Annotated in this window: 51 protein-coding genes and 1 pseudogene (1 of these 52 running past the window's edge); 30 read left to right on the top strand and 22 right to left on the bottom strand. The window is 61.1% G+C overall.

The genetic code is table 11. The features are described 5' to 3' along the window. Nucleotides 1-97 precede the first annotated feature (97 nt). A complete protein-coding gene (locus RWK44_RS03995) occupies nt 98-754 on the top strand; it encodes a GNAT family N-acetyltransferase (RefSeq protein ID WP_131665123.1) in 657 nt (218 codons plus the stop codon). Next, complete coding sequence (locus RWK44_RS04000; protein ID WP_026160055.1) at nt 751-1,338, top strand: GNAT family N-acetyltransferase; 588 nt, start codon at nt 751-753, stop codon at nt 1,336-1,338. The genes RWK44_RS03995 and RWK44_RS04000 overlap by 4 nt, the downstream gene beginning before the upstream one ends. Before the next feature lie 41 nt (nt 1,339-1,379). Here RWK44_RS04000 and RWK44_RS04005 read toward each other — a convergent pair whose 3' ends face one another. Beyond that, nucleotides 1,380-2,246, bottom strand: a complete 867-nt coding sequence (locus RWK44_RS04005) for an endonuclease/exonuclease/phosphatase family protein (protein WP_131665122.1) — start codon at nt 2,244-2,246, stop codon at nt 1,380-1,382. 84 nt (nt 2,247-2,330) lie between these two features. On the opposite strand from RWK44_RS04005, the gene obgE reads away from it, so the two are divergent. From obgE to modC, 7 genes are all read left to right on the top strand, one after another. Further along, the gene (gene obgE / locus RWK44_RS04010; protein ID WP_222061746.1) at nt 2,331-3,419 is read left to right on the top strand and encodes a GTPase ObgE; all 1,089 of its coding nucleotides are present in this window, start codon (nt 2,331-2,333) and stop codon (nt 3,417-3,419) included. Next, complete coding sequence (gene proB / locus RWK44_RS04015) at nt 3,406-4,575, top strand: glutamate 5-kinase (RefSeq protein ID WP_222061747.1); 1,170 nt, start codon at nt 3,406-3,408, stop codon at nt 4,573-4,575. Before obgE ends, proB begins: the two co-directional genes overlap by 14 nt. Next, nucleotides 4,568-5,851 carry a glutamate-5-semialdehyde dehydrogenase gene (locus RWK44_RS04020; RefSeq protein WP_131665119.1) on the top strand — a complete coding sequence of 428 codons (1,284 nt, stop codon included), beginning with the start codon at nt 4,568-4,570 and terminating at the stop codon, nt 5,849-5,851. Before proB ends, RWK44_RS04020 begins: the two co-directional genes overlap by 8 nt. Continuing rightward, entirely contained in the window at nt 5,826-6,488 is a 663-nt protein-coding gene (locus tag RWK44_RS04025) for a nicotinate-nucleotide adenylyltransferase (RefSeq protein WP_077977989.1), read from the top strand. The genes RWK44_RS04020 and RWK44_RS04025 overlap by 26 nt, the downstream gene beginning before the upstream one ends. Before the next feature lie 500 nt (nt 6,489-6,988). Then, nucleotides 6,989-7,780 (top strand): molybdate ABC transporter substrate-binding protein, encoded by a 792-nt coding sequence (modA, locus tag RWK44_RS04030; RefSeq protein ID WP_168321317.1) that lies wholly within the window; start codon nt 6,989-6,991, stop codon nt 7,778-7,780. Between the two features lie 366 nt (nt 7,781-8,146). Continuing rightward, nucleotides 8,147-8,848 (top strand): molybdate ABC transporter permease subunit, encoded by a 702-nt coding sequence (gene modB / locus RWK44_RS04035; protein WP_131665117.1) that lies wholly within the window; start codon nt 8,147-8,149, stop codon nt 8,846-8,848. Next, nucleotides 8,845-9,912 (top strand): molybdenum ABC transporter ATP-binding protein, encoded by a 1,068-nt coding sequence (modC, locus tag RWK44_RS04040; protein ID WP_131665116.1) that lies wholly within the window; start codon nt 8,845-8,847, stop codon nt 9,910-9,912. The genes modB and modC overlap by 4 nt, the downstream gene beginning before the upstream one ends. On the opposite strand, the gene RWK44_RS04045 is transcribed toward modC, so the two are convergent. Then, nucleotides 9,913-10,290, bottom strand: a complete 378-nt coding sequence (locus tag RWK44_RS04045) for a winged helix-turn-helix domain-containing protein (protein WP_131665115.1) — start codon at nt 10,288-10,290, stop codon at nt 9,913-9,915. A gap of 210 nt (nt 10,291-10,500) precedes the next feature. Between RWK44_RS04045 and rsfS the strand changes: the two genes are divergently transcribed. From rsfS to RWK44_RS04075, 6 genes are all read left to right on the top strand, one after another. After that, entirely contained in the window at nt 10,501-10,944 is a 444-nt protein-coding gene (rsfS, locus tag RWK44_RS04050) for a ribosome silencing factor (RefSeq protein WP_032999558.1), read from the top strand. A 118-nt stretch (nt 10,945-11,062) separates the two neighbouring features. Then, nucleotides 11,063-11,545: a 23S rRNA (pseudouridine(1915)-N(3))-methyltransferase RlmH gene (gene rlmH / locus RWK44_RS04055; protein WP_168284507.1), complete on the top strand. Its 483-nt coding sequence runs from the start codon at nt 11,063-11,065 to the stop codon at nt 11,543-11,545. Between the two features lie 173 nt (nt 11,546-11,718). After that, on the top strand, nt 11,719-13,122 hold the full coding sequence (locus RWK44_RS04060; RefSeq protein ID WP_316028390.1) for a murein hydrolase activator EnvC family protein: 1,404 nt from the start codon (nt 11,719-11,721) through the stop codon (nt 13,120-13,122). Beyond that, a complete protein-coding gene (locus RWK44_RS04065; protein WP_020052177.1) occupies nt 13,112-14,434 on the top strand; it encodes a S41 family peptidase in 1,323 nt (440 codons plus the stop codon). Before RWK44_RS04060 ends, RWK44_RS04065 begins: the two co-directional genes overlap by 11 nt. Nucleotides 14,435-14,510: 76 nt before the next feature. Next, the gene (locus tag RWK44_RS04070) at nt 14,511-15,707 is read left to right on the top strand and encodes a divergent polysaccharide deacetylase family protein (protein WP_316028391.1); all 1,197 of its coding nucleotides are present in this window, start codon (nt 14,511-14,513) and stop codon (nt 15,705-15,707) included. 50 nt (nt 15,708-15,757) lie between these two features. Then, nucleotides 15,758-16,291: an RNA pyrophosphohydrolase gene (locus tag RWK44_RS04075; RefSeq protein ID WP_131665111.1), complete on the top strand. Its 534-nt coding sequence runs from the start codon at nt 15,758-15,760 to the stop codon at nt 16,289-16,291. A 134-nt stretch (nt 16,292-16,425) separates the two neighbouring features. Here the strand turns inward: RWK44_RS04075 and bfr are convergent, their stop codons facing one another. The 5 genes from bfr to RWK44_RS04100 form a co-directional block, all read right to left on the bottom strand. Beyond that, on the bottom strand, nt 16,426-16,911 hold the full coding sequence (bfr, locus tag RWK44_RS04080) for a bacterioferritin (RefSeq protein WP_003543950.1): 486 nt from the start codon (nt 16,909-16,911) through the stop codon (nt 16,426-16,428). Beyond that, nucleotides 16,877-17,275: a (2Fe-2S)-binding protein gene (locus RWK44_RS04085; protein ID WP_131665110.1), complete on the bottom strand. Its 399-nt coding sequence runs from the start codon at nt 17,273-17,275 to the stop codon at nt 16,877-16,879. Before RWK44_RS04085 ends, bfr begins: the two co-directional genes overlap by 35 nt. Before the next feature lie 123 nt (nt 17,276-17,398). Continuing rightward, complete coding sequence (locus tag RWK44_RS04090) at nt 17,399-20,863, bottom strand: error-prone DNA polymerase (RefSeq protein WP_168284505.1); 3,465 nt, start codon at nt 20,861-20,863, stop codon at nt 17,399-17,401. After that, complete coding sequence (locus RWK44_RS04095; RefSeq protein WP_312887259.1) at nt 20,860-22,404, bottom strand: Y-family DNA polymerase; 1,545 nt, start codon at nt 22,402-22,404, stop codon at nt 20,860-20,862. Before RWK44_RS04095 ends, RWK44_RS04090 begins: the two co-directional genes overlap by 4 nt. Beyond that, a complete protein-coding gene (locus tag RWK44_RS04100) occupies nt 22,316-23,260 on the bottom strand; it encodes an ImuA family protein (RefSeq protein ID WP_231284990.1) in 945 nt (314 codons plus the stop codon). Before RWK44_RS04100 ends, RWK44_RS04095 begins: the two co-directional genes overlap by 89 nt. 161 nt (nt 23,261-23,421) lie before the next feature. On the opposite strand from RWK44_RS04100, the gene RWK44_RS04105 reads away from it, so the two are divergent. Next, a complete protein-coding gene (locus RWK44_RS04105; protein ID WP_003543974.1) occupies nt 23,422-23,859 on the top strand; it encodes a metallopeptidase family protein in 438 nt (145 codons plus the stop codon). A gap of 104 nt (nt 23,860-23,963) precedes the next feature. On the opposite strand, the gene RWK44_RS04110 is transcribed toward RWK44_RS04105, so the two are convergent. After that, nucleotides 23,964-24,170 (bottom strand): DUF1737 domain-containing protein, encoded by a 207-nt coding sequence (locus tag RWK44_RS04110; protein WP_017962591.1) that lies wholly within the window; start codon nt 24,168-24,170, stop codon nt 23,964-23,966. After that, entirely contained in the window at nt 24,170-25,090 is a 921-nt protein-coding gene (locus RWK44_RS04115) for an HpcH/HpaI aldolase/citrate lyase family protein (RefSeq protein WP_168284503.1), read from the bottom strand. The genes RWK44_RS04110 and RWK44_RS04115 overlap by 1 nt, the downstream gene beginning before the upstream one ends. A 137-nt stretch (nt 25,091-25,227) precedes the next feature. Between RWK44_RS04115 and RWK44_RS04120 the strand changes: the two genes are divergently transcribed. From RWK44_RS04120 to leuD, 3 genes are all read left to right on the top strand, one after another. Further along, complete coding sequence (locus tag RWK44_RS04120) at nt 25,228-25,461, top strand: hypothetical protein (RefSeq protein ID WP_077977998.1); 234 nt, start codon at nt 25,228-25,230, stop codon at nt 25,459-25,461. A gap of 127 nt (nt 25,462-25,588) precedes the next feature. Then, nucleotides 25,589-26,011, top strand: coding sequence for a VOC family protein (locus tag RWK44_RS04125; RefSeq protein WP_316028392.1), 423 nt, complete (start codon nt 25,589-25,591; stop codon nt 26,009-26,011). Between the two features lie 132 nt (nt 26,012-26,143). Next, entirely contained in the window at nt 26,144-26,752 is a 609-nt protein-coding gene (gene leuD / locus RWK44_RS04130; RefSeq protein ID WP_003543984.1) for a 3-isopropylmalate dehydratase small subunit, read from the top strand. A gap of 61 nt (nt 26,753-26,813) precedes the next feature. Here leuD and RWK44_RS04135 read toward each other — a convergent pair whose 3' ends face one another. Then, nucleotides 26,814-27,746: a pyridoxal-phosphate dependent enzyme gene (locus RWK44_RS04135; RefSeq protein WP_168284501.1), complete on the bottom strand. Its 933-nt coding sequence runs from the start codon at nt 27,744-27,746 to the stop codon at nt 26,814-26,816. A 166-nt stretch (nt 27,747-27,912) separates the two neighbouring features. Here RWK44_RS04135 and leuB point away from each other — a divergent pair, with 166 nt between their 5' ends. Together leuB and lpxE are read left to right on the top strand one after the other, a co-directional pair. Further along, a complete protein-coding gene (gene leuB, locus RWK44_RS04140) occupies nt 27,913-29,025 on the top strand; it encodes a 3-isopropylmalate dehydrogenase (protein WP_003543987.1) in 1,113 nt (370 codons plus the stop codon). Between the two features lie 275 nt (nt 29,026-29,300). Further along, nucleotides 29,301-30,035, top strand: coding sequence for a lipid A 1-phosphatase LpxE (lpxE, locus tag RWK44_RS04145; RefSeq protein ID WP_316028393.1), 735 nt, complete (start codon nt 29,301-29,303; stop codon nt 30,033-30,035). A 164-nt stretch (nt 30,036-30,199) separates the two neighbouring features. Here lpxE and RWK44_RS04150 read toward each other — a convergent pair whose 3' ends face one another. After that, nucleotides 30,200-32,086, bottom strand: a complete 1,887-nt coding sequence (locus tag RWK44_RS04150) for an MFS transporter (protein ID WP_316028394.1) — start codon at nt 32,084-32,086, stop codon at nt 30,200-30,202. 272 nt (nt 32,087-32,358) lie between these two features. Between RWK44_RS04150 and RWK44_RS04155 the strand changes: the two genes are divergently transcribed. From RWK44_RS04155 to RWK44_RS04165, 3 genes are all read left to right on the top strand, one after another. Next, nucleotides 32,359-32,568, top strand: coding sequence for a hypothetical protein (locus RWK44_RS04155; protein WP_168284498.1), 210 nt, complete (start codon nt 32,359-32,361; stop codon nt 32,566-32,568). Between the two features lie 111 nt (nt 32,569-32,679). Then, nucleotides 32,680-33,714: an aspartate-semialdehyde dehydrogenase gene (locus RWK44_RS04160; protein WP_012759513.1), complete on the top strand. Its 1,035-nt coding sequence runs from the start codon at nt 32,680-32,682 to the stop codon at nt 33,712-33,714. Between the two features lie 277 nt (nt 33,715-33,991). Next, entirely contained in the window at nt 33,992-34,813 is an 822-nt protein-coding gene (locus tag RWK44_RS04165) for a lytic murein transglycosylase (protein WP_168273023.1), read from the top strand. Nucleotides 34,814-34,867: 54 nt separating this feature from the next. Here RWK44_RS04165 and RWK44_RS04170 read toward each other — a convergent pair. The 3 genes and pseudogenes from RWK44_RS04170 to pdxY all read right to left on the bottom strand — a co-directional run. Continuing rightward, nucleotides 34,868-35,029 (bottom strand): annotated as a pseudogene (locus tag RWK44_RS04170) (GGDEF domain-containing protein); the annotation flags it as partial. A gap of 16 nt (nt 35,030-35,045) precedes the next feature. Beyond that, nucleotides 35,046-35,687: a carbonic anhydrase gene (locus RWK44_RS04175; RefSeq protein WP_020052196.1), complete on the bottom strand. Its 642-nt coding sequence runs from the start codon at nt 35,685-35,687 to the stop codon at nt 35,046-35,048. Nucleotides 35,688-35,758: 71 nt separating this feature from the next. Beyond that, nucleotides 35,759-36,634 carry a pyridoxal kinase PdxY gene (gene pdxY, locus RWK44_RS04180; protein ID WP_062940004.1) on the bottom strand — a complete coding sequence of 292 codons (876 nt, stop codon included), beginning with the start codon at nt 36,632-36,634 and terminating at the stop codon, nt 35,759-35,761. Between pdxY and RWK44_RS04185 the strand changes: the two genes are divergently transcribed. The 3 genes from RWK44_RS04185 to RWK44_RS04195 all read left to right on the top strand — a co-directional run bounded on the left by RWK44_RS04185 (nt 36,606) and on the right by RWK44_RS04195 (nt 43,100). Further along, a complete protein-coding gene (locus tag RWK44_RS04185) occupies nt 36,606-36,848 on the top strand; it encodes a hypothetical protein (protein WP_246621891.1) in 243 nt (80 codons plus the stop codon). The genes pdxY and RWK44_RS04185 overlap by 29 nt on opposite strands. A gap of 61 nt (nt 36,849-36,909) precedes the next feature. Continuing rightward, nucleotides 36,910-41,685 carry an NAD-glutamate dehydrogenase gene (locus tag RWK44_RS04190; RefSeq protein WP_316028395.1) on the top strand — a complete coding sequence of 1,592 codons (4,776 nt, stop codon included), beginning with the start codon at nt 36,910-36,912 and terminating at the stop codon, nt 41,683-41,685. A 26-nt stretch (nt 41,686-41,711) separates the two neighbouring features. Further along, nucleotides 41,712-43,100 (top strand): MFS transporter, encoded by a 1,389-nt coding sequence (locus tag RWK44_RS04195; protein ID WP_131640891.1) that lies wholly within the window; start codon nt 41,712-41,714, stop codon nt 43,098-43,100. 46 nt (nt 43,101-43,146) lie between these two features. Here the strand turns inward: RWK44_RS04195 and purH are convergent, their stop codons facing one another. From purH to htpX, 4 genes are all read right to left on the bottom strand, one after another. Beyond that, entirely contained in the window at nt 43,147-44,763 is a 1,617-nt protein-coding gene (purH, locus tag RWK44_RS04200; RefSeq protein ID WP_221946150.1) for a bifunctional phosphoribosylaminoimidazolecarboxamide formyltransferase/IMP cyclohydrolase, read from the bottom strand. 206 nt (nt 44,764-44,969) lie between these two features. Beyond that, nucleotides 44,970-46,643, bottom strand: a complete 1,674-nt coding sequence (locus tag RWK44_RS04205; RefSeq protein WP_316028396.1) for a heparinase II/III family protein — start codon at nt 46,641-46,643, stop codon at nt 44,970-44,972. Between the two features lie 216 nt (nt 46,644-46,859). Further along, complete coding sequence (locus RWK44_RS04210; RefSeq protein ID WP_316028397.1) at nt 46,860-48,248, bottom strand: RsmB/NOP family class I SAM-dependent RNA methyltransferase; 1,389 nt, start codon at nt 48,246-48,248, stop codon at nt 46,860-46,862. Further along, nucleotides 48,239-49,201 (bottom strand): zinc metalloprotease HtpX, encoded by a 963-nt coding sequence (gene htpX / locus RWK44_RS04215; RefSeq protein ID WP_168345461.1) that lies wholly within the window; start codon nt 49,199-49,201, stop codon nt 48,239-48,241. Before htpX ends, RWK44_RS04210 begins: the two co-directional genes overlap by 10 nt. Before the next feature lie 110 nt (nt 49,202-49,311). On the opposite strand from htpX, the gene RWK44_RS04220 reads away from it, so the two are divergent. Continuing rightward, nucleotides 49,312-49,536 (top strand): DUF1674 domain-containing protein, encoded by a 225-nt coding sequence (locus tag RWK44_RS04220; protein ID WP_026265519.1) that lies wholly within the window; start codon nt 49,312-49,314, stop codon nt 49,534-49,536. 230 nt (nt 49,537-49,766) lie between these two features. Here the strand turns inward: RWK44_RS04220 and acs are convergent, their stop codons facing one another. Next, nucleotides 49,767-51,722, bottom strand: coding sequence for an acetate--CoA ligase (acs, locus tag RWK44_RS04225; protein WP_316028398.1), 1,956 nt, complete (start codon nt 51,720-51,722; stop codon nt 49,767-49,769). 228 nt (nt 51,723-51,950) lie between these two features. Here acs and RWK44_RS04230 point away from each other — a divergent pair, with 228 nt between their 5' ends. After that, nucleotides 51,951-52,655, top strand: a complete 705-nt coding sequence (locus RWK44_RS04230) for a DUF1013 domain-containing protein (protein WP_316028399.1) — start codon at nt 51,951-51,953, stop codon at nt 52,653-52,655. Nucleotides 52,656-52,734: 79 nt separating this feature from the next. Here RWK44_RS04230 and RWK44_RS04235 read toward each other — a convergent pair whose 3' ends face one another. From RWK44_RS04235 to RWK44_RS04245, 3 genes are all read right to left on the bottom strand, one after another. Further along, the gene (locus tag RWK44_RS04235) at nt 52,735-53,670 is read right to left on the bottom strand and encodes a flagellin N-terminal helical domain-containing protein (protein WP_020052207.1); all 936 of its coding nucleotides are present in this window, start codon (nt 53,668-53,670) and stop codon (nt 52,735-52,737) included. 256 nt (nt 53,671-53,926) lie between these two features. Beyond that, on the bottom strand, nt 53,927-55,837 hold the full coding sequence (locus tag RWK44_RS04240; RefSeq protein ID WP_316028400.1) for a propionyl-CoA synthetase: 1,911 nt from the start codon (nt 55,835-55,837) through the stop codon (nt 53,927-53,929). A 75-nt stretch (nt 55,838-55,912) separates the two neighbouring features. Then, the gene (locus tag RWK44_RS04245) at nt 55,913-56,572 is read right to left on the bottom strand and encodes a YggS family pyridoxal phosphate-dependent enzyme (protein ID WP_316028426.1); all 660 of its coding nucleotides are present in this window, start codon (nt 56,570-56,572) and stop codon (nt 55,913-55,915) included. Nucleotides 56,573-56,772: 200 nt separating this feature from the next. On the opposite strand from RWK44_RS04245, the gene leuS reads away from it, so the two are divergent. Further along, nucleotides 56,773-57,512, top strand: partial view of a leucine--tRNA ligase gene (leuS, locus tag RWK44_RS04250; protein WP_316028401.1) — the 5' end (the start) only. 1,891 nt of this gene lie beyond the right edge of the window; the window shows 740 of its 2,631 coding nt (coding positions 1-740); its start codon is at nt 56,773-56,775; its stop codon lies beyond the right edge, outside the window.

Below are 57,512 nucleotides of genomic sequence, written 5' to 3' on the forward strand. Positions count from 1 at the left end.
TCATCGACCCGGCTGGCCGTATCAGGTTCAGTCTAGAAAACAGGGGAGATGGGGCGCCATCTCCCCTTTTTCTTTACCCCTCAAGGAGGACTGAACCATGCAAGGCGAATTGTTAAGGGTAGACCAATCACGGTCTCCCCGGGAAGACCAGCGGTCTTCCACCGAGCGGCTGAGGCCGGAACGGTTAAGGACCGATTGCCCTGTCTTGTTATCGGAAAGGCTCGTCATGCGCGCGCCCCACGAAGAAGACATCGACGCCCTTGCCCATCTCGCCAACAACGCCAAAGTCGCCACCATGGTATCGCGTATGCCGCACCCTTATACCGCCGATGATGCTGCCGACTTCGTGCGTCGCACGAAAAATGGCGAGATTGGCAAGTGCGTCTATGCGATCACCAAAGCCGAAAACGGCGCCTTTATCGGCTGCTGTGGTGTTGAGCCGCAGACAGACGGCAAGACCGTCGAGATCGGCTACTGGCTGGGCGAGCCCTATTGGAACAAGAGTTATGCGACCGAGGCCTGCCATGCCCTGGTCGATATGGTGTTCAGGACCCGTCAGGACGTCGATCAGATCGACGCCCGTTGCCGGGTGATGAACGTCGCCTCGCGCCGCGTCATCCAGAAGTGCGGCTTCCAGTTCCAGGGTTCGGGGCTCGCCGCATCGCTGGCGCTCGGCAGCAACGTGCCGGTCGAATGGTACAGGCTCGACCGCAAGACCTGGATGTCCCTCCGAAGCTGGGGGAACATCGCATGAGCACGACTGCGCTGCAAAGGCCAGAGGTCAAGCCGATGATGCCCGGCCCTGCGCCGGTTATCTCGACCGCCCGGCTGACGCTCCGCCCCCACAGGCTGAGCGATGCGCCTGATATCGCGGAATCGCTTTCCGATTTCGCGGTCACGCGCATGCTGTCCCGCGTACCCGCGCCGTTCGACCGGCAGGATGCTCTGGACTGGCTGATCCCGGTCACCTCGGGCACCCTGCCCGACTGGCCGCTGGCGATTACCGGCAAGGACGATGTCCATATCGGTAACGTCTCGATCGAGTTGCGCCACGGTCGCTGGCACCTCGGCTACTGGCTGAACCGCTACTACTGGCGGCGCGGCTATATGAGCGAGGCGGTGACGGCGATCATCGAGCGTTTCTCGCGCCGCATGCCGGAGACGCCTGTTCATTCCGGCGTCTTTGCCGACAACCCGGCTTCGCTGCGATTGCAGGAGAAGCTCGGATTCCGCATGACGGGTTGCGGCGAAATCTATTGTTTCGCCCGCAACACCATGGTGTCGCACATCGAGACCGTGCTGCAGCCGGGCACGCTGCAGCCGCGAAAAGTGGCCTGACTGATCAAACTCGAGACGCCGCCGCATCGGCGGCGTCTCCTTCAATCGCCGATCTCGACCCATACGGGGAAATGATCGGAACCGACGGACTGCGTATCGATCCGGGCGGATTTCAACCGGCTCTGCAGGCCGCAACTGACGAAGCAGTAATCGAGATGCATGCGTTTGCCGCGATCTTCGGGATCCATCCAGCTGTAGCTCTCCGGAGAGTAGGCCTCCAGCGCCGCAAAGGCGTCGACCGGCGTGCCGATTCTGGCGACACGGCCGTAATATCCGCCGCCAGCCCCAGCAAGCGCGCAATATTCCGGCGATTCCGGCTCCATGTTGAAATCGCCCATGATGACATAATCCTCCGGCAGCGGCGGCTCCAGCAGGTCGAATTCACCACCCCCCGTCAGCGAACCACCCTCCTGGACGAACGCATTGATATGGGCATTCAGAAATTGCAGCTGTCGGATGCGCTCGTCGGCCGAGACATGGTCGAGATGGACGGAGTAGACGCGGATCGCGCCGGCGGGTGCGTCGATCACCGCCTCGATCGCGCCGCGCTGCAGGTTGATCTTGCCGATCGTGCGGCTGCGCGGCAGAAGCAGCGTTCGGGTCGAGACGATCGGCCAGCGCGACAGCACCATGTTGCCGAACTGGAATCGTGTGCCGCGCAACGGCCGGAGCCCGTCTTCATCAGCTTCGACATGCATGTCGCAGGCTGGCCCATACACCCAGAAATAGTCGGGAAAGAGGGCTGCAATATCGGCCGCCATGTCGGCAAAACCGTTGCGGGAGAAGCCGCGGGTCACCTCCTGCAGCGCGATGACATCGGCCCCCACGAGACTCCGGGCAATGCGCGCCAGATCGTATCTGCCGTCGAGACCGAAGCCGTACTGTATGTTATAGCTCGCAAAATTCACGATAATCTTTGACCTCCGTCGGAACCGCCTATAACGAATGGGCCAAGACGGGCCGTCCAACCGCCACTGAATATTGGAAGTAAAATGAAATTTCTCGACGAAGCAAAGGTCTATATCAAGTCCGGGGACGGCGGCGGCGGCAGCGTTTCCTTCCGACGCGAGAAATTCATCGAGTTCGGCGGCCCCGATGGCGGTGACGGCGGACGCGGCGGCGACGTCTGGGTCGAGGCCGTCAACGGCCTCAACACGCTGATCGATTTTCGCTTTCAGCAGCATTTCAAGGCGACGATCGGCACCCATGGCATGGGCAGGAACCGCACCGGCGCCAACGGCAGCGACGTGACGCTAAAGGTTCCCGTGGGCACCCAGATCTTCGAGGAAGACCAGGAAACACTGATCTGCGACCTGACCGTCGAAGGCCAGCGTTACTGTCTTGCCCATGGCGGCAATGGCGGCTTCGGCAACGCCCATTTCAAAACCTCGACCAACCAGGCGCCGGATTGGGCCAATCCCGGCCTGCCCGGCGAGGAAAAGACCATCTGGCTGCGCCTGAAGCTGATCGCCGATGCCGGCCTCGTCGGCATGCCGAATGCCGGCAAGTCGACCTTCCTGGCATCAGTCACCCGTGCACGGCCGAAGATCGCCAACTATCCCTTCACCACGCTGCATCCCAACCTCGGCGTTGCCACCATCGACGAGCGCGAGTTCATCCTGGCCGACATTCCGGGCCTAATCGAAGGCGCCCATGAAGGTGTCGGCATCGGCGACCGTTTCCTCGGCCATGTCGAGCGCACCCGCGTGCTGCTCCACCTCATCTCCGCCCAGGAGGAAAAGGTCGGCAAGGCCTATAAGACGGTCAAGCACGAACTCGAAGCCTACGGAAACGAGCTGACCGACAAGGCGGAGATCGTGGCGCTGTCGCAGATCGACGTGCTCGACGATGCCGAACTGAAGAAGAAGACCAAGGAATTGGCCAAGGCCTGCGGCAAGACGCCATTCCAGATTTCGGCTGTCACCGGCAAGGGCATGACCGAGGTGCTGCGCGCGCTGCGCGACATCATCGTCGAAGCCAATACCGAGGAGAAGCCGGCCAAGATGCCGAAGCTGCGTCATCGCGACATGGTCGTCACCGATGAGGGCGAGGACAAGGGCGAGGACGATGACCAGCCGTAAGCCGCTTGGCCGCTACCGCCGCATCGTCATCAAGATCGGATCCGCGCTTCTCGTCGACCGCAAGGCCGGGCTGAAGAAATCCTGGCTCGACGCCATGTGCGCCGATATCTCGGGCCTGAAGGCCAAGGGCATCGACGTGCTCGTCGTCTCCTCGGGCGCAATCGCGCTCGGCCGCTCGGTGCTCGACCTGCCCTCAGGCGCCTTGAAGCTGGAGGAAAGCCAAGCGGCCGCCGCTGTCGGCCAGATTGCGCTGGCGCGCGCCTGGTCGGAAAGCCTGTCACGCGACGAGATTGTCGCCGGCCAGATCCTGTTGACGCTCGGCGATACCGAGGAGCGCCGCCGCTATCTCAATGCGCGCGCCACCATCAATCAGCTTTTGAAGATCGGCGCCGTGCCGATCATCAATGAAAACGACACGGTCGCCACCAGCGAGATCCGCTATGGCGACAACGACCGGCTGGCCGCCCGCGTCGCGACGATGACCGGCGCCGATCTGCTCATTCTTCTCTCCGATATCGACGGTCTCTACACCGCGCCGCCCCATCTCGATCCGAACGCAACGTTCCTCGAGACGATTGCCGAAATCACCCCCGAGATCGAGGCAATGGCCGGGGGTGCGGCCTCCGAGTTTTCGCGCGGCGGCATGCGCACCAAGATCGATGCCGGCAAGATTGCCACCGCATCAGGCTGCGCCATGATCATCGCCTCCGGCAAGACCGACAATCCTCTATCGGCAATCGAAAGCGGCGCGCGTTCCTCGTGGTTCGCGCCATCGGGCACACCCGTGACCGCCCGCAAGACCTGGATTGCCGGGCAGCTGCAGCCGGCCGGCGAACTGCATGTCGATGACGGCGCTGTCGTCGCCCTCGGGGCCGGTAAGAGCCTGCTTCCCGCTGGCGTTCGCAGCGTTTCCGGCCTCTTCAGCCGCGGCGACACGGTGGCGATCATCGGCCCGGCCGGCCGCGAGATTGCCCGCGGCCTGGTAAGCTACGATGCCGACGACGCCCGCCGGATCGCCGGCCGCAAGTCGGCGGAGATCGAGGCCATTCTCGGTTATGCCGGGCGCGCCGCCATGGTCCATCGCGACGATATGGTCATGACCGCGCAGATCGGTTCGAAATCGGAAAGGCAGAAGAAGGACGCGAGCTATGCTTGATACCGTTGCGCCGGGCCCCGACATTGACGTGCTGATGAACGACATCGGCCGCAAGGCAAAGGCTGCGGCACGACCGCTGGGCTTTGCATCCACCGAGGCGAAGAACAGCGCGTTGAACGCCATGGCCGATGCGATCCTGGCGAATAAGGCGCATATTCTTGCCGAGAACGCGAGGGATCTGAAGGACATCGAAGGCACCGAGATGCTCGCTTCCTTCGTCGACCGGCTGACGCTGAACGACAAACGCATCGCCGAAATGGCCGAGGGAATCCGCGCCATCGCCGCCCTTGCCGATCCAGTCGGCGAAGTCATCGCTGCCTGGGACCGGCCGAACGGGCTGAAAATCGAGCGCGTCCGCACGCCGCTCGGCGTCATCGGCGTGATCTTCGAAAGCCGGCCGAACGTTACGGCTGATGCCGGCGCCCTCTGCCTCAAGGCGGGCAATGCCGTCATCCTGCGTTGCGGCTCGGATTCGCGCCGTTCATCGCAGGCTATCCACGCCTGCCTGGTTGAGGGTCTGAAGGCGGCGGGACTTCCAGAGCATGCTATCCAGCTCGTGCCGGTCACCGACCGCGCCGCCGTCGGCGCCATGCTGCGCGGCTTGGACGGGGCGATCGACGTCATCGTGCCGCGCGGCGGCAAGAGCCTGGTTGCCCGCGTGCAGAGCGAGGCTCGCGTGCCGGTTTTTGCCCATCTCGAAGGCCTTTGCCACATCTATGTCGATGCCTCGGCCGATATCGAAATGGCCAAGAAGATCGTGGTCAACGCCAAGATGCGCCGCACCGGCATCTGCGGGGCGGCCGAAACCCTGCTCGTCGATGGCGCCGCGATCGGCACGCATCTGACGCCGCTGCTTGAGGTTCTGACGGAGGCCGGCTGCGAGATCCGCGCTTCGGCAACAGTGCTGAAGGTCGCACCCGGCTTGAAGCCCGCGACCGAGGAGGACTGGTCGACCGAATATCTCGACGCAATCATCTCGGTTGCCGTCGTCGACGGCATATCGGGCGCCATCGCCCATATCCAGACATATTCCTCCAACCACACCGAGGCGGTTATCGCCGAGGACCCCGCCGTCGTCGCGCGTTTCTTCACTGAAGTCGATTCGGCAATCCTGCTGCACAATGCCTCGACGCAGTTTGCCGATGGCGGCGAGTTCGGCATGGGTGCGGAAATTGGCATTGCCACCGGCAAGATGCATGCCCGCGGCCCCGTCGGCGTCGAACAGCTCACCTCCTTCAAATATCGGGTGCATGGTGCCGGACAGACGCGGCCCTGACGTGACGACCGAGAATGTGGACCGGCACTATCTCCGCATGCCGCACAGCGAGCGCGGCATGGTTGTCGGTCTGTTCGGCGGTTCGTTCAATCCGCCGCATCAGGGCCACGCGCTCGTCGCCGAAATCGCCCTCAAGCGGCTTGGCCTCGACCAGCTCTGGTGGATGGTCACCCCGGGAAATCCGCTGAAGAGCCGCAACCAGCTCGCTCCGCTTGCCGAGCGCATTGCCGAAAGCGAGCGTGTGGCCGCCGATCCACGCGTCAAGGTCACCGCCTTCGAACAGACGCTCGGCACCAGCTACACCGCCAACACGCTTGCCCGCGTCAAGGCGCGTAATCCACATGTGCATTTCATCTGGATAATGGGTGCTGACAGCCTGCAGACCTTTCACAAATGGCAGAAATGGCAGGAGATTGCCCGCACCTTTCCGATCGCGGTAATCGATCGGCCGGGCGCGACGCTGTCCTTCCTCTCCTCGAAAATGGCAAGGACATTCGATTTCGCCCGTGTCGACGAGGATGATGCCCGTGTTCTCTGGAAGAAACGTGCGCCAGCCTGGACCTTCATCCATGGACCACGCTCCGGCCTGAGTTCGACGGCAATCCGCAACGGCTCGTCGCACAGCGACGCCGAATAGCCTAATTTTCAGAAGATCCCCGAAAACGAGAAAGCCCGACGGGGGAGGAGATCCGTCGGGCTTATAAACTCGATCGACAACTGGGAGGAGGAGTGTTGTCGACCCTATCGAACGGCTATGGGAGGAGGAGAAGCCGTGTCGATGAGTGTGTTGTAGCATATTTCGCAGGAAGATGAATATCGATTGGTGCATTGCAGCAATGCATTGCGTGCAACTCTGTGCAGCCTTGTGGCTTTGGCAATGCCGTTTTTCTTGGCAGAAATCCACGGAGCATGCCCTGCCGCCGGGAAGTCGTTGCGGTTTGCCAGCCTGTCGCCTGGGTATTTCCACCCTATGGATCTCACGCTGCGGTTCGAGCCATGCACTTCAACAATGCGTCACTATTCGGTCGTTGCTGACACCGCGGTCCAATATGGTTATATTTTCCTGGATATATCCCTAGCCAAGGCGCCTCACCCGTTATATTCGTCGCAATATCTCGAACTCCGGGGAATTGAATTATGCAAAAGCGCCGCCGATGGATGAAACTGGCAACCGCCGCGATCGCAGTCCTGTGGCTTGGCGCAGCAGCGCTCCCGGCGCCTGCCGCCGCAGCCGAAAAACTTACCGTCTTTGCGGCGGCGAGCCTCAAGAATGCGCTCGACGCCGCCAATGCCGCCTGGACGAAGGAAAGCGGCAAGGAAGTCGTCGTATCCTATGCGGCGAGCGGCGCGCTGGCCAAACAGATCGAAAACGCCGCACCCACCGATATCTTCATCTCGGCCGACTTCGCATGGATGGACTACGTCGCCGACAAGAACCTCATCAAGGCTGATACGCGCTCCAATCTGCTCGGTAACAAGATCGTGCTCGTTGCCGAAAAGGCCAAGGCAAAGCCGGTCGAGATCAAGCAGGGCTTCGATCTTGCGGGGCTCCTCGGTGACGGCAAGCTTGCCATGGGTGAGCCGAAATCGGTTCCGGCCGGCAAATACGGCATGGCCGCGCTCGAAAAGCTCGGCGTCTGGAAATCAGTCGAAACCAAGATCGCCGGCGCCGAAAGCGTGCGCGCTGCCCTGGCCCTCGTTTCGCGCGGCGAAGCGCCTTATGGCATCGTCTACCAGACGGATGCGGCAGCCGATAAGGGTGTCGCCGTCGTCGGCACCTTCCCCGCCGATTCCCATCCGCCGATCATCTATCCGATCGCAATCCTCGCCGAGAGCAAGAACCCGGATGCATCCGCCTATCTCGACTTCCTGAAATCCGACAAGGCAGCCGCCTTCTTCACGGCGCAGGGTTTTACCACACTGAAATGATCGAGGGGCGAGATGATCACGGAATCGACGACCGCAGCGCTAACAAAGTCGGCCAACTACTCTTTAGTCATGCTCGGGCTTGTGTCCTAAGCATCCGCATCGATAGATATCAGACATAGGGCTAATGGGTGTCCGCTTCGTGCCGATGTTGCCCCTCACCCTAACCCTCTCCCCGTAAACGGGGCGAGGGGACTTGCCCAGCGAGACGTTAGCGAGGGACGGAGAGGTTGCGGCTATTCCCCTTCGCCCCGCGAGCGGGGGTCCGAAGGACGGGTCGAGACCAGTGGCTCGACCCCGGTTGGTGCCGGCAGGCGGATGAGGGGCAGGCATCGGGTGACACCGGATCTTCCAGGGAGACAGCTGCATTTGGATATCTTCGGCTTGAGCAATGAGGAATGGACGGCGATCCTGCTCAGCCTGCGCGTCTCGATTGTCGCCATGCTGGCGAGCCTGCCCTTCGGCATCCTCGTCGCCCTGCTGCTTGCCCGCGGCCGGTTCTGGGGCAAGTCGGTGCTGAACGGCGTCGTTCACCTGCCGCTGATCCTGCCCCCCGTCGTCACCGGCTTTCTTCTTCTCATCCTGTTCGGCCGCCGCGGTCCGATCGGCAGCCTGCTCGACCAGTATTTCGGCATTGTCTTGTCTTTCCGCTGGACGGGTGCTGCACTGGCCTGCGCCATCATGGCTTTTCCGCTGATGGTGCGCAGCATCCGCCTGTCGATCGAGGCGGTCGACCGCAAGCTGGAAGAGGCGGCCGGAACGCTCGGCGCCGGCCCTGGCTGGATTTTCATGACGATCACCCTGCCGCTGACCCTGCCCGGCATCATCGCCGGCATGATCCTCTCTTTTGCCAAGGCGATGGGCGAATTCGGCGCGACGATCACCTTTGTCTCCAACATTCCCGGCGAAACCCAGACGCTGTCGGCGGCGATCTACACCTTTACCCAGGTGCCGGGCGGCGATGCCGGCGCGCTCCGCCTGACGCTTGTCGCCGTCATCATTTCGATGGCCGCCCTGCTCGCCTCCGAATTCCTTGCCCATCTCGCTGGCCGGAGGATCGACCCGGAATGACGCTGATCGTCGAGGCAAAACAGAGGCTCGGCGCCTTTTCGCTCGATGCCGCCTTCACCTCCGACCGTGGCGTCACCGCGCTGTTCGGCCGTTCCGGCTCCGGCAAGACCTCGATGATCCGCATCATCGCCGGCCTTGCCCGCCCGGATGAAGGCCGCGTCGTCCTCGATGGCGAGCCCCTGACCGAAACCGCAACCGGTATTCTCGTCCCGAAACATCGCCGCCGCTTCGGTTATGTCTTCCAGGAGGCGCGGCTTTTCCCGCATCTCAGCGTTCGCGCCAATCTGTTCTACGGCCGATGGTTCGCGGCGAGAACGGCGCGCGGCGAGAGCTTCGACCACATCGTCGACCTGCTCGGTATCGAGACGCTGCTCGCGCGCAGCCCCGCGAAGCTGTCCGGCGGCGAGAAGCAGCGCGTCGCCATCGGCCGCGCGCTTCTCTCCTCGCCCCGCTTGCTGTTGATGGACGAGCCGCTCGCCGCCCTCGATGATGCGCGCAAAGCCGAGATTCTGCCTTATCTGGAACGATTGCGCGACGAAACCGACATACCGATCGTCTATGTCAGCCACTCGATCGCCGAGGTGGCGCGGCTGGCAAACCAGGTCGTCGTCATGCGCGACGGCAAGGTGGAAGCGACCGGCCCCGCCATCGACATATTGAGCCGCCCCTCCACCGCCTCCGACCGGCGCGAGGCCGGCGCACTGCTGGAAGGCACGGTGGAAAGCTTCGATGCGCGGCACCATCTATCGACGGTCGCGCTGAAATCCAGTCGGCTCCATATTCCGGGTGCGGCCCTTGCGCCCGGCAAATCGGTCCGCATCCGCATTCCCTCCCGCGATGTCATGCTCGCGACCGCAAGGCCCGAGGGGCTCAGCGCGCTGAATATCCTGGAAGCAAGGATAGAGGGGATGTCGTCGACCGAGGACGGAACGGTGGAAATCCGGCTCGATTGCGACGGCGATATCATTCTTTCCCGGATCACCACACTGTCCTGCGAGCGTCTGGATCTTCGACCGGGAAGGGTGGTTTTCGCCGTCATCAAGACAGTTGCCCTGGAGGCCTGATCAGTTGCGCTCGCCCTGCTGCAGGTTGCGCTTGGCCTCGAGCCAGGCGAGATCTTCGGCAAGGCTCGTGCGCATCGTCCTTTCCATCCGGCGGAAACGCCCGAGCAATTCCTCGCCGAACGGCGTCAGCGCCGCGCCGCCGCCCTTCTGCCCGCCGCGCTGCGATTCCACCACCTGTTCGTTAAACATCCGGTTCATCTCGCTGACCAGCAGCCATGCCCGCCGGTAGGACATATCCATCGCCCGCCCGGCGGCCGAGATCGATCCGGTCTGGCGGATATGCTCCAGCAGTTCCATCTTGCCATGACCGAGGCGATCCTCATCCGGGAAGCTGATTCGCAGAACGGGCACGAGTGTTTTTGCGGCTGAGTCGGTCATTGAATCTGGAGATCGTGGAATTTGCTGCACTTTACGCTGCGGCATGGAAACTGTACACCGCCCGCACGAGGCCGTCCCGAGCAGTCAAATACTTCAATTCGAACGGCAGATCGGATTTTCGGCCGTTCTGTACCTTAGCATGTCTTGAAACATTAATGGTTTGATGCCTATCTTAACCATGATCCGGTCGCGATCGGATCTGTGTTGTGCATAGTTTGTCATTCCAGGAAAGGGAAAGCACTGACAACAGTACACGCCAAGGGAAAAACGTTCGCCGTTATCCCGAAGAGTGCGGAACGTGGCGCCGATGCCGCCGCCCGTGCCCTAGAAACCGTCCTCGCCAGCCTCGAGGACTCCAAAGCTGAAGATATCGTCACCATCGACATTGCCGGAAAATCGGCGCTGGGAGACTACATGATCGTCGTCTCCGGCCGCTCGAACAGGCATGTCATGGCGATCTCGGATCACCTGCTCACCGACCTTAAGGACGACGGCCTCGGTACGGCCCGCGTCGAAGGTCAGGAAGGCGGTGATTGGGTCCTGATCGACACCGGTGACATTATCGTGCATGTGTTCCGTCCCGAAATCCGCGAGTTCTACAACATCGAAAAGATGTGGGCGGCTCCGGATATGGATGAAAAAACACGGCACTGACTGGCGAGCCGGCATTCTGTCCGGCGCCTGAGACGTGGCATTGGCTGGCCGGCAAACATCATAAGCCGGCCGGTGGCGCGGTGTGCGCCCGATGTGCCGCATGAGCGGGAGCGGATGAATGCGAATAGGTCTTTTTGCGGTGGGACGGCTGAAGTCCGGCCCGGAAAAGGATCTTGCCGCTCGTTATTTCGACCGTTTCGCCAAGGCCGGCCCTGCCGTCGGCCTCGAATTGACCCGCGTTGCCGAAGTTGCCGAAAGCCGGGCCTCCAATGCGGAGACCCGCAAGCGTGAAGAGGCGGCGATGCTTCTGAAATCGCTTGCCGATGGCAGCATCCTCATTCTTCTCGATGAACGTGGCAAGGCAATCGACAGCGAAGCCTTCGCAAACCTGCTCGGCTCCTATCGCGACCAGGGCAAACGCGAGCTGACTATCGCGATCGGCGGCGCCGATGGCCTCGATCCCTCGCTTTACGACCGTGCCGACGCCACGCTGTGCCTGGGCAAGATGACCTGGCCGCATCAGCTCGTGCGCACACTGATTGCCGAACAGCTCTATCGTGCCGTCACCATCCTGTCCGGCCATCCCTACCACCGCGTCTGATGCGTCGGCGCGACACCCCGGCAAGGCGTCGCAATATCACGCAGCCGTGTTTGCTTGGCCACCCCGTTCTCCTGCAAACCTTATGGCAAAGCGCACCAAATCAGCTTAGTCTCCGCGCGATTTGAGAAAGTGCCCCAACACGCATGACGAGAGCATCCACCAGGCGACACCGCATGATCCTGCCAGCTATCGCGGCCGGCGTCGGTGTGGCGGTGATTGTCATGTCGGCAGATCCGTTCATCGTCCGGGCGCAGGATGCCGCGCCCGAGGCGGCACAATCTGCGCCGCAGCCGGCAGCCGAGCTCGCACCGCCGCCCGATCCGGCGGCCGAACTTGCCGCCAAGCGTGATCAGACCCGTGCCGAACTCGAAACCCTGTCGAAAACGATCAGCCTCTCAACCGACAAGGTGGGCGCGCTTCAGCAAAGCATTGCCGATCTCGAAAAGAGCACGGAAAGCATCCGCCAGGCACTCATCGATTCCGCTGCCCGCCGCAAGACGCTCGAAAAGCAGATCCTCGAAAGCGAGAAGAAGCTTGCCGATCTCGGCGTCAAGGAGGATGGCATCCGCCGTTCTCTGCACGAGCGCCGCGGCCTGCTGGCCGAGGTGCTGGCAGCGCTCCAGCGCATGGGCCGCAACCCGCCGCCCGCTTTGCTCGTCACCCCCGATGACGCGCTTGGCTCCGTGCGCAGCGCCATTCTGCTCGGCGCCGTCGTGCCCGGCATCCGCAAGGAGACCGACAAGCTTGCGGCAGACCTCGCAAGCCTCGCCGCATTGCAGACCGCAAGTGCTGCCGAGAAGGCCTCGCTGACCGCGACGATGACTGATGGCATCGAGGAGGAGCGGCGCATGGACCTGCTGCTTGCCGAAAACGACAAGCTCAGCCGCAGCAACGCCGCCGAACTCGAGGCCGAACGGAAACGCTCGGAGGAACTAGCAGGCAAGGCGACGAGCCTTGAAGGCCTGGTCGCCTCGATGGAATCCGAGATCGCTTCGGTGCGGGATGCCGCCGCTGCCGCCCGTCGGGCGGAGGAGAACCGCAAGCTGCTGACGGACGAGCAGCGCGCCCAGGCCAAGGCGCTTGCCGACAGCGGCGTGCCCGATAAAAACCGCATTGCGCCCGCATATCCCTTCGGAGAATTGAAGGCGAAATTGGAGGTGCCCGTTACGGGCGATATCCTGCGCCAGTTCGGCGATGCCGACGGCACCGGGCACGAGGCCATGGGAATGACGGTCGCCACCAATCCAGAGACAGTGGTGACGGCGCCTGCGGATGGTCTGGTGGTTTTCGCCGGCGCATTCCGCAGTTACGGCCAGATGATCATCCTCGACGCGGGCGATGGATACCACCTGGTTCTCTCGGGAATGGATACGATCAACACCCGTCAGGGAAAATTCGTTTTCTCCGGTGAGCCGCTTGCCGTGATGGGCGCGAAAAGAGTGGCAAGCGCAACTGCATTGGCGCTGGAAACGAACCGGCCAACGCTTTACATTGAATTTCGAAAGGACGGTAAACCGGTCGATTCCCGGCCGTGGTGGACCGCCAAAGACACTGGAAAGGCACGCAATGATTCGTAGGGCTTCTCTTGTTCTGGTCGGCGCATTGATGGGTGCGACCGCAATGAGCGTCATTTACTCGGCGAGTGTGCCGGCAGAAGCGGCCGGATCCTCGACTTACAAGGAACTTTCGGTTTTCGGAGATGTCTTCGAGCGTGTGCGTGCGCAATATGTGACGCCGCCTGCGGAAGACAAGCTGATCGAGAACGCCATCAACGGCATGCTCTCCTCGCTCGATCCGCATTCGAGCTACATGAATTCGAAGGACGCCGAGGACATGCGCACCCAGACCAAGGGTGAGTTCGGCGGCCTCGGCATCGAAGTCACGATGGAAGACGAACTCGTCAAGGTCATTACCCCGATCGATGATACGCCCGCCGCCAAGGCCGGCGTTCTCGCCGGCGACTACATCTCCGAAATCGACGGCCAGTCCGTGCGCGGCCTGAAGCTGGAAGACGCAGTCGAGAAGATGCGCGGCGCCGTCAACACGCCGATCAAGCTGACGCTGATCCGCAAGGGTGCCGACAAGCCGATCGAGCTGACGATCGTCCGTGACGTCGTCGCCGTCCAGGCAGTCAAGTCGCGTGTCGAGGACGATGTCGGTTATCTCCGCATCATCTCCTTCACCGAGAAGACCTATCCTGACATGGAAAAGGCGATCAAGAAGATCAAAGACACCGTTCCGGCTGACAAGCTGAAGGGTTATGTTCTCGATCTGCGCCTCAATCCGGGCGGTCTGCTCGATCAGGCGATCAACGTCTCCGATGCCCTGCTGCAGCGTGGCGAAGTCGTTTCGACCCGCGGCCGCAATCCGGACGAAACCCGCCGCTTCAATGCCGGCCCGGGCGACCTGACGGATGGCAAGCCGGTGATCGTGCTGATCAACGGCGGTTCGGCTTCCGCATCGGAAATCGTCGCCGGCGCTCTTCAGGATCTGCGCCGTGCCACCGTTCTCGGCACGCGCTCCTTCGGCAAGGGCTCCGTCCAGACGATCATCCCGCTCGGTGAAAACGGCGCGCTGCGCCTGACCACGGCGCTCTACTACACGCCGTCGGGCCGCTCGATCCAGGGCACCGGCATCACCCCCGACATCAAGGTCGAGGAGCCGCTGCCGGAGGAACTGCAGGGCAAGATGGTGACTGAAGGCGAATCCAGCCTGCGCGGCCACATCAAGGGCCAGAGCGAGACGGACGAAGGTTCGGGCTCCGTTGCCTATGTTCCGCCGGACCCGAAGGACGACGTTCAGCTGAACTACGCGCTCGACCTTCTGCGTGGCAAGAAGACCGATCCGGCCTTCCCGCCGAACCCGGACAAGGCCGTCGTCGCCAAGTAATCGATCAACTCAAGGCCGGGCACTCGCCCGGCCTTGACCCTTTGTGCTGTTTCCCGGTTTTGGAGCGGGCGAAAAATTGGGAACGGACCTGCATGCGCCTTTGGGCCGCAACCGCAAAACCGGCCGCCGGCGCCCAGGCATCCTGCGCCTCGGCCGTATCGCCGCCAGTCTCTGCCTTTTTGCGATAGGCGGCTTTTCCCTCTATACGGCATTTCGCGGCGATGGGCTCGAACGCGCCAAACCGCCGGCCGCCGAAAAAGCGGCAAAACCACCTTCCAATACTCCGCAACCACCAGCGACAGCTGCCAACCAGGCAACGGATGGCATGCCCCGCGCGGACCCGCGCTCTGGTGCCAATGTCGAGCAGATGGTCACTGGTGACGGCTCGGTCGTCACCAAATACAGCCCCCGCCCGCGCGACGGCGGCGGACCGGTGCTGGTCGACGCCATGCAGATCGGCCAGGATCCGCGCATGGCGGCCCAGCCCAATGAAGCACTGCTCGAAGAGACGCCCTTTGGCAGGCTGCCGATTATCGGCCCCGATGGCCGGCGGCCGATGGATCAATATGCGCGCCCCTCGTCCGGCGCGCGTGGCGTCCGCATCGCCATCGTCGTCAGCGGCCTCGGGCTCAGCCAGACCGGAACGCAGCGCGCCATCGCGGAATTGCCGGAAGAGATCACTTTCGCTTTTGCCGCGAGCGGCAACAGCCTGCAGCGCTGGATGCAGGAAGCCCGCCGCGGCGGTCACGAGATCCTTTTGCAAGTGCCGCTCGAGCCTTTTGATTACCCGGCGAACGATCCAGGCCCCGAAACCCTGCTGACCTCGAAGCCGGCCGCCCGCAACATCGAAAACCTGCACAAGGCGATGGGCGAGATCACCAACTATACCGGCGTCATGAATTATCTCGGCGGCCGTTTTCTCTCTGATCCCACCGCCATGGAACCTGTCATGCGCGACATCGGCAAGCGCGGGCTGCTGTTTCTCGACGATGGCACATCGGCGCAGTCGAAGACGGCGGCGATCGCCAGGGGAACCGAACTGCCCTATGCCTTCGCCGACCTGCAGCTCGACGGCCAGCTCGATATCAACGCCGTTCTGAAGAAGCTCGACGAGCTCGAGCGCATCGCCCGCAAGAACGGCCAAGCGATCGGCGTCGCCTCGGCTTTCGATGAGAGCGTTGACGCCATCGCCAAGTGGAGCGAGGAGGCCGCGATGCGCGGCATCGAGATCGTCGGCGTCGCCGCCATTTCCAACGACCCCCGGAATCCTTGAAAAAATTCTTGAGATGGATCCTTGAGAAGAATCCCAGAACGGAGAAGAAGATGAACCAGAGGACCGTGAAAGCCGAGGATCTGCCCTACCGCCCCTGCGTCGGCGTGATGATCCTGAACCGCGATGGCCTCGTCTGGGCCGGAAGACGCATCTCCGACGGCAATTCCGAATATGACGGCTCGCCACAGCTCTGGCAGATGCCGCAGGGAGGCATCGACAAGGGCGAGGATCCATTGGACGCCGCCTACCGCGAGCTTTACGAGGAGACCGGCATCAAGACGGTGACCCTGCTTGCCGAAGCGAGAGACTGGATCAACTATGATCTGCCGCCGGCACTGATCGGCATCGGGCTCAGGGGGAAATTCCGCGGCCAGACGCAGCGCTGGTTCGCCTTCCGCTTCGACGGCGACGACAGCGAGATCGCCATCAATCCGCCGCCTGGCGGCCACGAGCCGGAATTTGATGCCTGGGAATGGAAGCCGATGCGGCAACTGCCGGGGCTGATCGTCCCCTTCAAGCGCGCCGTCTACGACCAGGTGGTGGCCGAGTTCCAGCACTTGGAAACACTTCAATCGGAAAACTGATCACGGCAGGATGACCGCCTCCGTTTACGCTCGGCAATGATGCCTCCGAAGAATGCCGACTGCACCGATTCGCGTTCAACAGCGTCAGATCGCAAACACCGGCCGCCATAGTCGGCCGGCATCTCGTTCGAATATTATTCGGCTTCGTTGGCGGAATCGGCGTTAAGCTGGCCGTATTTGCTCTCGCCGATTTTCTCGAGCAGGTCGATCTGCGTTTCGAGGAAGTCGATGTGACCTTCCTCGTCCGCCAGCAGCTCCTCGAAAAGTTTCATGGAAACGTAATCGCCTGCGTCATGACAGATATCGCGCGACTTTTTGTAGGCCGCGCGGGCGTCGTACTCGCCGGCAAGATCGGCTTCCAGAACTTCTTTGACGTTCTGGCCGATGCGCAGAGGTGCAAGGGTCTGCAGATTGGGATGGCCTTCGAGGAAGATGATGCGCGCAACAAGCCGGTCGGCATGGTGCATCTCTTCGATGGATTCGGCGCGCTCCTTCTTGGCGAGCTTGGTATAGCCCCAGTCTTCAAGAAGACGATAATGAACCCAGTATTGGTTGACCGCACCGAGTTCGAGGAACAACGCCTCGTTAAGCCGCTCGATGACCTTTTTGTCGCCTTTCAATGTCCGCTCTCCTGTTTTCCTCATGGAATTGTTTCAAGCGGGACATGAAATCAAATATTTCGGTCTCCGTCGAGTGGCGACGGGCGTGATATTCCTCGGTTGTCTGGATAATCAGGTCGACCACGTTGGGGAAACAGCCGCAGCAGCGGCCGCGTTTTTCCATGGCGTGGTAGACCTTCGCAGGCACGATAAGCTGCCAACAGTCTTCATCGAGAAGGTTGGTGATAACCTCCCGGATTTCTTTATCGGTTATATAATTGCAGCTGCAGACAAGCACGTCTTCATTCCAAACATGACACTGACTATCGTGTTTTTTGCTAAAGAAGATGGTGGCTGTCAAGAAAAAATTCGAGTCCCGCAGCATCAAACAGCGGTGTGCGGATAAGGCCCCATGCATATCGTCCGGGATTATGCAGCGGTTTCAGGATGATGACGCCATAAGGCAAATGAAGGCGCGCCGCATGCTCTTGATCGGTGCAATGCATTTTTAATGAAAGTTGCGTCCGCGCGGCATCACCTCAGCGGTTTCCGCCGCACCCGCATGGCGGCCTGTGGCAATCATCCGCTTTTCCAACTCCGCCCTCTCCTGCGCATTCGCAAGCTTTTTCTGCCGCTGATCGGCACCCGGCCTCAGCACCTCGTCTGCCCGCTCACAGACGCCGAAACGCCGGGCCTCGCGTTGCAGGATACCGAGCGCCGGCGTCATGTCCTCGATATGCTCGACGACGGTATGGATCACCCCGCTCTGGCTTTGCAGCCTGCCGCGGATTTTCACCAGCCGGGCGCCCATCACGACCGAGCGGTATTTGTCGAACATTTTCGACCAGACGATCGCATTGGCCACGCCGGTCTCATCTTCCAGCGTCATGAAGATCACACCTTTGGCCGAACCCGGCCGCTGGCGCACCAGCACGAGGCCCGCGATCGTCACCCTTTTTCCGTTCGCGACCTTCAACAGATCGACATTGCGTGTCACACCGGCCTTGTACAATTCCTCACGCAGGAAGGAGACGGGGTGCGCCTTCAGCGACAGTGAGAGATAACGATAGTCCTCGATGACCTGCTCTCCCGGCAGCATTTCCGGCAGCTTCGCTACAGGCTCGGCCTGGAGGTCGACATGACGGACCTGCTCGAAAAGCGGCAGCTCCTCAGTAGCACTCCTCACATCCAGCGCCCGCACCGCCCAGAGCGCGTCGCGTCGTGACAGTTTGAGGGATTGGAACGCATCGGCATCCGCCAGTCGCTCGATGACCGATTTCTGCAGACCGGACCGCAGCCAGAGATCGCGCACCGAGCTGTAGCCTTCGCCTCGATGGCTGACGAGCCGTTCCATATCGTCTGTCGAAAGACCCTTGATCTGCCGGAAACCCAGCCGCACCGCATGCCGGGCCTTGATGATCTCACGCATCTTGTCGTGCCGGAAATCGACGGCATTCCGATCGAAAGCGGCCTCTTCCAGACCGCAATCCCAGTCCGATTCATTGATATCGACCGGCAGGATCTTTACCCCGTGCTCGCGTGCATCCCGCACCAGCTGCGCCGGCGCATAAAACCCCATCGGCTGGGAGTTCAGCATCGCCGCGCAGAAGACGTCGGGATAATAGGCCTTGAGCCATGAGGAGGCATAGACGAGCAGCGCGAAGGAGGCGGCATGGCTTTCCGGAAAACCATATTCGCCGAAGCCTTTGATCTGGTTGAAACACTGCTGCGCGAATTCCTGGGCATAACCTTTTGAGACCATTCCTTCGATGAACCGCTTTTCGAAATTACCGATCGTACCCGTTCTCTTGAATGTCGCCATCGCTCTGCGAAGCTTATCGGCTTCCGCCGGCCTGAACCCTGCTGCGGTAATGGCGATTTGCATGGCCTGTTCCTGGAACAAGGGCACGCCGAGGGTTCTTTCCAGAACAGTTTCCAGCTCCTTGCTCGGATATTCGATCGGAATGTTCTTGGCCCGCTGCTCCCGTCGCTTCAGGTAGGGATGCACCATGTCGCCCTGGATCGGACCTGGCCGAACGATCGCCACCTCGATGACGAGATCGTAGAACACCTTCGGCTTCAGACGCGGCAGCATGCTCATCTGCGCCCGGCTTTCGATCTGGAAGACCCCAAGCGTATCGGCCCGGCCCATCATCTCGTAAACCGGCTTGCCCTCATCCCCATGCTCCTTGTTGCCGAGGTCTGCGAGCGTCTTCTTCACGTCGTAATGCAGCTCAAGCAGCGAAAAGGCCTTCCGCAGGCAGGTCAGCATGCCGAGCGCCAGCACATCCACCTTGAGGATCTTGACGTTGTCGAGGTCGTCCTTGTCCCATTCGATCATGTAGCGATCCGGCATCGCCGTCTTCATGATCGGCACCACCTCGTCGAGCCGGTCCCGCGTGATGACGAAGCCGCCGACATGCTGGGTGAGGTGGCGCGGGAAGCCGAGAAGCTCGGAGGCATATTTCAGCACGTTCCGCGTCACCGGATCCTTGACGTCGAGACCGGCCGCCTTGGCATCACGTTCGGAAAGATTGTCCTCCGACCAGCCCCAGACGAGGCTGCTGATCGCCGACTGGACATCCTCCGAAAGCCCGAAGGCCTTGGCGACCTCGCGGCCGGCCGAACGGGTGCGGTAGGTGGTCACCCCCGCCGTCAGTCCCGCATGTTCTCTTTTGTAGTTTTTGTAAATAAACTGGATGACCTCTTCACGTCGGTCATGCTCGAAATCGACATCGATATCCGGCGGTTCGTCGCGATCCATCGAAATGAAGCGGTCGAAGAGCAGTGTGCTCTTTTCGGGATCGACTTCCGTTATTTCGAGACAATAGCAGATGACCGAATTTGCCGCCGATCCGCGCCCCTGGCACAAGACCTTGAGTTCATAGCGGGCATGCTGGATGATCCTATGCACCGTCAGGAAATAGGAGGCATATTTCTTATCCCCAATGAGTTTCAGTTCATAATCGATCTGTTGCGCCACCTTGGGCGGAATACCCTCGGGATAGCGTCTTACCGCTCCCGCTCTCGTCAGCCTTTCGAGAGTCTCCTGCGGCGTTTCGCCGGGATCGTTTTCTGGCGGATAATTGTGCTCCAATTCCTTCAGCGAAAAGGTTAGTTTGCCGAAGAAGCCTTGCGTATTTTCGACCGCATCAGGATAGTCCCGGAATATCCGGACCATTTCACGTGAATCCTTGAGGTAACGCTCGGCATTCGGCGCCAACAGGAATCCGGCTTGCGCTATCTGCACGTGCTCTCGGATCGCGATCACGACATCCGAAAGCGGCCGGCGCTCGGGGTGGTGATAAAGTGGTTGATTGGTCGCAATCAGCGGCACGCGGTTTCGAGCAGCAAGCATGGCAAGCACCGCAAAGACCTGCCTGTCGCGACCGTCATAGGCTGGCGCCAGCGCCATAAAAAAAGCCTTGCGGAAGCGTCTGCGAAACCGTTCCAGATAATCTTCCAGCGACGACTGACCCGTCTGATGATCGACAAGGGTGCGATCGGGAACGAAGGCAAGCATCATCTCGTCTCCCCATTCCATGAGTTCCGCTTCCGTCAGAATACAGCTTCCCTTGACCGCTTCCTCCTTCAGATTGCCGGCGCTGAGAAGGCGGCAGAGGTTTGCCCAGCCTCGCCGGTTTTGCGGATAGGCAAGGATATCAGGGGTTCCGTCGGAAAAGACGAGACGGGCGCCCGGTTGAACCCGGATAGGATCGAGGATGACCTCCATTTTTCCTTCCTTCTTCGCTTGGGCCAGAATCTCATCCCTGTTCTTGTATCTCTCCTCAAGTTGCTCCGCCTGCGCATGCGCCCGCACCACGCCGGCAACCGAATTCCGGTCCGCTATGCCGAGGCCGCCGAGCTTCAGATAAGCGGCCTGTACGACCATCTCTTCCGGGCCAGAGGCGCCTTCAAGAAACGAGAAATTCGTCCTTGTGCCGATCTCGAAGAATGCGCGCGTGGTTGTCATGCGAACACGCCATGCATGAACCAGCGAGGATCAAGCTCCTGACCATAAAAGCCCCGCCGATAAATCCAGAAGCGATGTCCGGTCTCATCTTCGATGCGGAAATAGTCACGTGCCTCGGCGTCATCCCCATCGATCCACCACTCCATGGCAATCCGTTCCGGCCCTTCGCTTCTCGCCACCTGATGCTGCATGCGCCGCCAGCGGAAGATCTGCGGCGGACCATCGGGCACTTCGGCAAGTATGGTCTCGACGGGCTCCGGCGTTGCAAAGAGCCGCAGCGGGCGCTCTTCGCGGAAAGGAAGCTGGATGTCCTGCGCTGCCTTCCGCCTGGGAAGGCTGTCCATCACAGGAACCGTGATGACGGCGCGTTCCGGCACATGGCTCTCGCGGAGCTGAAAGCTTTGCAGGCAATCCGCACCCAGTCGGGCCGAGACCCGGTCGACGAAAGCCGAAAGCGAGATCTCTCCCTGACGGTCGCCCTCGAAATCACCCTGCGCCTCGTTGAAGGGATCGTGCCGCAACACATTCAACCGCAGGATCTCGAAACCATAGCCGGCATCGAGATCGTCATAGACCGCCTGCAATCGTTCGGAAAAAAGCCCGGCGATGAACTTTGGTTCGCGAAGCGGCTGCGAAGCGCCGACGGAGATACGAAAAACCCTGCCGTCGACGCGGAACAGGACCAGTTCGAACACCCGCCCGCCAGCCCCCCGCGCCTCCAGCGACGGCTGCAGCGATAAGGCGACCTGCCTGGTGACGGCAAGAATCTGCTCTTCCGTCCCGATGGGCTCGATCAGCCGGCTTTCGGCCGAGAGGCTGGCAACAGGACGCCGGGGCGAGACCGGCTCCTCTTCACGTCCCAGCGCCTGGTCGAGACGCAGAAGCAGCTCCGGGCCGAACCGGCGGGTCAGCGGCGCCCGCGGTGCATCGATGACGTCACCGACATATTTCAGACCGAGTTTCTTCAGGGCATCGACGGTTTGTCCTTCCAGTCGCAAGGCTGCAACCGGCAAGGACATCAGCACATGTTCCGTCTCTTCGTCCTCGATCACGCCGCCTTGCCCGAAGCGGGACGCGGCCCAGGAAAGGCCGGGTGACGATGAGATCGCGCCGCGGGCATCGAACCCCATATGAAAAAGCCGCGACAGCACATCCCTAAGAAGCGCCTTTTCACCGCCGAAAAGATGGGCGCAGCCGCTAATATCGAGAAACAGGCCATCCTTGCCGTCGAACGCCACCAGCGGCGTATAACGGTCGCACCAGTCGGCAATTGCCTCCAGCAACCGGCGGTCGGCTGCCGGATCCTCTTCCGCGACCTCGAGCAGCGGGTGCATGGCGCGCGCTTCGGCAACGCCCAGCTCCTTCCTCAGCCCCAGCCTTTCGGCCAACTCGTCCAGTGCCGTCAGCCGCATGGCATTGTTGAGCTTGCCGGAACAGACGATAGGCGGCCCTTCAGGACGCCCTTTCGAACGCCAGGAGAGCCCCCATCGCCTGCGGGCGATGCGGTCCGTTGGCAGATGCGGGAAGCTGAGCGCCAGAATGCGCTGACTGTTCGCCTGGAGGACGAACGAGGTTTGGTTCGGCAACAGGGAAAAATTCGCGTTCATGGGGATTCCACTCCAGAAGAAAGGAGAGCGGGGCCGGATTGCGGCTCTTCTCCAGCGTCAGACGGAAAATTGGATTGCCGATGCTGCCGGAAAGTTTCGATCCATCCGGCAACGGCCGCAGAGCGGATGGGGCCGGTTCGACATGCAGACGGAAGGCCGCACTGCTTGCCTCCTCCGCCCCGGCCTGACGGACAAGAAAGAGCGGACGGCGGGCAGCATGCGCCCTGAGACTAAGCCTGCGGCTTTCGGTCAGGCCGAAATGGGCAGGATTGCCCCGTACTTCGAAGATGACGGCCGAGAAGGCAGCGCTTTCCACCGCGGCCTCCGCCAGCCAGAGCGCCTCGTCCAGCTTGCGCGGCGCGGCATGGAGAAACCGCTCCGGGCTCAGCCCGAAATCCCGAAGCCCGGGAGCATAGGGACGGCCTGCCTCCAGCGTGCCGACGGCATCGCCGATCCAGAGCAACGGCAGAAGGCGGCCGGCATCCGCTTCCTGTTTTTGCAGCCGCGCGGCAACAGCCATCGCCAGCCCGCTTGCAGCGCCGGCATCGCGAGACAGAGCGGAACGGAATTCGGTGATCGCATCGAGCGGCAGGCCGCCTTCCAGCGCCCCGTCAAGAAACTCCACCCCAAACGACAGGGGCGGCAGCGTGCGCTCCTGGTGGGTCTTACGTCCTTCCGCCAGGGCTTCCCGTTCCGCTGCGGCAAGCGCCGGCGCGGGCCGTCCCTCCAGTCTGGCGATGGTTTCGCGGAGCGCAAAAAGCCGCTCGCGCGCCAGGGCGTGCTGCGCCATGGCGTTCTCCGATCCGTCTTGTTCCTGTTATGTTCTTATAGATTCCAGAGAGCTAATGAAGAGTCAACGGCCATTTTCTATGAAAATATTCCTGCCTTTGATTCCGCACTCGAAAATCGGCGATAAAGGTTCTATATGGGCCCGCAAAGGAAGGAATGTTCATGGCCCGCATAGACCAGAGCGATGATTGGCGGGATCGCCATGCGCCGACGATCAGCGCCTTCGAGTCGCTGGCGATGGAGGCCTATAGCCATCTCCCGGATGAATTCCGCCAGCTGACGACCAACCTCACGATCGAGATCGAGGATTTCCCCGATGACGACGTTTTCGAGGACATGGCGCTGGAAACCCCTTTCGATCTGCTCGGCCTTTTCGAGGGCAGGGGCATTTCCGAACGTTTCACGGTGGAAACCGGCGAGATGCCGAACCGCATCCGCCTCTACCGCCGTCCCATTCTCGACTACTGGGCTGAGAACGACGAGACGCTCGGCGATATCATCACCCACGTCCTGATCCACGAGATCGGCCACCATTTCGGGCTGAGCGACGATGACATGGAGCGGATCGAGGCAAGCGCCGAGGAAGCCGCCGAGCGATAGAGCGCCGCGCGTCCAAGGACGCGCTAAGGACGCTCTATCACTTTCAATCACGCATAATCCTTTCCGAAAATCGGTTACGATTTTCGGGGTTATGCGCTAAAACCTCACTGCTCGGAGAGCTTCATCTCGGGATCGTAGTCCTTGCCTTCGACATGCTTGACGACGGCCTGGCCGCACTGCATCGCACCGGTTGCGGCATTGAAGGCATAGGTCGGCGAGCCCTCCAGCGACCAGCCCTTGTTGAGGGCGGCGGTGACCTTATGGCAGAAGGAAGCATCGTCGGGACCGGTCAGAAAGCGGTAGAGTTTCATCACATCGTCTTTCGTGCTGCAGCCTGGCGGGCTGCTATCAGGCGCGCTTTATGGACCAGACTTTCCGCCTGGACAAGATGCAGCCGCTCGACCATCCGCCCGCCTGCATTGATGACGTTCAGCCCATCGGAGGCGGGGTCGGCAAAGGCTGATATGATCGCCTCCGCTTCCGCAATCGCTGCCGGATCCGGGCTGAAATGCCGGTTGGCGGGCTCGATCTGCGCCGGATGGATCAGCATCTTGCCGGCAAAGCCCATGGCCCGGCCCTGCAGACATTCGGCATCGAAACCCTGTTCGTCCCTGAAATCGTTGAAGACGCTGTCGATCGCATCGAGTCCGTAGGCACTGACCGCAAGGACGACCTGCATCAGCCACGGCACGAGATAGCTTCGCCCCGGCTGCGGCAGCACGCCGGTTTCCTTGCGCAGGTCGTTCAGCCCGACGACGAGACAATCGAGCCGTGAGCCCGGCATGCGCCCGGCTGCGGCGATAACAGCCGCATTCAGGATGCCGCGCGGTGTCTCGATCATCGCCCAGATGCGCAGATCTTCCGGTGCATCGGCCTCGGAGAGAAGGTCACTGAGCGCCATGATATCCTGCGGTTCGTCGACCTTCGGCAGCAGCACGGCATCGGGACCAAGCGCCATCACCAGCTCCATGTCCGCCAGGCCGAAATCGGTGGACAGACTGTTGATGCGGATGATCCGCTCCTTGCCTTGAAGCAGCCGAGCCGAAAAGAAATTCCTTAGATTTTCCCGCGCTTCCGCCTTCTTTTCCGGCGCCACGGAATCCTCGAGATCGAAGATCACCGCATCGCAATCGACCGCATGGGTTTTTTCAAGGGCGCGGGGATTGATGGCAGGCACGCTCAGCACCGAACGGCGCAGGCGGATGGAGCGGGTCGTAGGGTTTCGGCTCATGGCGAATTAGTGCCAAGCTTTGAAAGCCGAAGCAAGCAGCCCACCCCAGACATCTAGCAGAACAACAAAAAGCCATGCTTGCCTTGCAGAGAGGAAGGAGAAGGACCACATTCCTTTCCGAAGAAAGGTCTCTAACCATGCAGAACATTCGCTCCATCTTCCTCATGCTTGCCGGCGCCACCGTTTTCGTGGCCATGCTGCTTTTCACCTTTTCGGTGACGCTCGCCGTTGGCGGCATCCTGACCGTGCTCATGGTCGGACGCGCGCTTTCGATGAAGATGAAGCCTGCTCCGGTCCGCGCCAAGGCAAACAATGGTAAGCGCGAGATGCGCGTGTGGAACGACGGCCGCGGCACGATCATCGATCTCTGATCACCTTTTCGCTGAAAATTTGGTTCGCTGAAAAAATTCGGCCGACCCTGTCGGATCACGCTTCCATGCTGCGTCCTTGAAGCAGCCAGGCATTCAGCCGGCGCTCAAAAACGAATGGAGGACAAGCATGGATGCGACGACAGAGAGCAACCCGACCAAGATGCCACCGGTCAAGAACGGCCTGCTGCCCTATCTGACGGTCAACGGCGCGGTGAAAGCTGCGGAATTCTACAAGAAGGCTTTCGGCGCCGAAGAGGCCTATCTCGTGCCGGTCGACGAGAGCGGCAGAACGATGCATGTGCATCTCTACATCAACGGCAGCTCCCTCATGCTGTCGGATGCCTATCCTGACTACGGCCATCCCTTCAAAGGCCATGAAGGCTTCGCCATTCAGCTGATCATCGACGATATCGATTTCTGGTGGGATCGCGCGGTTGCTGCCGGCGCCGAAGTCGTCATGCCGGTCGAACTGATGTTCTGGGGCGACCGCTATGGCCAGCTTCGTGATCCGTTCGGCGTCCTCTGGGGGTTGAACGCACCATCCAAATAGGGACAGCCGCAATCGGCGGACCGCGCGAAACGTCGCGTGGCCGCCATCTGTGAAAGATTCTCCTTCATTTCGGCGAAAAACTGGACTAGATGCAAATTCAGGAAGTAGATTTGCTGAAATGGAGCATGGGTCATGGATAAATTCGTGAAGCTCACGGGCGTTGCAGCGCCTCTGCCGGTCGTCAACGTCGACACCGACATGATCATTCCGAAGGATTATCTGAAGACGATCAAGCGCACCGGCCTCGGCACCGGCCTCTTCGCGGAGGCTCGTTATAACGAAGACGGCTCAGAAAACCCGGATTTCGTGCTGAACAAGCCGGCCTATCGCGATGCCAAGATCCTGGTTGCCGGCGACAATTTCGGTTGCGGCTCCTCGCGCGAGCACGCGCCTTGGGCGCTTCTGGATTTCGGCATCCGCTGCGTTATTTCGACCAGCTTCGCCGATATTTTCTACAACAACTGTTTCAAGAACGGCATCCTGCCGATCAAGGTCAGCCAGGAAGATCTCGACAAGCTGATGGACGACGCCTCGCGCGGCTCCAACGCCATCCTGACCGTCGACCTCGAAAACCTCGAGATTACCGGCCCCGATGGTGGCTTGATCAAGTTCGATCTCGACGAGTTCAAGCGTCACTGCCTGTTGAACGGCCTCGATGATATCGGCCTGACCTTGGAAAAGGGCAAGGCGATCGACAGCTTCGAAAAGAAGAACGCCGCTTCGCACCCTTGGGCAGCCTGAGCCGTTCCAATCGGTTACCGCATCAAGCCGGGCTTACGCCCGGCTTTTTCTTTGGTGTGGGTCAAAGAAATTTTTCTTTCCAGCCCCTGAGTTGGTCGAGCGACACGCCGATGCCGCCGCAGACTTCGATAAGCGGATTATCGAAGCGCTGAAGCAGCCCGGCATGTACATCGGCAACCGCAAGGGCCGCACCGCAAGCCGGCTCGACCAGAATGCGCTGCGCATCGGCAAATTTCAGGCAGGCGGCAACGGCATCGGCGTCGCTGACGAGAACACTTTCGATCGGATGCTGCTTCGGCAGGTCGAAGACATGCTGCGCCACCTGCCTCGCCCCGAGCGAATTGGCAATCGAGGTAATGGCGGGAAGGGTGATGCGCTCATTCGCCCTGAGGCTGGCATGGAGCGAGGCCGCCCCTTCCGTTTCGACGGCGATAACAGGCACATCGGAAAGCCCGTTACGCTTCAACCCCTCGACGATGCCGGCAAGCAGCCCTCCGCCGCCGACGCTGGTGACCACGCAATCGAATTTTGCCCCTTTCGCCACCACCTCGTCGATCAGCGTGGCATGGCCATCCCACAGAAGCGGATGGTCGAAGGGGTGCACATAGGTTGCCTTGCGGCTCCGGGCGAGTTCGACCGCATGGGCATTGGCCTCATCGAAAACCGAACCATGAACGAGGACATTCGCGCCCGTTGCGGCAATCGTCTGCCGTACGTCGGCCGCCGTCGTCTCCGGCACGACGATTGTGACCGGCACACCAAGCGCCCGGCCGGCATAAGCGGCCGCAATGCCGGCATTGCCGCCGGAAGCGCAGAAGATTTCGCGCGCCCCATTTTCCACCTCGTGCTGGCAAAGCCGGCCAACGCCGCGCAGCTTGAAGCTTCCGGAAGGCTGCAGCGCATCGAGCTTCAGCCAGAGCGGTTTGCCGCTGGCGCTGTAGCCAGGTGCGGTCTGGAGCAAGGGCGTGTCGAGGTGGAGAGGCGCGAAAGGCATGGAAACCATCCAGGATAAAGATAGGGTCACCGTTCTAATCCGTTTGCGGACGCAGGAGCAACCGTCGCGGCTCGGAACGAAGCGTACCGATTCACCGCTTCTGTCGCTTGAAATGCCCATTTCCGGGGTCTAAGAAACCGCAACTTGTTTTTCCCAGGAGGGTTTCATGACAGCGCGCAATCTTTTCCTGCTGCCGGGTGACGGCATCGGTCCCGAGGCCATGGGCGAGGTCCGCAAGATCATCGCCTATATGAACGAGGCGATGAATGCCGGTTTCGTCACCGACGAAGGCCTTGTCGGCGGCTGCGCCTATGATGCGCATGGCGCTGCCATCTCGGAAGCCGACATGCAGAAGGCGCTTGCCGCCGATGCCGTTCTGTTCGGCGCCGTCGGCGGCCCGAAATGGGATAGCGTGCCTTACGAAGTGCGCCCGGAAGCTGGCCTGCTGCGCCTGCGCAAGGATCTGCAGCTCTTTGCAAACCTGCGCCCCGCCATTTGCTATCCGGCCCTTGCTGCGGCCTCGTCGCTGAAGCCGGAACTGGTCGAAGGCCTCGATATTCTGATCATCCGCGAGCTGACGGGCGGCGTCTATTTCGGCGAACCGAAGGAAATCATCGACCTCGGCAACGGCCAGAAGCGCGGCATCGACACGCAGGTCTACGATACCTATGAGATCGAGCGCATCGCCGGCGTCGCCTTCGAAATGGCCCGCACGCGGCAGAATCGCGTCTGCTCCATGGAAAAGCGCAACGTCATGAAGTCGGGCGTGCTCTGGAACCAGGTGGTGACCGAGACGCATAAGGCAAAATATTCCGACGTCCAGCTCGAGCACATGCTGGCCGATGCCGGCGGCATGCAGCTGGTGCGCCAGCCAAAGCAGTTCGACGTCATCGTCACCGACAACCTCTTCGGTGATATGCTCTCCGACGTCGCCGCCATGCTGACCGGTTCGCTCGGCATGCTGCCGTCGGCCTCGCTCGGCGCGCCCGACGGCAAGACCGGCAAGCGCAAGGCGCTCTACGAGCCTGTGCACGGCTCGGCACCCGACATCGCCGGCAAGGGCATCGCCAATCCGATCGCCATGATCGCCTCCTTCGCCATGTGCCTGCGTTACTCCTTCAATCTGGTGAAGGAAGCCGACGATCTGGAAAAGGCGATCGCCAACGTGCTCGACAAGGGCATTCGCACCGGCGACATCATGGCCGATGGCGCAAGGCAGGTCGGCACCGTCGAAATGGGCGATGCCATCCTCGCCGAGTTCAAGACGCTTTCCGCCTGATATTTCACGTGAAACAGTTCCGGCCCTTCGCATCGCGCATGCGGAGGGCTTTTTCATTGCGGGCGGTGAAGCACGTCCCGCTTGGTCGAATTATCTAAAACGGACTATTCTCGGCCACAATCTCGTGTATTTTTGCGCCGGATTTCAATCAGCGCGTAACCCGAAGTCGGAGCAATTTTCGATGAAGGATCATGCGTCAATTCAAATAATCGAGCGTCCTTAGCGTGTCCTGTTGGACGCGTGGCGCTCTAGGCCAAATTCGAACGGACGACGAAATGCGGGCATTTTGGGCTTCCCTGGACAGGCGCTGGCGCCGGAGCGACGTCGGCATGCCGCCTTTGCGCTGGCAGGCCTGCCTCTTCGTCACGATCAATGCCGTGATCCTTTCGATGCTGCTCTTCGACGCGCCGATCGGCGCCGGCGGAGCTCCCGCGCCGGTGAAACACCTCGGCGAGCTGCTGACCGGTTTCGGCGATTCCGCCTGGCTGATCTACACCAGCATCCTGCTGTTCTTTCAGGGCAGGGCGGGTTACAAGCTTTTGAAGACGGCGCGCTCCAAGGCGCAGGCGCTTTATGTCAGCTGGATCGGCGCCTATCTCTTCGCCACCGTCGTCTTCTCAGGGCTTCTCGCCAATCTGCTGAAGCGTGCGATCGGCAGGGCGCGTCCCGATCATTTCCACGACTACGGCATGTTTTCCTTCGCGCCCTTTTCGGGCCATTCCGTTTTCGAAAGTTTCCCGTCCGGCCATGCCACCACGGTCGGCGCCTTCTTCGCCGCCTTCGCGCTGCTGTTTCCGCGCTATCGCGTCGCCTTCATCGCCTGCGCTATCTGGCTCGGCATGACGCGTGTCATGGTCGGCGCCCATTACCCGAGCGATGTCATCGCCGGCCTTGCCTTCGGCGGCTGGTTCTCACTGCTGACGGCGATCGTCTTTGCCCGCTGCGGCTTGCTCTTCAAGCTGGCGCCGGATGGCTGGCCGCTCTCGAAGCAGCTGTTTCGCTCGGCATAATTCCTTAAAACGGAATCAATTTAAGGATAAAATTATGCAGCAATTCAAAATGTTACAGCGTCCTTTGCACGTCCGAAAAGACGTGCGGCGCCGTCAAATGGAAAAGCCCGGCGCCTTGTAAGCGCCGGGCCTTTTTTTCAGGCTTGAAGGACGCGAATGCGTCATCAATCCATTGCGTGGATATCCCTGTTCTTCGTTTCCGGCAGGAAGATCAGGCCGATCACCAGCGTGATTGCAGCAAAGACGATCGGATACCAGAGACCATAGTAGATATCGCCCGCGGCAGCGCTCATCGCGAAGGCCGTCGCCGGTAGCAGGCCACCGAACCAGCCGTTGCCGATGTGATAGGGCAGCGACATGCCGGTATAGCGGATGCGGGTCGGGAAAAGCTCGACCAGCAGAGCGGCGATCGGGCCGTAGACCATCGTCACATAGAGGACGAGGACGAACAGCACGGCGATCGTGCCGATCCAATTGACGCGGGCGGGATCGGCGGTCATGGCGAAAGTGCCGCCATTGGCGATGTTGTAGACCGCCATGTCGGTGACGCCGTTGGCCTCCTCCGCCGTCAGCAGCTTGCCTTCGACCAGCTTGGCCGCCGGCATGGTTTCCTTCTCGCCGGCGCGCACGGTATCGGCGTTGAGCGCCAGTTCAGGATTGGCGGCGATGAAGGCATCGAGCTTGGAACCCGGCACCTTGGCGACACCGCGCTTCAGCGGATAGCCAGCGTCCTGAAGCGCAATGTTCACGCTTTTTTCGAAGGCCGCAGTCATGCCCTTCGCCTTGTCGCCGGCGGCAGCGACGTCGAAGCTCGGGATCGTCGCGTTGCCGACCTTCACCGTTGCCGGCTGTCCGGCGGTACCGGGCACGACGTCGTAGGGCACCGAGTTCTTGGTCAGGAACGCCGTCGCCACGTCGCAAGAGCTGGTGAACTTCGCCGTGCCGGTCGGGTTGAACTGGAACCTGCAGTCCGCCGGATCAGCTGTCACCGTTGCCCGAATCGAAGCCTGCGCTTCGGCTAGCGCCGGGTTTGCCGTCCAGGTCATCGCCTTGAACAGCGGATGATAGGTCACCGCCGCAATGAGAAGGCCTGCCATGATGATCGGCTTGCGGCCGATCTTGTCGGAGAGGCCGCCGAAGATGACGAAGAACGGCGTGCCGAGGAGAAGTGCGATGGCGACCATGACATTGGCCGAGAACAGGTCCACCTTCAGCACGTTCTGCAGGAAGAACAGTGCATAGAACTGGCCGCCGTACCAGACGACCGCCTGGCCCATGGTAGCGCCGAGCAGCGCGATGATCGCGATCTTGGCATTTTTCCATGTCCCGAAGGCTTCGGTCAGTGGCGCCTTGGAGCCCTTGCCTTCCGCCTTCATGCGCTGGAACGCCGGCGATTCGTTCATCTTCAGGCGGATCCAGACGGAAATGCCGAGCAGAACGACCGAGACCAGGAACGGAATGCGCCAGCCCCAGGCAGCGAACTGAGCCGCACCCATCAGATATTGAACAAGGACGATGACGATCAGCGACAGGAACAGGCCGAGCGTCGCCGTCGTCTGGATCCACGAGGTGAAATAGCCGCGGCGCCCGTTCGGCGCATGTTCGGCGACATAGGTTGCCGCACCGCCATATTCACCGCCCAGCGCCAGACCCTGGAGCAGGCGAAGCGCGATCAGGATGATCGGGGCTGCGATACCGATGGTGGCGGCACCCGGCAGAATGCCGACGAGGAAGGTCGACAGACCCATGATCATGATCGTCACCAGGAAGGTGTATTTACGGCCGACGAGATCGCCGAGACGGCCGAACACCAGCGCGCCGAAGGGGCGGACTAGGAAGCCGGCGGCAAAGGCGAGCAGCGTGAAGATGTTACGCGTTGCCTCGGGATATTGGGTGAAATAGGTCGCACCGATATAGGTGGCGAGCGAACCATAGAGATAGAAATCGTACCATTCGAAAACGGTGCCCAGCGAAGAGGCGAAGATGACCTTCTTCTCCTCGCCGGTCATCGGACCGGCCTTCGCGCCGTCGATGCTTGCGACATTTGCCATTGTTTGTCCTCCACAGAGTGATGATCAACGCGCGCGGCCTACTTCTCCTCAAAGCATACCCCTGGCCACGACACGCCTGACGGGAGTGTGCCAGAAACGACAGATCAAAAAGAGAGAGGCTTTCGGATTATGACTTTAGTCTAATGAGACCACGTTCCGTCGTCCCCATCGGGCCGCTGCGTAGCCTCCTACCAGCAATGCTATTTTGGAGGCGGAAGGTTCTGCTGCTTTACGAAGCAGACCTGCTAAGCCCTCAGCGCCTGCACCGGAGATTGCGGCGGCAGGCGGAAGCAGCCTCCTCACGCAAAAACCTTGACTCCTGTGGAAAACCTTCTAAGAGCAACAGCGGAAAAGGAATCTCCATGGTTCGCGACGAACACGCCATTGCTGATTGCAGTGACCGGGCACGAGTTGCCGGGGTGGACATTGCCGTTCCGGTTTCTTCCAAAACCAAGGCCAAAACGACGACGAAAACCGTCTGACGTCTCTGGCCTGCCGCTCTCTCCCCGGCTCGGCTGGGGACAGGAAGACGCGATTAATCGCGCCTTTCCCCTCACCGGACAAGAGGAGAGAAGAGAAAGAGAGCTTGAGAAATGGGTTTCAAAGTAGCAGTTGCGGGAGCGACCGGAAATGTCGGCCGGGAGATGCTCAACATCCTCTCCGAGCGAGGCTTCCCCGCCGATGAGGTCGTGGCACTCGCCTCCTCGCGTTCGCAGGGCACCGAGGTTTCCTACGGTGACCGGACGCTGAAGGTCTCCAATCTGGAGAATTACGATTTCTCCGATACAGACATATGCCTGATGTCGGCCGGCGGCGAGGTCTCCAAGAAGTTCTCCCCGAAGATCGGCCAGCAGGGTTGCATCGTCATCGACAATTCCTCGGCCTGGCGCTACGACGCCGACGTGCCGCTGATCGTGCCGGAAGTGAACCCGGATGCCATCAGCCAGTTCACCAAGCGCAACATCATCGCCAATCCGAATTGCTCGACCGCCCAGCTGGTGGTGGCGTTGAAGCCGCTGCACGACTTCGCTAAGATCAAGCGCGTCGTCATCTCGACCTACCAGTCGGTCTCCGGCGCCGGCAAGGACGGCATGGACGAGCTCTTCAACCAGACGCGCGCCGTCTTCGTCGCCGATCCGATCGAGAACAAGAAGTTCACCAAGCGTATTGCCTTCAATGTCATCCCGCACATCGACGTCTTCATGGAGGACGGCTATACCAAGGAAGAGTGGAAGGTGCTGGCCGAGACGAAGAAGATGCTCGACCCGAAGATCAAGGTGACCTGCACCGCGGTACGCGTGCCGGTTTTCATCGGTCATTCGGAATCGGTCAACATCGAATTCGAAAACGAGATCACCGCCGACCAGGCCCGCGACATCCTGCGCGATGCACCGGGCTGCCTCGTCATCGACAAGCGCGAGGATGGCGGCTACATCACGCCATATGAATCCGCCGGCGAGGATGCGACCTACATCTCGCGCATCCGCGAGGATGCGACGGTCGAAAACGGCCTCAACATCTGGGTGGTCTCCGACAATCTGCGCAAGGGCGCTGCGTTGAACGCCATCCAGATCGCCGAGTTGCTCGTCAATCGTGGTCTCGTCAAGCCGCGCAAGCAGGCCGCCTGATACCATTTGTAAACCATAATATGCTAAAGCCCTGCCGATGATGAAGGCAGGGCTTTTTGCCGAATTGTGGACGCTTCTGTCCATAAGCGTTTGCTGAAAAAGGTGATCGTGACAAGATCGCCTTCGGCTGGCATTCTGCCCGGCATCAAGCCAAGCATGCCGTCCAAAACCGTGCAGCGGTTCGGGACAGCGACATGAACAGAACGAAGACTTTGAGCGCGTCGCATGGCCCTGATCGGCTGCGGCGCGCTTCAGTAGATCGGAAGCGGGGTTTCTCATGCGCATGACAACATTCTTTCTGGCAGCGTTTACGGCGGCGGGCGTCCTCCACGCGCTGCCGGCAGCGGCCCAGGGCGCTCAATGCGGCAATAATAGCAGCGGTTTCGGTGCATGGGTCGCCGACTTCAAGCAGGAAGCAGCAGCTAACGGCGTCAGCCGCTCGGTCCTCGACCGCGCCTTCGCCAACGTCAATTACAACAGGCCGACGATCTCCGCCGACCGCGGCCAGAAGAGCTTCAAGCTCTCCTTCGACGCTTTCATGCAGAAGCGCGGCGGTGCCACGATCATCTCCCGCGGTCGCAGCATGAAGGCTGCCAATAAGGCGCTTTTTGCCTCGATCGAGCGCCGTTTCGGCGTTCCGGCCGGCCCGCTGATTGCAATCTGGGGCATGGAGACCGGTTTCGGCAGCTATATGGGCAACCAGCATACGCTGTCGGCTGTTTCGACCCTTGCCTATGACTGCCGTCGTTCGGAATATTTCACCGACCAGCTCTATGCAGCACTCCAGCTCGTCTCCGAGGGTTATCTGAGCCCACAGGCCAAGGGCGCTGCCCATGGTGAAATCGGCCAGACGCAGTTTCTGCCGCGCAATGTCGTGCGCTTCGGCGCCGACGGCGACGGCAACGGCCGCGTCGACATGGTCGGCTCCCGCGCCGATGCGCTGGCCTCGACGGCGAATTTCCTCAAAGGCCACGGCTGGCGCGCCGGCGCCGGCTATCAGCCTGGAGAGCCGAATTTCGTCGCCATCCAGGGCTGGAACGCCGCCAGCGTCTACCAGCAGGCGATCGCCTATATCGGTCAGCAGATCGACGGCAGATAAGACCGATAAAATACGCCAAAACGCCGCTGCGATATGCGGCGTTTTTCATTTCGGCGCGCGTTTGACTAGATCCTCGAAGTTCCGGTTGGTGGCTTCATTTGCTCGTCCGGCGCATCCAAAACTCGCCGTCACCTTGCGAACATCGCCGCTCGGCAGGGGGATATCCGCCGCCTCGATCGCCAGCCGTACGCGCTCGGCAACGATTGCCGCATCGTCATAAACTGGCATGTCCCTAGATTTCGGGACGAATGAAGTCGCGTGTCTCGGCGTCCATGACCCAGAGTTCACCGGTCGAAATGTCGAACCAGGCACCGTGGAGATGAATCTTTCCCGCCTCCTCGAGCGCCTTGATGTCGGGAAAGCTTCTGAGATTGTTGATCGAATTGCGAATGGAGACACGCTCCAGCGCCGTTTGCCGCTCGGCGGCCGTCATCACGTCGTTACTCTGGATCTGCTCGGCGGCGGGTTTGACCAGCGACATCCAGCGGCCGATGAAATCGCCGGGCGACAATGGCTCGGCATTCGGATCAAGCGCCGAGCGGATGCCGCCGCAGCGGCCATGGCCCATCACCACGATATCTGAGACCTTCAGCACCTGCACGGCAAATTCGAGTGCGGCCGAGGTCGAATGAAAATGACCGTCCGGCTCGTAGGGCGGCACCATGTTGGCGACGTTGCGGATGACGAAGAGCTCGCCCGGGCCGACATCGAAGATCAACTCCGGTGCCGCGCGCGAATCCGAACAGGCAATGACAAGCGTATGGGGATTCTGACCGTTTTCGGCAAGCTGCCGATACCTGTCGCGGGCGTCGGCATAACGCCCGTTCATGAAGTTGCGATAGCCGTCCAGAAGGGGATTTGGAAAACGCTGCATGCGTCTGGATTAGCGCGCGCGGAAGACAAGATCAACTGCTGCACCGCAAAATGAACATATTGGCAGATGCGTCATTTTTTCCGCCGCTGCGCCGGGTGCACGAGCCGGCGCATCTGCACCATGGCCATCGGCGTCGAAAGGCTGGAAGCGTCGCTTGCCAGCATCAACTCGTTGCTGCCGCGCTTGACGGCACGCGCAAGCACCTCGAAGACGCTGGCGGTGGCAAGCTGCAGCGCCTTTTCGTCCTCGATCCCGGAAAGCAAGCGCGACAGGAAGACCGCGGCGATGAGGTCGCCGAGACCATTCGGCGGGTTGTCGACGACGCGATGCTCGGCAAGAAGGGCGTGACGGCCGGAAAGATAGAGATTGCCGGTACCGCCCGCCATCATCGGCACCGCCGAAGTGACGAGCATGCGCGATGGTCCGAGCGCCAGCGCCGCCTCCATGATCGCGCTGTTGTCTTCGAGGGCTGCCCCCGAAAGCCATGCGAGCTCGTAGCGGTTCGGCGTCGCGAGCGAGGCGAGCGGAATGAGATGGTCACGAATGGCCTCAGCAGTCGCTTCCGGCACGTAAAGACCGCCAAGATCGCCCATGACGGGATCGCAGACATAGAGCAGCTCGGGATTGTTTTGCCTCAACGCACCGATCAGCCGGGCGACGGAGCGCGCCTGGGCGGCATTGCCGAAATAGCCCGAAAGCACCGCCTTGACTTCGCCGATCCAGGGCGCGCGGATCAGATCGTCGATTGCCGCATCGAAATCCGTTTCCGCAAAAGTCAGACGCGTCGAGCGGCCGTGGCCGGGATGCCAGGGCAGCACGATGGTCGGCAGAGCCCAGACCGGATGACCGAGTGTCTCCAGCGCAAAGACGGCTGCCCGGTTTCCGACCGAGCCCCGCACCACATGGCTGGAAATGACGATGACTGCGCCCGCTGCATTTTCCGACATGATATCCAAGATCCGAATGATGACCGCGTTTGATGATCTTTTTGACGCCACGCTGTCAACCATTCTTCATGCGGGCGTGGAAATGTTCGGCGGAACGAATGACCGGAAGACGGGACTTTTGCTTTCGCTTGGTGGAGAAGGCGGAAAATCTCTTACGATTTCTCGTTTCCAGCGCCAAAAAGCGTCAAAACAATCCTTCGGACCTCTCTTTTAGAGATTTTTTCGAAGAATCTTCTGTTAGCTTGCAAAAAATCAGACATTGAGGGAGGCGATCCATGGCTGCCAGAAACAATCCGAAACGGGAAAAGCAGATCGAAAGCGCGCGCAAGATCGCCAAGGCGACAGGCGAGGCGCATCTCGATCCGGCAACTCTCTTCGGCCGGGCAAGCAATGACGATCTCGAACTCTATACGCCGGAAATGCTGGCGCTCTCCGCGGTGCATTCGGCAAAGGAACTTGCCGCCTGGAACGGCAAGGCGCCCCGCGTCAGCATCGACACGATTGCCGATGTGACGCCTGACGGCATCGCCGTCTCGGTGCTTTCTGTCACCGACCACAACATGCCTTTTCTGTTCGAATCGGTCATGGGTGAAGTGACGAGCAGCTATCGCGACCTGTTCATGGCCGTGCATCCCATCCTGGTCATGGAAAAGGGCCAGGCGCCGGTGCTTTATTCCGCCGATCACCCGAGCGATCCGGCCAACCGCGTCAGCCATATCCAGCTTCATATTGCGCCCCTCAATTCCGCCCAGGCCGCCGATCTCGTCAAACGCATCGAAAAAGTGCTCGAACAGGTCCGCCTGTCGGTTTCCGACTGGAAGCCAATGCTTTCCAAGATCGACGGAGTGATCGCCGAGCTTGCGGCCAATGGCGCCAGCCGGAAGAAGGCCGATCGCGACGAAGCCGTCGCTTTCCTGACCTGGCTGCGCGATGAGAATTTCACGTTCCTCGGCATGCGCGAATATGTCTATTCCGGCAAAGGGACCGAAGCCAAGGTCGAACGCGACAAGGGTGCTGGCCTCGGCATTCTTTCCAATCCCGATGTTCTCGTGCTGCGCACCGGCAAGGATGCGGTGACGACGACGCCTGAGATCCTTGCCTTCCTCGACGGCCCCGACTTCCTGATCGTCACCAAGGCGAATGTGAAATCGATCGTCCATCGCCGCGCCTATATGGATTATGTCGGCGTCAAGCGCTTCGACGCCGACGGCAACGTCACCGGCGAACTGCGCATCGTCGGTCTTTTCACCTCGACGGCCTATACCTCGCTCGCCTCGGAAATCCCGCTGCTGCGTTCCAAGATCGAGAAGGTGAAGGAGCATTTCGGCTTCGACCCGATGAGCCATTCCGGCCGCATGCTCGACAATACGCTGGAATCCTATCCGCGCGACGACCTTTTCCAGATCGACACGACGCTGCTTGCGAGTTTTGCCGAACAGATCAACGATTTGGGCGATCGGCCGCGCGTGCGCGTCCTGCCGCGCATCGACCATTTCGACCGCTTCGTCTCGGTGATCGTCTACGTGCCGCGCGAGGAATACGACTCGATCGTCCGAGAGCGGATCGGCACCTATCTGAAGACTGTCTATGACGGCCGTGTCTCCGCCTATTACCCGGCTTTCCCGGAAGGCGGCGTGGCGCGCGTGCATTTCATCATCGGCCGCTCGGGCGGCAAGACGCCACGCATTCCGCAGTCAAAGCTCGAGCAGGTGATCCGCGAGATCACCGCCCGCTGGGACGACCGTTTCGAGGCGCTGGCAGGCGCCAAGGCGCCGAAGATATCGGTCGACCAAGCCTTCCAGGATTCCTTCACGCCGGAGGAAACCGTGGCCGACCTCGCCGATATCGGTGCCTGCGCCGCCGGCGAGCCGCTTCGCATCCAGTTCTACCATCGTCAGGAAGAACAGGGCCGCATCCTTTCCTTGAAGATCTTCCACGCCGGCGGCCAGCTGGCGTTGTCGCGCCGCGTGCCGCTTCTCGAGAATCTCGGCTTCAATGTCGTCAGTGAACGCACTTTCGACATCGGGGTGCCGGTCGCCGATGGAGAAAAAAAGCTCGTCGTGCTGCACGATATGGAGCTCGAGGCCCGCAATGGCGGCGAGATCGATCTGCAGCGTTACGGCGCCGCTCTCGAGGAAGGCTTCGTCGCCGCCTTCGCCGGCACGATCGACAATGACAGCTTCAACCGGCTGATCCTTTCGGCCGGGCTCTCGGCGCGCGAGACGAATGTGCTGCGCGCCTATGCGCGTTATCTCCGCCAGGCCGGCATCGCCTATTCGCAGGATTATATCGCGACGACCCTCGACAAATATCCCGGTGTCGCCGCTGCTATCTTTCGTCTCTTCCATGACACGCTCGACACCAGGCTTACGGAGAAGGCCCGCGTCAAGAAACTTGCCGAACTGCACCAGGCAATCGAGGCCGAGCTTGCCGACGTGCCGAGTCTCGACGACGACCGTATCCTGCGCCGCTACGTCAATATCGTCGATGCGACGCTGCGCACCAATTATTTCCAGAAGAACCCGGATGGCTCGCCGAAACCGATGCTGGCCTTCAAGCTCGATCCGCATTTGGTGGACGGGCTGCCGCAGCCGAAACCCTTCCGCGAGATGTTCGTCTACGGCGTCGAAGTAGAAGGCGTGCACCTGCGCTTCGGCAAAGTGGCGCGCGGCGGCCTGCGCTGGTCGGATCGCGCCGAGGATTACCGCACCGAGGTGCTCGGCCTCGTCAAGGCGCAGCAGGTCAAGAACGCGGTCATCGTGCCGGTCGGCGCCAAGGGTGGCTTCTATCCGAAGAAACTCCCCGTCGGCGGCAGCCGCGACGAGATCTTCAATGCCGGCCGTGAGGCTTACAAGACCTATATCCGCACGCTGCTTTCGATCACCGACAATATATCGGGTGCCGATATTGTGCCGCCGAAGGATACCGTTAGGCTCGATGGCGACGACCCCTATTTCGTCGTCGCCGCCGACAAAGGCACCGCGACCTTCTCCGACACCGCCAATGCACTGGCGCAGGAAGCCGGCTTTTGGCTGGACGATGCCTTTGCCTCCGGCGGCTCGGCCGGTTACGACCACAAGAAGATGGGCATCACCGCCCGCGGCGCCTGGGAAACCGTGAAACGCCATTTCCGGGAAATGGATATCGACATCCAGACGACGCCCTTCACCGTCGCCGGCGTCGGCGATATGTCAGGCGACGTCTTCGGCAACGGCATGCTGCTCTCCCCGAAGATCCGGCTCATCGCCGCCTTCGATCACCGCGACATCATCATCGATCCCGATCCCGATATGGAAAAGACTCTGGCCGAACGCCAACGGCTCTTCGACCTCCCGCGTTCAAGCTGGCAGGATTTCGACAGAAACGTGCTGTCGAAGGGTGCGATGATCATTTCCCGCGCGGCGAAATCAGTCACGCTGACGCCGGAAGCGGTTGCCGCAATCGGCATCGACAAGGCTGTGGCCACGCCCTTCGAGATCATGATGGCGATCCTGAAGAGCCCGGTCGACCTGCTCTGGTTCGGCGGCATCGGCACCTATGTGAAAGCGCCGTCCGAAACCGACACCGAAGTCGGCGACCGTGCCAACGACCCGATCCGCATCACCGCGGTTGAGGTGCGCGCCAAGGTGATCGGCGAGGGCGCAAACCTCGGCGTTACCCAGAAAGGCCGCATCGCCTACGGTCTGAAGGGCGGGCGCTGCAATTCCGACGCCATCGACAACTCGGCCGGCGTCAACACCTCGGACGTGGAGGTCAATATCAAGATCGCGTTGGCAGCCGCCATGCATGACGGGCGCCTGACGCGCGCAAAACGCGACCAGCTTCTTTCTTCGATGACCGGCGAAGTGGCGACCCTGGTCCTGCGCAACAACTATCTGCAGTCGCTGGCGATCTCACTGACGGAACGCAAAGGCACGGCAAACGGTCTGCAGCTTGGCCGCTTCATGACTGTGCTCGAGGGCGCCGGCCAGCTGAACCGCAAAGTCGAGACGCTGCCGGACGACCAGACGCTGGCCGAACGCTATACGGCCGGGAAGCCGCTGACGCGGCCGGAAATCGGCGTGCTGGTGTCCTATGCCAAGATCGTGCTCTTCGATGCGCTGGCCGCAAGCGATCTGCCCGACGATCCCTATTTTATCGCGACGCTTTCGAATTATTTCCCCGTGAAGATGCAGAAGTCGAATGCCGGCGATATCGCCAGCCACCGGCTGAAGCGCGAAATCGTCGCGACCGTGCTTGCCAACGAAGCGATCAACCGCGGCGGGCCAAGCTTCACCGTCGCCATGATGGACGCAACGGCGGCTTCGGCACCGGAAGTGGTGCGCGCCGCAATCGTCGCTAGAGACGGTTTCGACCTGACCAGCCTCTGGGCCGGGACGGACGCCCTGGACGGCAAGATATCAGGCGAGATGCAGAACCGCATCTACGAGGAGATCAGCCACAGCTTTATCGTGCTGACGCGCCTGCTGCTGAAAACGGGCATGACCAAGGCCGATATGGCAGAAGTGATTAGCCGGCTTCAGGCGGCCCTGAAGAAGCTGAAAACCGCCTTCGCCGGACAGGTGGCCGGCGAGGTCGCCGTGCGCCAGGCGGAGTACAGCCAGGCGGGCCTGCCCGAAAAACTCGCCGCCGACATCGCCAGCCTCCCGATCTTCGCACTGGTGCCGGAGATCATGCAGATCGCCGAGCGCACCGGCGAACCCCTGGTCCGCGCCGCCGAGAACTACATCGCCGTGTCGCAGACCTTCCGTATCGGCAGGCTGCTGGCGGCGGGCGGGCGGATCCTCACCTCAGACCATTACGAGAATCTGGCGCTTGCCCGCAGTATCGATCAAATCGCCAGTGCAAGGCGCGACATCGTTATCTCCGCCCTTTCCGATCACGGCAAGGAAAAGCTTCCCGTTCAAGCCTGGCATGCGCAGGATCGTATCCGCATCAACCGTATCCTCGAGGAGCTTTCAACTCTCAGCGACGGCGGCGATCCCAATCTCGCGCGTATTACCGTTGCTGCAGGTATCCTGACCGATCTTGCGCGCGACCGGGTGAGGTGAGACAGTCCGCGTCAAAGAAGGAGCGGATGTTGAATCGCATTGACTGGACAGGAACGCAACCGCCGAAGGCCACGGAGAAGGGCATCTGGGGGTGGATGTTCTTCGATTGGGCAGCACAGCCCTTCTTCACCGTGGTCACGACCTTTATCTTCGGACCCTATTTCGTTTCCCGCCTGACCGATGACCCGGTTTCCGCGCAGACGACGTGGAGCAACATGGCGACGATCTCCTCGGTGATCATCGCCCTGCTCTCACCCGTGCTCGGCTCGATCGCCGACCAGTCCGGCGCGCGCAAACCCTGGATCGGCTTCTTCGCGATCATCAAGATCGCCAGCCTGTTCTGCCTGTGGTTCGCCGCACCCGGTTCGCCTGTTCTCTATCCTGTCGTGTTCATGATCCTCGCCTCGATCTCGGCCGAGTTTTCGATCGTCTTCAACGATTCGATGATGCCGCGCCTGGTCGGCAAGCACGAGGTCGGCAAGCTCTCCAACACCGCCTGGGGGCTCGGTTATCTCGGCGGCATCATCGTGCTCATTGCCGTCGTGACGCTTTTGGCGGCGAGCCCCGAGACCGGCAAGACCATCCTCGGCCTTGATCCACTGTTCGGCCTCGATCCTGCGACCGGCCAGGATGCACGCATCACCGGGCCGATCTCGGCCGTCTGGTATCTGATCTTCATCCTACCGATGTTCTTCTTCACGCCCGATGTCGGCAAGGGTCTTCCCTTCGGCACCGCGGTGCGCTCCGGCTTGCGGGAACTCAGAAACACGCTTGGCGAGCTTAGAGAGCGCCGCGGCATCCTGAAATTCCTCATCGCCCGCATGATCTATCAGGACGGCGTCAACGGCCTGCTGATCCTTGGCGGCATCTTCGCGGCCGGGATGTTCGGTTGGGCGACGATCGAGATCGGCATCTACGGCATCATCCTGAATGTCGTTGCGATCTTCGGCTGCCTGATCGCCGGCCGCATCGACAAGGGCGTTGGTTCGAAGGTGACGGTCGTCATCAGCCTCACGATGCTGCTTCTCGCCACGATCGGCATCATCTCGACAGGACCGGGTTACACCCTGTTCGGAATGATGCCGCTGCCGGCGGCGGATTCCGGCGGCCTCTTCGGTACGGCTGCAGAAAAGGCCTATATCCTCTACGGCCTGCTGATCGGGCTCGCCTTCGGGCCGGTGCAGGCCTCGTCACGCTCCTATCTCGCCCGCAGCGTCAACATCGATGAAGCCGGCCGCTACTTCGGCATCTACGCGCTGTCGGGGCGCGCCACCAGCTTCATGGCGACGCTGCTCTTCTCGCTGGTGACCTATATGAGCGGATCACCGCGGCTCGGAATGGCAACGCTGATCCTGTTCCTCGCCGGCGGATTGATACTCTTGATCCGCACACCCTATCCGGCCGATCGCGCATAGGGACGAACCTGCTCGAGGAAGAGCGCCGGCCACCGCCGGCACCCGATCAGTGCCGGAAATGGCGCATGCCGGTAAAGACCATTGCGACGCCGTGTTCGTTGGCGGCATCGATGACTTCCTGGTCGCGCATCGAGCCGCCCGGCTGGATAACCGCCGTCGCTCCTGCGGCGATCATCGACAGAAGACCGTCGGCAAAAGGCAGGAAGGCCTCGGAGGCAACCGCCGAGCCATGCGTCATCGGAACCGCGAGGCCGAGCGCCTTGGCGGCTTCTTCGGCCTTAAGCGCCGCGATGCGGGCGGAATCGACACGGCTCATCTGGCCGGCGCCGATACCGGCGGTCTGGCCGTCTTTGGCATAGACCACGGCGTTCGACTTCACGTGTTTGCCGACCTTGAAGGCGAACTTCATGTCTTCAAGTTCATGCGCCGTCGGCGCGCGCCGGGTGACGACCTTGAGTTCCAGATCCTCGACCATGCCGTTGTCGCGGCTCTGGACGAGCAGGCCGCCGGAAACGGTCTTTGCCGTCAGGCCCGCAGCACGCGGATCGGGCAGGCCACCGGCAGACAACAGCCGCAGGTTCGGTTTGCGGGCGACGATAGCCTTCGCCTCCTCCGTGACATCCGGCGCGATAATCACTTCAGTGAAGAGCTTGACGATCTCTTCGGCCGTTTCGGCATCGAGCGTCTGGTTGAGCGCGATGATGCCGCCGAAGGCGGAAACGGAATCGCAGGCAAGCGCCCGCCGATAGGCCTCGACCAGGCTCGATCCGGTGGCGACGCCGCAGGGATTGGCGTGCTTGATGATCGCGCAGGCCGGCGCCTTCTCCGGCAGGAACTCAGCGACGAGCTCGTAGGCGGCATCCGTATCGTTGATATTGTTGTAGGAGAGCTGCTTGCCCTGGAGAAGAGCGGCCGTCGAAACACCCGGGCGCTTCTCGCCGGTCAGGTAGAAGGCGGCCTGCTGATGCGGATTTTCGCCGTAGCGCATCTCTTCCTTCAGTGCACCGCCGATGACCCGGTGGCGTGGCGTGTCGATCGTCAGCGCCTCGGCGAACCAGTTGGAGATCATTGCATCATAGGCGGCGGTGCGGGCATAAGCCTTGGCCGCCATGCGCTGGCGGAAGGCATAGGCGGTCTTGCCGTCATCTGCGGAAAGCTGCTCCAGCAGCTCGGCATAATCGGCCGGATCGGTCAGGGTCGTCACATAGGCATGGTTCTTGGCCGATGCGCGGATCATCGCCGGACCGCCGATATCGATATTCTCGACGGTCGTCGGATAGTCGCCGCCGGCCGCGCGTACGTCTTCGAAGGGGTAGAGGTTGATGACGGCGAGATCGATGCCCTCGATGCCGTGCTTTTTCATCGCCTCCTGGTGTTCGCCATCGTCACGGATCGCCAGCAGGCCGCCATGCACCGTTGGATGCAGCGTCTTCACACGCCCATCCATGATCTCCGGAAAACCGGTGATTTCGGAGACATCGGTGACGGCAAGACCGGCAGCGGTGATCGCTTTAAACGTGCCGCCGGTCGAAAGCAGGCGCACACCTCTGGCAGACAAGGCGTGGGCGAGGTCGACGATCCCGGTCTTGTTGAAGACGGAGATGAGCGCGGTCTTGATTTCGACCTTGTCGGGGGCGGGGATCTTCTTGGAAATGACGGCCATGAAACCTTCTCCGTTCGGGCTTCGGGAGGACATCCGCAAGGGATGTTCGCATGCTGGCGCCGCGTTAGCACAGCTTTGCCGCCGCGCAAACAGGCGTCAGCGCATGACGCCAAAAAGCACGAGCCATTTTTGGACGGCATCGTACTTTACTTCTTTGATGTGGATGCGATCCCGATTTTGGCCGCTCGGCTCAAAATCATCCGCTTCTAGCCTTTGCGGGACAAAAACCAGCGGATTTCGGTCTTCTCGGCAAGATCGAAATCGATCTCGATCTGGTCCGAGCCGCAGATGCCGGAGCTGTCGGCAAAGAAGATATCCTCGGCGATCAGCACTTCATTGCCGGGTGCGGAAAACAGCCAGCTTTCGCCGTCCGGCGCCGTCAGCAGCACGGACTCCCCGTCACTCTGATGCAGGACGATCGACGGATGGATATGAAAACGGGCGACGGCCTTCAGGGGCTCGTCACTCTCATATCCTTCGCGGACGACGAGCCGGTCGCGGCCGGTCACGATCGAACCTGCGGCATTGAGTGTCAGCTCACGCTCGTGCAGCACCCCGAACACCCTGAGATAACCGTCATGGCTGAGCTTTATGCCGTCGCGTCCGTCTTCGGTTTCGGCACGCTCGACGGTGATTGTCCTCACCGGTTCGGTGATTGCGTGGTTCAGGAAGGGCGAAGGCGAAAAGCGGCTGGACGAGGTGTCGTTGAGGATAACGGTCGAATGCGCCGCCGTCGTGCGCGCCATCTGGACATAACGATGCCCGGCAAATTTCGGCGAACCCGAATTGACGATGAAGCGATGACGTCCGGACGACATCTCGAAGGAGAGGCTGCCGGCATGCGCGGTCCGAAGCGCGCCTCCCGAAGGCGGCGTGCCGGTATCGGCAATGATCACCGTCTTGCCTCCGGAAAGCCGCTGATAACGCGAATGCGGCAAAGCCTTGAACGGCTGACCGGCGGTCTCGTCATATCTGAGCACCGACATCAGCTCGTTTGCGAGCGTGGAGGTCGCCCCGTTGAAGAGCGCCAGGTCTCCGTCCTGATGGCGAAAAAACCGCAGTGCCGGATAGATGCGATCTATGCCGGAGATCAGTTTCTGCGGCAGGTCATGGCCGAGATTGACATAGGTCTGCCGGAGCGGCAGCAGATCGAGCAGCAATTCCAGCCCGACGCGCGGATTGCGCGACACATGGCCGCCATCCGGCAGAATCTGGCTATCGAATTCGCGGTCGAGCGCCTGCGCCGCCCTTCTGAGCGTAGAGGCGCGCGCCGGCATGGCGACGGAGGCCATGGCCAGCGCGATACGCAGCCGAAACAGCTCCAGGCCGCCGAGGGTGAACGGCGCCATCCGGTGCAGGAACCTCACCTGGAACGCCAGCGACTTCATGAAGCGGCGATAAAAGCCGCGATCGGCATTCTGCAGTACCACCGGCGAATGCGACAGCCAGGCAATAACGCGCTGAGCGGTGACGTCGGTTTCCCAGGCAACCCCTTCCATGCGACCGGCATGGATGGAAAGCCAGCTGTCGACGATCGCGCGGGCGGCAGCCGAACTGCGCTCCGTCTTGTTCGCCCGCATATGCCGCAGCCAGCCGAAGCTATGAAGACGGATCGCGAAGGGGCGCGAGGGCAGGGTGAAGGTGAAGGGCGACTTTTCGTTGGTTTCCAGCATGCGCCCGGCCAGGAGAAACCGTCCGTTGAGGATCTCGTCGGCCACATGCGGATCGATGCTGCGCAGATCGGTCGGCGCGACGATCAGACGCTCGGGCACCTTGATCGAATGACGAAAGAGCTTCAGGCGCAGCAACGCGACGCGGCGCAAGGCGCGCCGCCAAGCCTCCCGAACATACATGCTCGCAAAACGCCGACCGGACTGCATATTCTATTGTCTATTGACCCTCGTGGTTAAGAATAGGTGAAAAGTGGCCGATTTCATCGTCCGCAATGAATTAATTCGTGACAAAGTTCGAATATACGCACATTGACGCGTTTCGCCTGAAATCATGCGAACGGTTTTGGAGAACGGCATGGGTGACGCGAGGCTATGAAGCACCTCGTATAAACCAGGCTCGCCGCGAGCGCTCACGCCTTGCAATCAGGCCAGGCGCCGCAGCACCGCCGCATAGAAGCCGTCGAGGCCGGAGCCGATGCCGTCAGGCATTTTCAGCATGGTGGGAAGCGTGCGGAATTCGCCGAGCGGAGTGATCGCCGTCTCAAGGCCAGGCCAGTCACCGGCGCCGATCGGAACGCGCTCGACCGCATCCGTATCGGAAAGAACACGGGCGACAACGTCCTCACCCTCGACAGGATCCAACGAACAATTCGAAAAAACCAGCGTGCCGCCCGGCTTCAGCAATGTCAGCGCATGACGCAGCAGCCGCTCCTGCAGCGCCGCCAGCCTGGCGATATCCTCAGGCCCCTTGGTCCACAACACATCAGGGTGCCGGCGTGTCGTGCCGGTAGAAGAGCAGGGAGCATCGAGCAGGATCGCATCGAAACGCTCCGTCGGCTCGAATGTCGTCAGATCTTCCGCAATCGTTTCCGCCTTGAGGCCGAGCCGCTCGAGATTCGAGCGCAGCCGTCTCAGCCGGTTTTCCGACTGGTCGAGCGCGGTGACTGCGCCGCCGGCAAGGATCAGCTGTGCCGTCTTGCCGCCGGGCGCAGCACAGAGATCGGCGGCACGTCTGTCCGAGAGATCGCCGAAAAGCTTCGCCGGTATGCTTGCCGCCGCATCCTGCACCCACCACGCGCCCTCGTCGAAGCCTTCGAGCGAGGGGATGCCGCCGTCGAAGGCGGCGAGACGAATGCCGCCTGTGGGCAAAACAACGCCGTTCAGCCGCTTCGCCCAGCCTTCGGGGTCGGACTTGACGGTCAGATCGATTGCCGCCGGTTCGAGCTGGGATTCCGAAATCGCCAGCGCCGCGTCTCGGCCATAGGCCTTTTCCAGCCTGGCGATAAACCATGCCGGCATCAGCGCGACCTTGCCGATGTCGGCAAGCACCTGCTCCTTCTCGCGGCCGAGCCGCCGAAGAATGGCATTGACCAGCTTGGCGAAACGGCGATTGCGCGGATCCTGATTGGCCTGCTCGACGGCGAGATCGACGGCCGAATGATCCGGCACGTCGAGATAGAGGATCTGTGCTGCCCCGATTGCGAGCACGTGATGCAGCGCCCTTGCGCCCTCCGGCAGCGGCGAATCCAGCAGCCCGGCAATCGCGGCATCGATACGCGGCAAATGGCGCAGCGTCGTGTTCAGGATGGCGCGGACGAGCGCCCGGTCGCTTTCGCCGAGCGCCCTATAGGCCGGATTGCCGTGTTCATGATCGAGAGCGCCATCGAGCGGCAGCTTGCGGTCGACGACGGCGCCGAGAATTTTTGCCGCCGCGGCCCGGGCCTGCAGGCCAGGCTTATCAGGCGCAGAGCGCTCAGTGGAGGGCTTATGCTTGCGGAATGGCTTCTTCGTGCCGTCTGAATTCAAGACCACGGACCTTTTGGCGGTTGCGAACCACCGCGACCAAGACCCGTATCCGGAACAGAGCGCGATTTGCGCGACGGATTAGCAGCACGAGCAGGCTGCGTCGAGACATTCATGCCGCCTTGCGCCATGTCGTGCAGCGCGGCGATGCGGTTTTCCGTGTTCGGATGCGTCGAAAACAGATTGTCCATGCGCTCGCCGGAGAGCGGATTGATGATGAACATATGCGCTGTCGCCGGGTTGCGCTCGGCATCCTCGTTCGGCACATGGGCAGCACCGCGCGCGATCTTGCCGAGCGCCGAAGCAAGCCACAGCGGATTGCCGCAGATCTCGGCGCCGCGGCGGTCGGCCGAATATTCGCGGGTGCGGCTGATCGCCATCTGCACCAGCATGGCGGCGAGCGGCGCCACGATCATCGCCACGATGACGCCGACGAAGCCGAGCGGATTGCTGTTGTTGTCACGATTGCCGCCGAAGAAGAAGGCAAAGTTCCCGAGCATGGAGATTGCACCGGCAAGCGTTGCCGTGATCGTCATCGTCAGCGTGTCGCGGTACTGAATGTGGGCCAGTTCGTGCGCCATCACGCCTGCGACCTCCTCGGCAGATAAGGCGCTGAGCAGGCCGGTCGAGGCGGCGACGGCGGCATTATCGGGATTGCGGCCGGTGGCGAAAGCATTCGGCTGCGGGCTGTCGTAGAGATAGACCTTCGGCATCGGCAAGCCGGCATTGCGGGCGAGATCGCGCACGATCGCAAAGAATTCCGGCGCGTTGCGCTCGTCGACCTCCTGGGCGCGATAGGCCGAAAGCACCATGCGGTCGGAATTCCAGTAGGAGAAGAAATTCATGCCGGCAGCGATGACGAAGGCAATCATCATGCCGGCCCGACCGCCGATCAGGAAGCCGACAAACATGAAAAGCGCCGTCATGAAGGCAAGCAACATCGCAGTGCGAACGAGGTTCATGGCGGATCTCCATCTCCGATTTCGGCGCCACAAGCTTTCAATCCCGGCACCGGCGCATTATGATTTGGTTATTCATCAGCCATTTTCAATATTTCCGGCAGGAGACGGCCATGCAGGACGCCGATAACGACAACAGCGAAACGCCGATGGCCGAGGGATCCGAGCCACCGCGCAAGATGCTGCCCCCGGCTGCCAGGCGCGCCCTTGCCGAAGCCGAGGAGCGGCGAAAAAACCAGAAGCCGCTGGAGCTGCCGCCGGAGATCGGCGGCCGCGGCGGAGCCGAGCCGGCGCGTTTCGGCGATTACGAAATCAATGGCAGGGCGATCGATTTTTAGGCCAATATTGCTGTGCCTTCCCCGGCCGCAGCAGAATGGAGTTAAGAATCCGGCTAACGACATCTTAAGCGACAAGTATTCCAGCCACATCTAGCGGGCGTGACCTCGCCGGGAAAGTTCTCAGGGCTTCGCCCGTGAACATGCTTGGATGCCGCAAACAACGCATCGAATACGCGGAAACAAAAGAGCCGCCCCGGAAGCCCGAAAGGGGACCGGAACGGCTCGATCTATCAGGCGGTCGCCTTGTTTTGCCGGTTGGCGATCAGATCGTTGACGACTGCCGGATCGGCAAGCGTCGAAGTGTCGCCGAGAGCACCGAAATCGTCTTCGGCGATCTTGCGCAGGATGCGGCGCATGATCTTGCCGGAGCGCGTCTTCGGCAGGCCGGGCGCAAACTGAATCTTGTCGGGCGCGGCGATCGGGCCGATTTCGGCCCGCACATGTTTCACCAGATCCTGGCGAAGCGTATCCGATCCCTCGTGACCGGACATCAGCGTCACATAGCAATAAATGCCCTGGCCCTTGATCGGATGCGGATAACCGACGACCGCCGCTTCCGAAACCAGATTATGCGAGACAAGCGCGGATTCCACCTCCGCCGTGCCGAGCCGGTGGCCGGAGACGTTCAGCACGTCATCGACGCGGCCGGTGATCCAGTAATAACCGTCCGCATCGCGCCGGCAGCCATCGCCGGTGAAATACTTGCCCTTGTATGTGGAAAAATAGGTCTGGATGAAACGTTCATGGTCACCATAGACGGTGCGCATCTGGCCCGGCCAGCTGTCGGTGATGCAGAGATTGCCGTCGGCAGGGCCTTCCAGCACCTTGCCCTCATTGTCGACCAGCTCAGGCTTGACGCCGAAGAACGGGATCGTCGCCGAACCGGGTTTCAGATCGGTGGCGCCGGGCAGCGGCGTGATCATGTGGCCGCCGGTTTCCGTCTGCCACCACGTATCGATGACAGGGCAGCGCTTGTCGCCGACGACATTGTAGTACCATTCCCAAGCCTCGGGATTGATCGGCTCGCCGACCGTGCCGAGCAGGCGCAGCGAAGAGCGCGAGGAGCGGGTGACGAAGTCGTCGCCAACACCCATCAGCGAGCGGATCGCCGTCGGCGCCGTATAGAAGATGTTGACCTTGTGCTTGTCGATGACTTCCCAGAAACGGCCCTGGTCCGGGAAGTTCGGCACGCCCTCGAACATCAGCGTCGTCGCGCAGTTCGCAAGCGGCCCATAGACGATATAGGAGTGGCCGGTCACCCAGCCGACATCGGCCGTACACCAGTAGACGTCGCCGTGGTGATAATCGAAGACATATTCATGCGTCATCGCCGCATAGACGAGATAACCGCCCGTCGTGTGCAGTACGCCCTTCGGCTTGCCGGTCGAGCCTGACGTATAAAGAATGAAGAGCGGGTCTTCCGCCTTCATCTTCACCGGCGGGCATTCCGCCTTCACCGTGGCAATTTCCTGGTGATGCCAGAGATCGCGGCCCGCTGCCCAGCCGGTCTTGCCGCCGGTGCGGCGAACGACCAGCACCTTGCTGACATTGACATGGTGGCGGGCGGCGATATGGATCGCCGTATCGGTATTGTCCTTCAGCGGCACCGGCTTGCCGCCGCGCAGGCCTTCGTCGCAGGTGATGACGAAGGTGGATTCGCAGTCGACGATACGCCCCGCCAAGGCCTCCGGCGAGAAACCGCCGAAGACGACCGAATGCACCGCGCCGATGCGGGCGCAGGCGAGCATCGCATAGGCTGCTTCCGGGATCATCGGCATATAGATGGTGACGCGATCGCCCTTCTTGACGCCGTGCTTCTTCAACACGTTCGCCATCCGGCAGACATGCTCGTAGAGCTCGTTATAGGTGACCTTCTTGTCGATATAGGGATTGTCGCCCTCCCAGATGATCGCCACCTGGTCGCCATTCGTTTTCAGATGACGGTCGATGCAATTGTAGGAGACGTTTGTCTGACCGTCCTCGAACCACTTGATCGAAACCTTGCCGGTAAAGGAAGTGTTCTTGACCTTGGTATAGGGCTTGAACCAGTCGATGCGCTTGCCGTGTTTGCCCCAGAACTTGTCCGGGTTCTCGACGCTTTCCTCGTACCATTTCAGGTACTTTTCCTTATCGATCAGGGCGCGCGCCTTCACCGGCTTCGTGACCGGATAGATCTTCTCCGACATGCAACTCCTCCTCATGGGACATGCGACGGGCCGCGTGAGCTATGGCCCGGACTTGAAATCACGGCAATTCATAGCAGTTCGCATCGCCACGGCAATTAGACGAAGGTCATTTCATTTCGGAAGAATTGCAATTCTGCGACAGTGCGGTTATATAGCGGCATATTTCCCGGACATTGTGGTGACAATCCACGGACCGCGACCGGCGCGGACGATAGAAGGACTATATCCATGGCTCAAACACTGCTCATGCCGAAGGCGACAGCCATCTGGCTCGTCGACAATACGGCACTGTCTTTCGATCAGATTGCGCAGTTCTGCAAACTGCATCCGCTCGAAGTCAAGGCGATCGCCGACGGCGAAGCGGCGCAGGGCATCAAGGGCCTCGACCCGATCTCGACAGGACAGCTTTCCCGCGACGAGATTGCCCGCGCCGAGGCCAATCCGAACCACAAGCTGAAGCTTTCCGAACCGAAGGTGCGGGTGCCGGAATCCAAGCGCCGCGGTCCGCGTTATACCCCGGTTTCCAAGCGTCAGGACCGCCCGAACGCCATTCTCTGGCTCGTTCGCAACCATCCGGAGCTGAAGGACGCGCAGATTTCCCGCCTCGTCGGCACGACGAAATCGACGATCGAGCAGATCCGCGAGCGCACCCACTGGAACTCCGCCAACCTGGCGCCGATGGATCCGGTCACGCTCGGCCTCTGCAGCCAGATTGATCTCGACATGGAAGTGGAAAAGGCCTCCAAGGGCCGTCCGCTGCCGACCGCCGCCGAGCTTGGCGCGACGCTGCAATCGGCCCAGGAGACCGAGCGCCTGAGCCCGACCTACGAGCGCGAGGAGGAAAAGGAAAAGGAAATCGACGCCGATGCCGTCTTCCGCAAGCTGAGCTCGTTACGCTCGGCGCCGAAGGACGAGGACGACGATCAGTACTGAGATATCAGCTCATCTCATGAAAAACCCCGCCGGTATGAGCTGACCGACGGGGTTTTTTATTGCGGATGACCTGTTTCGATTAGCTGCGGAACAGGGTGAGGATGTTCTGCGCCGAGGTATTGGCGATCGAGAGCGACTGGATGGCAAGCTGCTGTTGCGTCTGCAACGCCGATAGCTTGCTCGATTCCTCTTCCATATCCGCATCGACCAGGCGTCCGACACCGGAGTCGATCGAATCGTGCAAGCCACTGACGAACGTTTCCTGCAGCTGGATACGGGTCGAGATCGAGCCGAGCGCCGAGCCGGCGGCGGTCATGGCGCCGAGAACCAGTTCGATACCGGTCAGGGCTGCGTCGAGCTGACCCTGGGTGAAATTGGTGATGTCGAGAGCATATATCGACGGCATGACGATGACCGCGCCGCCATAGGTTCCGTTGAAGGCCGTACCAATGATACCGCTGGTCGTCTCGATCGCACCGGTACTGGTCATTCCGAAAAGCACGTTTCCAAGCGTGCCCGCATTGAGCACGTAGTCCGTCATCTTGACCGAAACGGCATTGCTGCCATCGCGCACGAAAGACGAAACGACGCTCTTTGTGCCGGAGGCGCCGGCAACCCAGTTTTCGCCGGAGAAGGACGCCGATTGAGCAATGCTGAGCAGTTGCTCCTGAAACTGGTCGAGTTCCTGCTGAATCTTCGTCTTGTCGACGCCCTTTTCGGTGGCGGCGACGATCTTGGCCTTGATTTCGCTGACGACATCGAGTGCGCTGTCCATGGCCGAATAGGCGGTATCGACTTTTGCCGCGCCGAGCCCGAGCGCGTCGGAGACGGCTGAAAGCGCCATGTTGTCGGAACGCATGGTCGTAGCAATCGACCAATAGGCGGCGTTGTCGGCCGCTTTCTCCACACGATAACCCGATGAAACACGACCCTGGGTGTCCTTGAGGCTATCGTTTACGCCGCGCAAAGTCTGCAGCGCTGCCATAGCAGCGTTGTTGGTGAGGATGCTTGTCATGATCCGTTCCACAATCGTTGAGAAAGGGGCAATCCGGACTACAGCGCCGCACGTCTTTCAGACGCGCAAAGGACGCTGTAGCACTTCAACTGCTGCATAATTTTGTCCTTAAATCGATTCCGATTTAAGAAATTATGCAGTAGGCCGGTAACGGCGACCGCGTCATGCAAAGCTTGCTATGCAAGCCATTGCCGTTAACAAATGCTTGCATCAACATAGTTAACAATTCCTCAATTAGGCTTACCGAAAGTTTAATTCACATCGGCAAGGAGCCTAAACCGCGCCCGCGCAGCGCCTCGGCAATTTCCTCTAAAATCGTTGGATCATCGATGGTTGCAGGCATTTTCCAGGGTACGCCGTCGGCGATCTTCTGCATCGTGCCGCGCAGTATTTTGCCGGAGCGTGTCTTCGGCAACCGGTTAACGGTGATGGCCGTCTTGAAGGCGGCAACCGGCCCGATCGAATCACGAATCATCGCCACGACCTCTGATTCGATCGCCGTCGCGTCACGGGAAACATGTCGTTTCAGCACCAGGAAACCGCAGGGCGCCTGACCCTTCAGCGCATCGATCACGCCAATGACCGCGCATTCGGCGACATCGGGATGACGCGCACAGACCTCCTCCATCGCCCCTGTCGAGAGCCGATGACCGGCGCAATTGATGATGTCGTCGGTGCGCGACATGATGAAGAGATAGCCGTCCTCATCGACATAGCCGGCATCGGCCGTCTTGTAATAGCCGGGAAACTCATCGAGATAGGCCGAGCGAAAACGCTCGTCGGCATTCCAGAGGGTCGGCAGGCAGCCGGGCGGCAGGGGCAGCTTCACGACGATATTGCCGAGCGTTCCCGCCTCGATCGGATGACCGGCATCGTCGAGCACCGCGATCTCATAGCCGGGCATCGGCAGCGCCGGCGACCCGTGCTTGACGGGAAGGGCGCCGAGACCAAGCGGATTTGCGGCGATCGGCCAACCGGTTTCCGTCTGCCACCAATGATCGATGACGGGTATGCCAAGCAGGTGCTCGGCCCATTTCAACGTCTCCGGATCCGCCCTCTCGCCGGCAAGAAACAGTGCGCGCAGATCCGGCATGGGATATTGGCGCATCAGTTCACCGTCACCGTCCTCCCGCCGGATGGCGCGGAATGCCGTCGGCGCCGTGAAGAGCACCCGCACCTGATATTCCGAGACGATGCGCCAGAATGTGCCGGCATCCGGAGTGCCGACCGGTTTTCCCTCGAAGATCAGAGTGGTCACGCCTGATAGCAGCGGGGCATAGACGATATAGGAATGCCCGACGACCCAGCCGATATCCGAAGCCGTCCAGAAGACCTCGCCCGGCTTCAAGCCGTAGATATTCCGCATCGACCAGTTGAGCGCGACCATATGGCCGCCATTGTCGCGCACCACGCCCTTCGGTTGGCCGGTCGTGCCCGAAGTATAGAGGATGTAGAGCGGATCGGTGGCCTTGACGGAGACACAGGCGATCTCATCGCCACGATGCTGCGCCACCGCCACCTCGAAATCCTGATCTCGACCGCCGACGAGATCTGCCCGAAGCTCCGGCCGCTGCAGCACCAGACAGCGCTCCGGCTTCGAACGCGCGATCTCGATCGCCTGATCGACCAGTGGCTTGTAGGCGACGATGCGGCCGGGCTCGAGCCCGCAGCTCGCGGTGATCACCAGCTTCGCAGCGCAATCGTCGATGCGCGCCGCAAGTTCGCTGGCGGCAAACCCGCCGAAAACGACGGAGTGAACCGCACCGATGCGGGCGCAGGCAAGCATGGAAAAGACCGCCTGCGGCACCATCGGCATATAAAGGATGATGCGATCGCCTTTGCCGATGCCACGCTCGACCAGTGCTGCTGCGATGGCCATCACCTCGCCAAGCACCTCATCATAGGTGAAACGGCGCTTCTCGCCGTTCATTGCACTGTCGAAGATGACCGCTGTCTCGCCGCCGCGGCCGGCAGCCACATGCCGGTCCAGGCAATTGTGGCATGTATTGGTTTCGGCGTCTGAGAACCAGCGGCCATAGACGCCTTCATTGGGTGAAAAAATCCGCTCTGGCGGCTCGAACCAGTCGATGTCACTGGCCGCTTCGCGCCAGAAGGCTTCGGGATCGCGTTTCCAGGCCGCATAGGCCTGATGATAGCCGTTCCGCATCTGCTCCTCCCCAGGACATGCAAACCTAATCTAGGCGGCATTGAGGGGAACAGGAAGCCCGACCAAAGCAGCGTTTCAGCGCGTGCCGAAAATCGCTGACCCCACACGCACGCTGGTGGCGCCAAAGGCGATCGCCGTCCCGTAGTCGCCCGACATGCCCATGGAAAGTTTTCCGACGCCGCATTTGAGCGCGAGCTTTGCCAGCAGGGCGAAATGCGGTCCGGGATTTTCCTCGGCCGGCGGAATGCACATCAAACCTTCGATCGAAAGGCCGAGTTCGTCGCGGCAGAGGGCGACGAAGGCCGGCGTGTCGTCAGGAGCGATGCCGGCCTTCTGCGGTTCGAGCCCGGTATTGACCTGGACATAGAGCCGTAGCGCCTTGCCTTGCCGCCTCATCTCCTCGGCAAGTGCGCGGGCGATCTTTTCCCGGTCCACTGTCTCGATGACGTCGAAAAGCGCCACAGCATCCGCCGCCTTGTTTGATTGCAGCGGTCCGATCAGATGCAGCTCGATATCCTGATGCTCGGCCTTCAGCGCCGGCCACTTGCCCTGACTTTCCTGCACCCGGTTCTCTCCGAAGACACGCTGCCCGCCTTCGATGGCCGGGCGGATCGCGTCCGCCTCGAAGGTTTTCGACACCGCGACGAGCTGAACGGAACCCGCCGAACGGCTTGCCTCGCGTTCTGCGGCGGCGATCCGGGACCGCACCTCGTTCAAGCGCTCTTGAAGTTCCATCATTCTGCCTCGACATACCTGCATGAAAGGATTGGAATGAACTAGCCAGCCATTCTGTGCTTGCCAAGTCCCGCCCCGGCGAAATCGCCTGGTCACGATCAAGATCGCACGCTTGCAGCGCCTGCAAAACTTGACGCTGTAGTGGTTTCATGGTGAAGGTCTCGACCAACCTCCCCTGATTTTCCGGAAATACGAATACCATGGCCACCGAACGTTATAATCCGCGCGATGCCGAGCCCCGCTGGCAGCAGAAATGGAATGAAGACAAGGTTTTCGAGACCGACAACGCCGATCCGCGCGAAAAATATTACGTCCTCGAAATGTTCCCCTATCCGTCGGGGCGCATCCATATGGGTCATGTCCGCAATTACGCCATGGGCGACGTCGTCGCCCGCTATAAGCGCGCCCGCGGTTACAACGTGCTGCATCCAATGGGCTGGGACGCCTTCGGCATGCCGGCGGAGAATGCCGCCATGGAGCGCGGCGTGCATCCCGCTTCCTGGACGTACCAGAATATCGGCTCGATGAAGGCGCAGCTGAAGGCCATGGGTCTTTCGCTGGACTGGAGCCGTGAGTTTGCCACCTGCGACGTCGAATATTACCAGCACCAGCAGCATCTCTTCCTGGATTTCCTGGAAAAGGGCTTGGTCTATCGCAAGCAGTCGAAGGTCAACTGGGATCCTGTCGACAACACCGTGCTCGCCAACGAACAGGTGATCGACGGCCGCGGCTGGCGTTCCGGCGCGCTGGTCGAACAGCGCGAACTGACGCAATGGTTCTTCAAGATCACCGACTTCAGCCAGGATCTGCTCGACGCGCTGGATACGCTCGACCAGTGGCCGGAAAAAGTGCGGCTGATGCAGAAGAACTGGATCGGCCGCTCGGAAGGCCTGACGATCCGCTGGGAGATCGTGCCGGAAACGGCACCTGCCGGCGAGAG

The sequence above is a fragment of the Rhizobium sp. 25PS6 genome (assembly GCF_032464655.1).
Classification (GTDB): domain Bacteria; phylum Pseudomonadota; class Alphaproteobacteria; order Rhizobiales; family Rhizobiaceae; genus Rhizobium; species Rhizobium laguerreae.

Excerpts from the sequence above, each read along its gene's own strand:
- obgE (WP_222061746.1), top strand. The coding sequence starts at position 2,331 with ATGAAATTTCTCGACGAAGCAAAGGTCTATATCAAGTCCGGGGACGGC.
- RWK44_RS04175 (WP_020052196.1), bottom strand. The coding sequence starts at position 35,687 with ATGCAGCGTTTTCCAAATCCCCTTCTGGACGGCTATCGCAACTTCATG.
- RWK44_RS04105 (WP_003543974.1), top strand. The coding sequence starts at position 23,422 with ATGGCCCGCATAGACCAGAGCGATGATTGGCGGGATCGCCATGCGCCG.
- modA (WP_168321317.1), top strand. The coding sequence starts at position 6,989 with ATGCAAAAGCGCCGCCGATGGATGAAACTGGCAACCGCCGCGATCGCA.
- RWK44_RS04220 (WP_026265519.1), top strand. The coding sequence starts at position 49,312 with ATGCAGGACGCCGATAACGACAACAGCGAAACGCCGATGGCCGAGGGA.
- RWK44_RS04195 (WP_131640891.1), top strand. The coding sequence starts at position 41,712 with ATGTTGAATCGCATTGACTGGACAGGAACGCAACCGCCGAAGGCCACG.
- RWK44_RS04045 (WP_131665115.1), bottom strand. The coding sequence starts at position 10,290 with ATGACCGACTCAGCCGCAAAAACACTCGTGCCCGTTCTGCGAATCAGC.
- leuB (WP_003543987.1), top strand. The coding sequence starts at position 27,913 with ATGACAGCGCGCAATCTTTTCCTGCTGCCGGGTGACGGCATCGGTCCC.
- RWK44_RS04185 (WP_246621891.1), top strand. The coding sequence starts at position 36,606 with ATGACTGCGCCCGCTGCATTTTCCGACATGATATCCAAGATCCGAATG.
- RWK44_RS04065 (WP_020052177.1), top strand. The coding sequence starts at position 13,112 with ATGATTCGTAGGGCTTCTCTTGTTCTGGTCGGCGCATTGATGGGTGCG.
- RWK44_RS04090 (WP_168284505.1), bottom strand. The coding sequence starts at position 20,863 with ATGACAACCACGCGCGCATTCTTCGAGATCGGCACAAGGACGAATTTC.
- RWK44_RS04020 (WP_131665119.1), top strand. The coding sequence starts at position 4,568 with ATGCTTGATACCGTTGCGCCGGGCCCCGACATTGACGTGCTGATGAAC.
- RWK44_RS04110 (WP_017962591.1), bottom strand. The coding sequence starts at position 24,170 with ATGAAACTCTACCGCTTTCTGACCGGTCCCGACGATGCTTCCTTCTGC.
- RWK44_RS04230 (WP_316028399.1), top strand. The coding sequence starts at position 51,951 with ATGGCTCAAACACTGCTCATGCCGAAGGCGACAGCCATCTGGCTCGTC.
- rlmH (WP_168284507.1), top strand. The coding sequence starts at position 11,063 with ATGCGAATAGGTCTTTTTGCGGTGGGACGGCTGAAGTCCGGCCCGGAA.
- RWK44_RS04190 (WP_316028395.1), top strand. The coding sequence starts at position 36,910 with ATGGCTGCCAGAAACAATCCGAAACGGGAAAAGCAGATCGAAAGCGCG.
- RWK44_RS04000 (WP_026160055.1), top strand. The coding sequence starts at position 751 with ATGAGCACGACTGCGCTGCAAAGGCCAGAGGTCAAGCCGATGATGCCC.
- acs (WP_316028398.1), bottom strand. The coding sequence starts at position 51,722 with ATGTCGGAGAAGATCTATCCGGTCACGAAGCCGGTGAAGGCGCGCGCC.
- RWK44_RS04115 (WP_168284503.1), bottom strand. The coding sequence starts at position 25,090 with ATGAGCCGAAACCCTACGACCCGCTCCATCCGCCTGCGCCGTTCGGTG.
- leuD (WP_003543984.1), top strand. The coding sequence starts at position 26,144 with ATGGATAAATTCGTGAAGCTCACGGGCGTTGCAGCGCCTCTGCCGGTC.
- RWK44_RS04235 (WP_020052207.1), bottom strand. The coding sequence starts at position 53,670 with ATGACAAGCATCCTCACCAACAACGCTGCTATGGCAGCGCTGCAGACT.
- proB (WP_222061747.1), top strand. The coding sequence starts at position 3,406 with ATGACCAGCCGTAAGCCGCTTGGCCGCTACCGCCGCATCGTCATCAAG.
- RWK44_RS04085 (WP_131665110.1), bottom strand. The coding sequence starts at position 17,275 with ATGCTGCGGGACTCGAATTTTTTCTTGACAGCCACCATCTTCTTTAGC.
- RWK44_RS04075 (WP_131665111.1), top strand. The coding sequence starts at position 15,758 with ATGAACCAGAGGACCGTGAAAGCCGAGGATCTGCCCTACCGCCCCTGC.
- RWK44_RS04025 (WP_077977989.1), top strand. The coding sequence starts at position 5,826 with ATGGTGCCGGACAGACGCGGCCCTGACGTGACGACCGAGAATGTGGAC.
- RWK44_RS04165 (WP_168273023.1), top strand. The coding sequence starts at position 33,992 with ATGCGCATGACAACATTCTTTCTGGCAGCGTTTACGGCGGCGGGCGTC.
- lpxE (WP_316028393.1), top strand. The coding sequence starts at position 29,301 with ATGCGGGCATTTTGGGCTTCCCTGGACAGGCGCTGGCGCCGGAGCGAC.
- RWK44_RS04135 (WP_168284501.1), bottom strand. The coding sequence starts at position 27,746 with ATGCCTTTCGCGCCTCTCCACCTCGACACGCCCTTGCTCCAGACCGCA.
- RWK44_RS04125 (WP_316028392.1), top strand. The coding sequence starts at position 25,589 with ATGGATGCGACGACAGAGAGCAACCCGACCAAGATGCCACCGGTCAAG.
- RWK44_RS04245 (WP_316028426.1), bottom strand. The coding sequence starts at position 56,572 with ATGGAACTTCAAGAGCGCTTGAACGAGGTGCGGTCCCGGATCGCCGCC.
- RWK44_RS04120 (WP_077977998.1), top strand. The coding sequence starts at position 25,228 with ATGCAGAACATTCGCTCCATCTTCCTCATGCTTGCCGGCGCCACCGTT.
- modC (WP_131665116.1), top strand. The coding sequence starts at position 8,845 with ATGACGCTGATCGTCGAGGCAAAACAGAGGCTCGGCGCCTTTTCGCTC.
- RWK44_RS04205 (WP_316028396.1), bottom strand. The coding sequence starts at position 46,643 with ATGCAGTCCGGTCGGCGTTTTGCGAGCATGTATGTTCGGGAGGCTTGG.
- RWK44_RS04150 (WP_316028394.1), bottom strand. The coding sequence starts at position 32,086 with ATGGCAAATGTCGCAAGCATCGACGGCGCGAAGGCCGGTCCGATGACC.
- RWK44_RS04160 (WP_012759513.1), top strand. The coding sequence starts at position 32,680 with ATGGGTTTCAAAGTAGCAGTTGCGGGAGCGACCGGAAATGTCGGCCGG.
- RWK44_RS04240 (WP_316028400.1), bottom strand. The coding sequence starts at position 55,837 with ATGCGGAACGGCTATCATCAGGCCTATGCGGCCTGGAAACGCGATCCC.
- purH (WP_221946150.1), bottom strand. The coding sequence starts at position 44,763 with ATGGCCGTCATTTCCAAGAAGATCCCCGCCCCCGACAAGGTCGAAATC.
- htpX (WP_168345461.1), bottom strand. The coding sequence starts at position 49,201 with ATGAACCTCGTTCGCACTGCGATGTTGCTTGCCTTCATGACGGCGCTT.
- pdxY (WP_062940004.1), bottom strand. The coding sequence starts at position 36,634 with ATGTCGGAAAATGCAGCGGGCGCAGTCATCGTCATTTCCAGCCATGTG.
- RWK44_RS04060 (WP_316028390.1), top strand. The coding sequence starts at position 11,719 with ATGATCCTGCCAGCTATCGCGGCCGGCGTCGGTGTGGCGGTGATTGTC.
- RWK44_RS03995 (WP_131665123.1), top strand. The coding sequence starts at position 98 with ATGCAAGGCGAATTGTTAAGGGTAGACCAATCACGGTCTCCCCGGGAA.
- RWK44_RS04100 (WP_231284990.1), bottom strand. The coding sequence starts at position 23,260 with ATGGCGCAGCACGCCCTGGCGCGCGAGCGGCTTTTTGCGCTCCGCGAA.